Source organism: Pseudomonas sp. S31 (genome assembly GCF_016648105.1).
Lineage (GTDB): Bacteria > Pseudomonadota > Gammaproteobacteria > Pseudomonadales > Pseudomonadaceae > Aquipseudomonas.
On record NZ_JACVVE010000006.1, the window covers coordinates 113,143 to 168,708 of the forward strand.

Below are 55,566 nucleotides of genomic sequence, written 5' to 3' on the forward strand. Positions count from 1 at the left end.
CCGTGCTCGGCCTGCTCCAGCCGTTCGCCCCCAACCTGCACAGCCTGATGCTGCTGCGTATCGTCCAGGGCCTGGCCTCCGGGGCCCTACCGCCGATGCTGATGAGCGTGGCGCTGCGTTTCCTGCCACCGGGCATCAAGGTCTACGGCTTGGCCGGCTATGCCCTGACCGCCACGTTCGGGCCCAACCTGGGCACGCCCCTGGCCGGGCTGTGGACCGAGTATGTCGGTTGGCAGTGGGCGTTCTGGCAGATCATCCTGCCGGCTGGGCTGGCGATGTTCTGTGTCGGCTGGGGGTTGCCCCAGGATCCATTGCGCCTGGAGCGCTTCAAGCAGTTCGACTGGCGTGGTGTCCTGCTCGGCCTGCCCGCCATCAGTTGCATCGTCCTCGGCCTGTCGCTGGGCGACCGCTGGGGCTGGTTCGACTCGCCATTGATCTGCTGGCTGCTGGGTGGGGGCCTGCTGCTGCTGGTGCTGTTCATGTACAACGAATGGTCCGAGCCGCTGCCGTTCTTCCAACTGCGCATGCTGTCGCGACGCAACCTGAGTTTCGCCCTGGTGACCCTGGCCGGTGTGCTGATCGTGCTCTCGGGCGTGGGCAGCATCCCCTCGGCGTACCTGGCGCAGATCCAGGGCTATCGCCCGGCGCAGACCAGCCCGCTGATGATGCTGGTGGCCATGCCGCAGTTGATCGCCCTGCCGTTGACCGCGGCGCTGTGCAACATCCGCGCGGTGGATTGCCGTTGGGTGCTGGCGCTGGGCCTGGCGATGCTGGCGGCCAGCTGCGTGGGCAGCAGCCTGCTGACCTCGGAGTGGATCCGTGGTGACTTCTACCCGTTCTACCTGCTGCAGGTGTTTGGCCAGCCGATGGCGGTGCTGCCATTGCTGATGCTTTCCACCAATGGCATGACCCCTCAGGAGGGCCCGTTCGCCTCGAGCTGGTTCAACACTGTCAAGGGTTTGTCCGCGGTGATCGCCGGGGGCCTGATCGATGCCCTGGGCACCCTGCGCCGGCACTTCCATTCCAATCACCTGGTGGACAGCCTGGGCAATGCGCCGTTGATCGACGACAACGCCGCAGGCCTGGCCAAACGCATCCACGACCAGGCGCTGGTGCTGACTTCGGCCGACCTCTACCTGGTCATGGCCGGCATCGCCGTGGCGCTGATCTGCCTGATTCCTTTCGTGCCTACCCGGGTCTATCCGCCGCGTGCGGTGGCCTGAACCCTGGATGAATTCGAGACCGCTGAAAATGACCAACAACCGCAAGACTCTCGTCATCGGCTCGGTGCTCGCCGTGGCCGTGCTGGCCGGCCTCGTCGGCCCCTGGATGTTCGGCAGCGACCGGCGCCAGAGCACCAACGACGCCTATGTGATCGCCGACTACACGGTGGTCGCGCCCAAGGTCGCCGGCTTCATCAAGGACGTACTGGTCGAAGACAACCAACAGGTGAGTGCCGGCCAGTTGCTGGCCACCATCGACCCCCGTGACTACCAGGCCGCGCTCGATGCCGCCCAGGCCCAGTTGCTGGTGGCCCAGGCGCAGAGCGCCGATGCCCGCGCCACCCTGGACCGCCAGGGGTCGTTGATCGCCCAGGCCGAAGCGGCGGTGAAAGCCGCCCAGGCCGAGGCGGCCTTCGCCGACCACGAGGTCAACCGCTATAGCCGCTTGGCCGAGCAGGGCGCCGGCACGGTGCAGAACGCCCAGCAGGCACGCAGCCGCGTCGACCAGGCACGGGCGCGTCTGGCCAATGCCCAGGCGGCCTTGGTGGCTACGCGCAAGCAGGTGGACATTCTCACCGCCCAGGTCGCCAGCGCCGACGGCCAGCTCAAACGCGCCGAAGCCGGCCTGGAAAAGGCCCAGCTGGATCTGTCCTACACCCGCATCACTGCGCCGGTCGACGGCATGGTCGGTGAGCGCGCGGTGCGCGTGGGCGCCTTCGTCAACCCGGGCGCGAGGCTGCTGTCGGTAGTGCCCTTGCAGCACGCCTACGTGGTCGGCAACTTCCAGGAAACCCAGTTGACCCACGTCCAGCCGGGTCAGCCGGTGAGCATCAGTGTCGATACGTTCTCCGGTGAAACCCTCAAGGGCCATGTCGAAAGCATCGCCCCGGCCACCGGGGTGACCTTCGCTGCGGTCAAGCCGGACAACGCCACCGGCAATTTCACCAAGGTGGTGCAGCGCATTCCGGTGAAGATCGTCTTCGACGACGGGCAGCCGCTGCTCGAACGCCTGCGCGTCGGCATGTCGGTCGAAGCGACCATCGATACCCATGGCGACACGCGGGTTGGTAATGAGGTGAGCGCACGATGAAACCTGCCGTACACTTGAGCCCGCTGCTGCTGGCGGTATGGCTGGCCGGTTGCACCCTCGGGCCGGATTTCGAGCGCCCGGACAGCCAGGCGCCGGGACAGTGGGCGCCGTTGCAGGGCGAGGCCGCGCCAAGCCAGCCACGAGCCGAGCCGCTGGAGCTGCGCTGGTGGGACAGCTTTCACGACGCCCGCCTGAGTGCGCTGATCCAGCGGGTAGCCGATAAAAACCTCGACCTGCAGATGGCCAGCGCGCGCTTGCTGCAAAGCCGCGCCCTGCGCAGCACCGTGGCCTCCGAACAGGCACCGTCGGTGGATGCCAACGTCGGCTACAGCCGAGCCCGTAACAGCGCCGAGGGCCTCAGCGATCCCTCCGGGCACGCCGGCAAGTCGGCGTTCAACCTGTGGCAGGGTGACTTGGTCGCAGGCTGGGAACTCGACCTCTGGGGCCGTGTGCGGCGTCAGGTCGAAGCAGCCGATGCCAGCGTCGAGGTGGCCGAGAACGACCGCCGTGGCGTGCTCCTGGCGTTGCTCTCGGAAACCGCCGGCAACTACATCCAGCTGCGTGCGGTACAGCACACCCTGCAGGTCACCCAAGACAACCTCAAGGTCGCCCAGCACAGCCTTAAGCTGTCCGAAGATCGCCAGGCCGAGGGTGTCGCCACCCGTCTGGACGTGGCCCAGGCCAGCGCCCAGGTGGCCTCCATCGAGGCCCGCCTGCCGACCCTGGAAGCCCGCCGCGACGACCTGGTCAACGCCCTCAGCCTGCTCGCCGCCGAGCCGCCGCGCAGCCTGCAGGCCGAGTTGCTGGCAGGCGGTGAGGTGCCGACGCCGCAGCAGACCTTCGCCATTGGCCTGCCGTCGGAGCTGGCCGAGCGCCGCCCGGACATCCGCCAGGCCGAAGCGCGCCTGCATGCCGCCACGGCCAGCATCGGCGTGGCCAAGGCCGACTTCTACCCGAGCATTCGCTTGTCGGGCAACGTCGGCTTCCAAGCCATGCAACTGGCGGACTTCGGCGCCTGGGATTCACGCCGCTTCGCTTTCGGCCCGCAGTTGTCGTTGCCGATCTTCGAAGGCGGCCGGCTCAAGGGCACCCTGCAACTGCGCGAGGCGCAGCAGCAGGAGGCGGCGTTGAACTACCGCAAGGTGGTGCTCGGTGCCTGGCATGAAATCGACGACGTGCTGCGTTTGTACAACGCCAGCCAGTTGCGCCGCGACCACTTGGCCGAGGCCGTGCGACAGAACCGCATCGCCCTGGAAACCGCCCAGCGCCAGTACGTCGAAGGGGCCGTGGACTTTCTCAACGTGCTGACCGTGCAGGGCGCGTTGCTGGCCAGCGAAGAACAGTGGATCGACAGCTCGGCGGCGGTGTCGCAAGCACTGGTGGGCCTGTACAAGGCCCTCGGCGGCGGCTGGCAGGCGTTCGACGAGCAGGCTGGCAAGGCCTGATCGGGGGGCGCCGCGATGCACCTGAGCTTGAACGGTAAACGTGCAGTGGTCTGTGGTTCTACCTCGGGCGTCGGCCTGGCCATCGTCATTGCCCTGGCTGATGCGGGCGCCGAGGTGGTCGTCAATGGTCGTTGCCAGGAGCGGGTAGATGCTGCGCTCAGGGCCGTGCGCGAGCGTTTGCCGAGAGCGCGGATCATCGGCATCGCTGCGGATCTTGACGATGCCCAAGGCCTGCGCACCTTGATCGAGCGCGTGCCGCACACCGATATCCTGGTCGATACCCTGGGCCTTGGCGTGCCGCTGTGGCGCGACTATGCCGTAGGCATGGCCGAGCGCCGCTGGGGCCGGGTGGTCCTGCGTGCTGGCGGCGAGCGACTGGCTGCGGCCGGCGTCAGCGTGCATCCGCTACCCTGGGGCGCAGCCGACGCTGTCGCTGCCCAGGTTGTGGCGCTTGCCCGCAGTGAGGTCGGCTAGAGCGGGCGCAGCAAACCGAAGCGTTTGCGCAGCACCGCGTCCAGCAGGCGCTGGGGTAGCAGACGGGCGAGCAGGGGCAGCGCCGTGCTGCCATTGCCCAGGCGAACCAGCGCCGGGGCAGGAGACTTGCGCGTGGCCGCCAGCACGCCCTGGGCGAACACCGCAGCGGGGGTCGGCTTGTCCTGCGAGGCGCGGGCGCGGGCGGCGACCTGCTCGCGCACTGGCCACCACGGCGAGCTCGGCGTCAGCACCTGCGCGGCCTCGCGCTGGGCATTGCTGGCGAACTGCGAGGCGATCGCTCCTGGTTGCACTTCCATCACTTGAATGCCGAACGGCGCCAACTCCAGGCGCAGGGCATCGCTCAGGGCGTGCACTGCCGCCTTGGAGGCGCAGTAGGCGCCGGCGAACGGGGTGACCAGCACGCCCGAGACGCTGCCGATGTTCACCACCAGACCGCGCGCGCGGCGCAGCAGCGGGAACAGCGCTCGGGTCACGCCGACCACGGCGAACACGTTGGTTTCGAATTGCTGACGCATGGCGTCCACGCCACCATCGAGCAGCGGGCCCATGGCGCCGTAGCCGGCGTTGTTGATCAGGATGTCGAGGGTTTCCAGTTCCTCGGCCAGGCGCGCCAGGGCCTCGCTGTCGTTCACATCCAGTTGCCGGGCGCTGAAGCCGGCGGCGCTCAGGCGTTCGACATCCTCCGCTTTGCGGGCGGTGGCCCAGACATGGTGGCCGGCATCGCGGAAGGCGTCGGCCAGGGCGCGGCCGATGCCGCTGGAACAACCGGTGATGAGGACGGTGGGCATGGGGAAGGGCCTGTAGTCTGAGGGGGCTGTGCTGGCCTCTTCGCGGGTAAAACCCGCTCCTACAACGGTACTCCTGTAGGAGCGGGTTTACCCGCGAAGAGGCCAGCACTGGCAACGGAAATCTAATTGGCAAATGTACCTTGCAGCCGCTCGGCACGAAACTCCAGGGTCTGCGGCCGATACCCGGAGCGCAGCGGCGGCAGCGGCAGGCAGTCTTTCCACTCGGCCCCCGGCTGCAAGTCGCCTGGGCCGCGATAGCGCGGTGCGTTGTAGGAGTTCTCGGCCAGGTTGACGGTATCGCCAGGGGCATAGGCGGCCACGCGCCAGCGCAGCTCGGTGAGCGGGACCTTGTTGCCGTTTTTCATGTGCACCTGCAAGGCGCGGTCGGCGGGGCACTGGTCGGGGGCATAGCTAAGGCGCAGGTCCAGGCGCGCCAGGCGCGAGGCTTCGCGGCTGTCCTGCCAGGCCACGAACAGCGCGACCAGGGCCAGGCCACACGCGGCCGCCAGGGAAATCGGCAGGGCCTTGGCCGGGTAGCGCAACAGCAGTACCAGCCAGGTGAGGATGAGAAAGGCACCGATGATCATGGGGCATTCAGACCTTGGTTGCGCGGGTCTGACCATCGTAGCCGGAAATGGTTGAAAGCGGGGAGGGCTTTGCCCTCCATTCGCGGGCAAGCCCGCTCCTACACGAACCGCGAAGGCAGTGGGCCATGCGATCACTGTGGGAGCGGGCTTGCCCGCGAATGGGCCGCAACGCGGCCCCGGGATCTCACTTACTGCGCGATGGTCTTCACCGACACGCCACGCTCGATCGGCGTCGAAGTACGCCCGTAGACATCCTCGAAACGCTCGATGTCATCCTCGCCCAGGTAGCTGCCGGACTGCACCTCGATGATTTCCAGCGGGATCTTGCCTGGGTTGCGCAGGCGGTGGATCGAGGCGATCGGGATGTAGGTCGACTGGTTCTCGGTGAGCAGGAACACGTTCTCGTCGCAGGTCACCTCGGCGGTGCCGGACACCACGATCCAGTGCTCGGCGCGGTGATGGTGCATCTGCAGCGACAGGCTGGCGCCCGGCTTGACGGTGATGTGCTTGACCTGGAAGCGGCCGCCCATGTCCACCGAGTCGTACGAGCCCCACGGGCGATACACTTCCAGGTGATTCTGGGTTTCGCTGCGGCCCTGCTCGTCGAGGGTCTTGACCATCTGCTTGACGCCCTGGACCTTGTCCTTGTGGGCGATCATCATCGCGTCCTTGGTCTCGACCACGACGATGTTCTCCAGGCCAATCACCGACACCAGCTTGCCGTTGCCGTGGATCATGCAGTTGCGGCTGTCCTGCACCACCACGTCGCCCTTGGTGACGTTGCCGTCGGCATCCTTGTCGTGCACCTCCCACAGCGACGACCAGCAGCCCACGTCGCTCCAGCCAGCCGACATCGGTACCACGCAGGCGCGCTGGGTCTTTTCCATCACCGCGTAGTCGATGGAGTTGTCCGGGCAGCAGGCGAAGGTGGCTTCGTCGATGCTAAGCACGTCGCCGTCCTCGTCGCTGCGCTCCAGGGCCAGCAGGCAGGTGTCGTAGATGTCCGCGTCGTGTTTCTTCAACTCTTCGAGGAAGCGGCTGGCGCGGAACAGGAACATGCCGCTGTTCCAGAAGTAGCCACCGGCGGCGACGAATTCGGCAGCGCGTTTTTCGTCGGGCTTCTCGACGAACTGCGCGACCCGGGCCACGCCTTCGGGCAGCAGGGCGTCCTGGCTCGAGCGGATGTAGCCATAGCCGGTCTCAGGCTTGGTCGCCGGCACGCCGAACAGCACCATCTCGCCATTCTCGGCGGCCACGGTGGCCAGGGCCAGGGCACGTTGCAGGGCCTTCTGGTCATCGATCACGTGGTCGGCGGGCAAGACCAGCATCAGCTCGTCGCGGCCTTCGTTGACCAGTTTCATCGCCGCCATGGCTACCGCTGGCGCGGTGTTGCGACCGAACGGTTCCATCATGATGCCTTGGGTGTCGAGGCTCAGGGCGCCCAGTTGCTCCTGGACGATGAACTTGTGGTCCTTGTTGCAAACCACCAGCGGCACGTCCATGCCTTCGAAGCGCAGGCGCTCGATGGTTTGCTGGAACAAGGTGTGTTCACCGGTCAGGGCCAGGAACTGCTTGGGGAACTGCTTGCGCGACAGAGGCCACAGACGCGAACCGCTACCACCAGAAAGAATTACCGGGATCATCATGTTTCTCCAATAGTCGTTATGAGGCAGGGATATCAGTTGCTAGCCACGGGGCGAGTTACCCACACCGGCGACAAGGCGTTGCCGGAACCGGTTACATACAGCACGGCGGCTTCGCCGCGCTCCAGGGCGACGGGTTTGACGTCGCCGACTTTCTTGTCTCCTGCGTACAGCGCCATGCTGACCTTGACCGGGTTGATTTCACGCTGGCCAGTGCCTTTGGCCGCCACCGGCTTGACCACTTCGGTCTTGCCGTCGGCGGTCTTGAGGGTCAGTTGCTGGTCGCTGAGGTTCTGCACGCGGACCAGGGCTTTCTGCTTGTTCTTGAACGGTGCTTCCTCGATCAGCTGCGGGGCGCCGTTGGCGTTGTTGACCAGGGTGTAGTACTTGTCGGCGGCGAGCTTGACCGGGACGTTCTTGCCGCCGACCTGGGCGGTGTAGTCACCCCCGGGGAGGAAGCTGAAGTCGCTGCTGGCCTGGGCACCGACCTGCTTGATCTGGGTGTTGCCGACGGTGGCGGCGGTCGGGCTGCTCGAGGCGTTGTACAGGCGCACGAAGGTCGAGCCTTTCGGTGCGCTTGGGCCGTACAGCGCGGCGTCGGCACCCGCGAATGCCTGCATCGAGGCGAGAGACAGGCCGGCCGCGAGGGTGAGGGCTTTGGCAATGGAAGTCTTGGTAGTCATGTGCGTGTTCCTCTCTATCTATCAGTGGTTCGTCCGGGTGGACGACAAGGCCAGGTTTTCTTCGGATTTACGGGCACCCTTCAGCTGCGCGATCCACTGCGGATCGAAGCTGCTGAGGTCGTTCTTCATGGGTAGGTAACGTTCGGGGAATTCCCACACCACCACTTGTGGCGCGGCCTCCTTGAAGGCGTCGCTTTGCAGGTACTTGAGCATCGGCAGCAGCGGGCCATGGCCGTCTTCGGCATAGTTGGCGACGTCGCTGCGCAGGGCCTGCTGCAGCGCGCCGAGGAAGTTCCAGTGGGGGTTGGCGCTGTAGCTGGTACCGACCAAGGCCACCGGGATCCGGGTGTCGGCGAACAAGGCGTCGCCGTCTTGGCCTTCGGCCGCAGCCGGGCGGGTGGTGCGTTGTTGCAGGTTGTCCGGCTGTGGCAGCAGGTCGCTGAACAGCGGGTCCAGCGGCAGGAAGTTGGTCAGGTCGCCCTTGTACGGCGCGCTGTCACCGGCTTCGGTGACGAAGGCCTCAGGCTCGCCGCTGAGCAGCTTCTGGCGGCTGACCGCTTCGGCCAAGGCTTGTGCCGCGACCTCGGCGCCCATCGGCGTCCAGTGAGTGTCGGTGCGCAGGAACACCTGGCCGCGGGCCTTGGCTTGCTCCATCGGTGCCATCAGGTCGGGTGCGAACACATTGGCCTGACGCGCCTGGGCGTGGAACTGGTTGTACAAGTCGTCGTGCAGGCTGGCCGGTTGTTCCTTGCCCAGGTACTCGGCGTAGATCCGCGCCTTGGCCGGGACGATCGCCAGCACCAGCTGGCTGCCATGCTTGCGCAGGGTGTCGCGCACGCCTTGGATCAGCGCCAGGTTCTCCTGCATCAGTTGCTCGGCACCGGCGGTGGGCTTGAACTCCTCGTCACTGAACAGCCATTGGTCGCGGCCCAGCACCACACCTGGGCGGCCTTCGTTGAACAGCTTGAAGTCCAGCGCCGCCCAGAGGTTGGTGCCCAGGCGCTTGATCGGGAACTGCTCGTCGTAGTGGGTCTCGGCGGCCTTGGCCAGCTTGCCGTTGAGCAGGGTCATCTGGCCGGTGCGGTTGAAGCTTTCCAGGCCGCCGACGGACCAGGCGCCGAGCCCGACCAGCAGGCCGAGGAACGACAGCGAATAGGTGATGCGTAATGTCCGGGTCATGGTCGTGGCCTCAGAACTGGAAGTACAGGAACGGCGAGTAGCTCTGCGCCGAAAGCTTGAGGATGGAGGCGGCGAACAGCAGCAGGATCAGCGCGCGGGTCATGACCCGGGTCCAGTCCAGGCCGATCGAGCCGTCGGCGTTGACCTGCACCGGGGTGGCCTTGGCTGTCGGCTTGGCGTTGCGGTAGAAGTCGCGCAGGCCGAAGAACGCCAGGGTCAGGTAGGCGATCACCAGGGTCGCCACCTGCAGGCCGGTGAGCTGGGCGCGGTTGAGTTCCGACAGCTGCCACTCGCCGAAGCTGAACATGGCGCCGTACATGCGGGCGGCGACGTGCAGGTTCTCGGCGCGGAAGATCACCCAGCCGACCACCACCAGGAGGAAGGTGAACGCCCACTTGATCGGGTTGAAGCGCTGCGGGTTGGTGTCGATGCCAAGCGCACGCTCGATCGCCAGCCACATGCCGTGCCAGGCGCCCCAGATGATGTAGGTGAAGTTGGCACCGTGCCACAGGCCGCCCAGCAGCATGGTCAGGAACAGGTTGCGGTAGGTGTTGAAGGTGCCTTTGCGGTTACCGCCCAAGGTGATGTACAGGTAGTCGCGCAACCAGGTGGACAGGCTGATGTGCCAGCGGCGCCAGAATTCGGTGATCGACTGGCTGATATAGGGCTGCTTGAAGTTCTCCATGAAGCGGAAGCCCATCATCAGGCCCAGGCCGATGGCCATGTCGCTGTAGCCGGAGAAGTCGAAGTACAGCTGCGCGGTGTAGGCCAGGGCGCCGAGCCAGGCGTCACCGGTGGTGGGGTTCTGCAGGGCGAAGCAGTGGTCGGCGACCACCGCCAGGGTGTCGGCGATGAACACTTTCTTGATGAAGCCCTGCATGAAGCGGGTGCAGCCTTCGGAGAACTTGTCCAGGGTGTGGGTGCGGTTGTTGAACTGGTCGACCAGGTCCTTGAAGCGCAGCACGGGGCCGGCGATCAGGTGCGGGAAGATCGCCACGAACGCCGCGAAGTCGATCAGGTTGCGGGTGGCCGGGGTATCGCCGCGGTACACGTCGATGATGTAGCTGATCGACTCGAAGATGTAGAACGAGATGCCGATCGGCAGCAGCACGTGGGTGAGGATGAACGGCTCCAGGCCAAACGAGGTGATGATCGCATTGAGGCTGTCGACGCCGAAGTTGGCGTACTTGAAGTAGCCGAGGATGGCCAGGTCGACGCCCACGCCGAGCAGCAACCAGCGCTGCGCAGGCTTGGTGCGCACGCCGGCGGCACCCACCTTGAGGCCGATCCAGTAGTTCCACAGGGTCACGCCGGCGAACAGGGCGAGGAAGTCCACCCGCCACCAGGCGTAGAAGATGTAGCTGGCGACCAGCAGCAGCAGGTTGCGATAGCGTTGCCCGCTCAGGTAGTACAAGCCGAGGAAGATCGGCAAGAACAGGAACAGGAACACGTTGGACGAGAAGACCATTCCCGGTTCTCCTTATTGTTCACAGCACGGGGCAAAGCGCCCCCCAAACCCCCCACGCGAACGTGGCGGATCACTTAGATCTCTGTAGGAGCGGGTTTGCCCGCGAAGCGGCCGGCACAGGCACCGCACATGGCAGGCCCGGCCCTTTCGCGGGTGAACCCGCTCCTACAGGGGTATTGCGTTACTTGTTCAGCATTGCACTCGGGTCGTAGACCCGGGTCAGGTTGCCGCCGAGGCGGAAACTGTCGAAGGGCTGCATGCCGCGTTTGCGCTGGAGGGTTTCGCCACCGCAGGCGTACAACGTGCAGTAGGGCTCCATCCAGGCGTACTTGCTGTCGATCTTCAGGTCACTCATGTCTTGCTTCTCGCCGTTGCGTGCCTTGAACGCGCTCGGGTCCTTCGAACCGAGCAATACCCGTTTGGCCAGGCGCTGCAGGGCGTTGTCGTTCTCGCCGCGCACGTCCACGCCGTTGGCCTGGGCGAAGCTGGCGATCATCGCCAGCGGCGGCAGGGCATAGTTGTGGTAGGCCAGGGCGCGTTGCTTGCGCTTGAGTTCATTGGGCAGGAAGCCCTGGGCGTCGACCTGGTTGGCACCGACGCGGTATTCCTTCACGGCCCAGTCGAACAGGTCGCGGCGGTCGGTGGCCACCGAGGTGGCCATCACCGACCAGGCAGCCCAGTAGCTGTGGTTGTTGATCTTCTCCAGGGGCAGGTCGCTCCAGTCACGCACGGTCTGCTCGGCCAGGCGGGCGAACCACTTTTCGATCACTTCGGCCTCGGCCTGGTGCGCGGCCAGTGGCTGCGAGTTGGAGAACTTCAGGCGCAGCCACGAACCGCTCATGCTGCCCAGGGCCCATTTGCGGATCGACTTGCCGGTGTGGTTGAAGTCGGTGGACATCAAGGCATTGGCCCGTGCCCAGGTGCCGAGCCAGGTCAGGGTGCAGTCGAGTTGCGCCGGGCGGCCGTCGCGCATGTACTGGCCGACCATCTTGCTAACGCCTTTTTCCAGCGTGGTGATGTTGGCAGTGGAGTCACGGAAGGCTTTTTCCGATGCCACGTTGAGCGTCGCACGCGCCTTGTCCGAGCCTTCGTACTTGCTGCGAAACTGCAACGCGCCGGTGTAGGGCGTTGGCGCGGCTTCGCAGCGGAAGTTGCCGTCGCTGGTCTTGAGCTTTTCGATGCCTTCGTAGTAGCCCTGCGGGGGTACCAGCGCAGCATGCGCGGCACCACTGCAGAGCGCCAGGGCGATCAGGGTGGGGCTGAAGATTCGCTTGATCAGGGTCATGGTCGCCTCACTGGCCGGCTTGCGCGGTTTGCGCAGGCACGGCGAAGTTGTTGCGTTTGCACAGCTTGGCCTCGACCTTCTGGGTGCCGTTTTCCGGCCCCTGGATCTCGAGTGCCAGCAGGTTCTGGCTGGCCCAGTCTTCGTCCTCGCGCATCTGGAAGACGAAACGGCCGTCCGTGTCGGAGGTCTCCGGTTTTTCCAGCTTGATGTCCTCGTGGCGGCCGTTGAGGTACCAGAGGGTGGCTTGCAGGACTTTCACCGAAGGGTCTTCGTACTTGATGTCCATCTGCAGGTTGCGGTTGATCAGCTGCTTCACCACGCCGCCCTTGCCGTTGACCATCAGTTCGTTCTTGCCGGGCTTGAGCGTGGTGCTGGCGCTCATCACTGCCGGGCGGGCGTCACAGCCGTCGTCGAGCAGGGCGAGGATCTGCCGCCAGATGGTTTCCTGGTCCAGGCGGTACAGCGGCGAGAATTCCCAGATGAGGATCTTCGGCGGGTGGTTCTGGAACTCCTCGCTGCCCAGGTACTGGATCATCGAGCCTTCCAGGCCGCCACCGGGGAAGGCGACGTTGAGCACGTCGGCGCCGATGTACTGCTCGAGGAAGCCGGAGAAGTTGTAGTTCTTGCCGCTGTGGCTAGTGCCCACCAGGGTGATCTCGGCATTGCCCGAGTCGCCGAACAGGTCGTCGCCGCTGGCCTCGCCGCCGGCTGCCGCTTTCGGCTCGGTGGCGAACTGGTCCATGTACTGGATCGCGTAGCGGGTGTTGCACAGTTGCCCGGCCACGTTGTGCAGGGTGCCGGTCTTGCCCATGCGACCAGACTTGTGGGTTTCGAACTCCTTGCGCGGGATGCCTTCGAACGCCGGCATCTGGTGCACGGTATCGGCCACGATCTTGGCCGCGCGCTCGGCGCCATATGGGGTCCAGTGCTGGTCGCCGCGGAAGTAGAAGTCCTTGCCCTGGTCGGCGGCGGCGAGCTGCTCGTTGGTCAGCGGCGACAGATCGGGCACGTTGTAGCCCATCTTGGCGAAACGCTGGAGCATGGCCTTGTAATTGCCGAGGGCCTTCTGGTAATCGAAGGCGGCCTTGTCGGCCGGGTTGAGCATGTTGCGGTTCACCAGGCCGCGAGTCGGCTGGTACACCACCACCAGTTCCACGCCGCGCTTCTTGAACGCGTCGTGTACCTGCTGCAGGCGCTTGTAGCCGCCCGGGGTGGTGTCGAATTCGGTACGCAGGTCTTCGCGGGTACGGAACAGCCAGTCGCCTTGCGCTTGCACCAGGGTGGTGAAGTTCTGCTGGTAGCGAGTGGTATAGCGGCTGGCGTCATGCGCCTCGGGGCACAGCTGGCAGCACGGCTCGGCGGTGAAGCTCGGGGCCTTCACCTCGTCGGCGCGCACGCCCTGGCTGATGGCCAACAGCGCGGCGGACAGGCCCAGCAGTTTCATCAGGTGTGGAGTCATGGTCTGGGCTTCCTTAGTCGATCATTTCGGTCTGGCGTTCGACCGGGTCGATCAGCACGGCTTTCTGCTGGCGCACCAGCAGGTCGAGGATTTCGTCCTGGCGCTCGCCCAGCACGCCATTGAGGGTGATGCCGCTGGCCTTGCGCGGGGCGAGCATGTTCACCTTGTACAACTCCACCGACAGCGGCGAGTCGATCGACAGCGGGCCGGAGCCGTTGGCCGCCAGCTCGCCGCCGACCACGATCAGCGAGACCTTGGTGTCGAACGGGTCGAGGGCGATGTCGCGGTCTGTGTCGGAGAGGTCCTTGATGTGGCCGTAGATGCCCACCAGGCCGTTGGCGAAGGCCATGTTCTCGTAAACGCGGATGTTCACGCTGTTGCGCACCCGGATGCCGTGGCGGCGGTTGTTGATCAGCTTGTTGCCCCAGATCAGGTTGTCGCCGCTTTCGTACAGGGTGATGCCGTCGGTGTGGTTGCGGTAGATCTCGTTGTAGGCGATCAGGTTGTTGACGCTGTTACGGTCGATCACCACGCCCGAGAGCTTGTTGTCGTAGCTCTTGTTGTTGATGATCCAGCTGTCGTTGACCTCACGCGAGACGATGATCCCGTGCTTTTTCTTGGTGCCGTACACCGTGTTGCCGGCGATGATCAGGCGGTGCGAACGGTCGTGGGGGTCGATGCCATAGACGATGTTGTCGTGGTAGGTGTTGTCCTTGACCACGAAGTCGGAGGTCTCGTAGCAATAGAAGCCGTACCACATGTCGCTGAACGTCGAGCCGATGATCCAGCCGGTGGGTTCGGGCCGTCCCATCTGCTTGGCCATGTTCGGGGTGTACTGGGAAATGCTCACGCCATAGGACTTGGACTTGGCATAGCCGAAACTGGCCATCGTGGTATTGACGATGTAGGTCTCGGTGCCGCCCCACGACAGCAGGAACGGGCGGAAGGCTTTCGGCGAGCGGAAGGTCGCCGGGCCATTGGCCTGCTCGCGCCAGCCGGTGACCTTGGTGTCGGTGACGAACAGTTTGCCGTCGTTGACCATGAATGCGCCGCCCTCTTCGGACAGGCGCAGTTCCTTGACCTTGCTGTCGATCTCGAGGATGCCATTCTGGCCGACCACGATCGGCAAGCGCGCCAGGTACACGCCAGGCTGCACTTCGCGCAGGTACTGCTTGGGCACCTTCTTGCTCAGTTCGACCAGGTCGACATGGCCGTCGTCGATGAAGATCGCCTGGGGGATGCCATGCTGGCGCTGCACCCACTCGGCGGCCTTGTTGTCGCCGCCGATGAATTCCTTGAGGGTGTCCTCCTGGAACATCCGACGCACGCTGACCTTGCCCTTGTGGCTGCGGTCGATTTTCTTCTGCACCGCCTCGGCGGTGTAGCCGCTGAGGTCGGGCAGCTTGGGTGGGTCCATGTGCAGCGGCTCGACCGGCGCGCTGGTCACGGTGTAGGTCTTGGCCTGCTGCAGCTCCTTGCCCATCACCGCAGGTTCTGCGGCGACGGCCAGGCTGCTGGCCAGCAGCAAGGCGCTGGCAAGGAGGCTGTGACGTAGGTGCGGGTGAAGGTTCATGACAGGTCCTCTCCCGGCGTTAGAAGCGCCAGATCACATCGACGAAGGCGCGGTGCATGTACGAGTCTGCTTCCTTGCCATAGGCATCGCCCGGCTTGAACACACCGGCGCGCAGGCGCACCAGGGCGGACGGCTCGTCGATCGCCTGGCTCATCGAAGCCGGCAGCAGGCCCTGCTTGAAGTACTTGGTGACGACCACGTCCATTTCCTGGCCGAGGTCTTTCTCGCCATCCACCAGCGGGCGGTTCACACCGTTGTCGTTGACCACCGCGTTGATGCCGCTGGAGCCGATGTTCTGGTTGCCGTCGACACGCCAGAACTTGTGGTAGATGAGGCTGGCGTCGTAGTCGTCGCGCAGTTGCCAGGAGGCGAACAGGGTGGCCGCCTGCAGGTTGCCGAGTTCGCCGCGGAAGGCCTCGCCGAAGCGGTGCACGCGCGAGCGGGTGCCGGTGAAGTTGGAGCGGTTGCTCTCCAGGCCGGTCTGCTCGAAGTTGTTCGAGCCATCGTCGCCACCGCCGCCGCTGCCACGGGCGTAGGCCGCGCCGACCTGCCACTGCGGGTCCAGGCGCAGGCGGATGCCGAGGTCGGTGGCCCAGGCGTTGACGTCGCCGCTCTGCTTGCCGGTGGCGACCTGGTCGTCGCCGACCTGCTGGGTGCTCAGGGTGTCGCGATCACCGGTCAGCCAGGTGACGCTGCCCCAGTAATTGATGGTGTGGTCGTTGCGCCAGTTGTAGGCGTCGCTGTTGGCTTCCAGGCCCAGCCAGGTGAGGTCGCCGGTACGGGTCTTGTCCAGCCCGTCGACGGTTTCGCCGGGGTTCTTCAGGCTGCCGCTGTCATGGGTATGGTGCGCGCGCAGGCCGACCCAGTGGCCGGGCGTCCATTGCGCGGCGATGTTGCCGTAGACGTGGGTACGGTCCTTGTCTTCCGGGGCCAGTTCGGTCAGGTCGGTGCGGTATTCGCTGAAGCGCTGGGCCACGCCCAGGTCGGCCTTGAGCAGAGTGGTGTCGAAGGTCCAGTTCAGCGCCTCGATGTTGGTGTCGCGCCACATGCCGTCGTCGCTGCGCAGACGCTGGCGACCCAGTCGCAGTTGCTCGCCAGGGTAGGCGGTGAGGCCGCTGTAGCCGACCCAGAACTCGCGCATGGCCAGGTAGCTCTTGTCCTGTTGACGGCCGTCGACGGAGGTGTCGGTGCTGGTGCCGTCGTCGTTCTGGCGCAGGGTGTCGGTCTCGATGGTGTCGGTGGCGGTCACCGCCTGGCCCATGGCGTAGGCGCTCCAGTTACCGCGCTCGCCATACACCCACGGACGCAGGTCGAGGCCCAGGCCGTTGACGTCGCCGCCGGAGCGGGTGCCGAGGTCGCGGTCGTCTTCCGATTGGCCGGTGATCTTCACGTCCAGGCCGAAGTTTTTCTGCGCGGTCATGTCTGCAAGGGTCGGGCACGACCACAACAGGGCGAAGCTCAGGCCGATGCCGGCTTTCACGAAGGGGTTGAGCGTCATAGCGAGTCCTCACCATCTACTGCTTGGTCGTCGTCTTGCATGGCCTCGAGGGCCAGGGTGCTGTTGGCGCCTTGGGCCATGCTGCCGCGCGCCTGGGTTTCCTGCTCCAGCAGATGCTGGGCCTGGCTGCGCTGTTCGGGCGTGAGTTGCGTGTCGATCTGTTGCAGCAGTTCGGTGGACTGCGGCGATGGGTTGAGCTGGGACAGCTTGGCGAACACCCAGGCATTGGTGTTGTCGGTGCGCACGCCACGGCCTTCGGCGAACAGCTGGGCCAGGGCATAGTCGGCGCTGTTCTGGCCACCACGGGCGGCGACGAGCAGGTGGTCCACGGCCTTTTGCGGTTCGACGCTGCCCAGGTAGCCGCGGCGATACAGCTGGCCGAGGTAGTAGTGGCCACTGAGCTCGCCGCCGTTGGCAGCAGCCAGCAGGTGCTGTTCGGCTTTCTTGGCGTCGGCAGGCACCGCCTTGCCTTCGTAGTAGAGACGGCCCAGCAACAGCTCGGCGCGCGGCTGCTGCGCTTCGCGGCCCTTGTCGATGTAGGCCATCAGCTGGTCGGTGTCGCCCAGCTCGGGGAAGTCGTAGAGCAGCTGGGCCAGGCTGACCCAGGAGGCCGGGTTGGCCGGGGCGACTTGTTCGAGCAACGCCTTGGCGGTGTTCTCGTCGGTCTGGCCGAGGCTGCGGTCGGCCAGCACGCGGGCGACGCTGTCGACCCGGGTCGCCGGCACCACGCCACGGGCGTAGGCGGACTTGAGCTGCTCGATCAGGGCGGCCTGCTGGTCGGGCTGGGCACGCTTCTGGTACACGGTGGCCAGCTCGACGTAGCAGATGTCGGTGCTGCTCAGCGCCGCCTTGCAGATCTGCTCCACCTCACCCAGGTGCTGGTCATAGGTGCCTTGGGTGCGGTACAGCAGCACCTGGGCCAGGCCTGCTTCCGGATTGCCAGAGGCGCGCCACTGGTCGATCTGCTGCTGGGCGTTGACGCTGGGGAAGCTCTGTGGGTACTGCAGGTAGAGCATCGCCAGGGGGATCAGGGTATTGCCTTCGCCTTGCTTGGCGGCCAGCTTGAGCAGGGTTTCGGCTTCTTCACGTTCGGCCTGGGTGCTGTCGGGCTTGGCCACCAGCAGGCGGCCGAGGCGCGCCTGGGCCCGAGATGAAGTGGCGGCGGCCTGGCGGTAGGTGGCCTCGGCTTCACGCATCTGCTCGGGGTCGCGCGAGGCGACCTGGACGTCGGCCAGGCCCACTTGCGCATCGCTGTAGCCGAGGTCGGCCAGGGCCTTGTAGTTCTGCTCGGCCAGGGCGGTGTCGCCGCGCTTGAGGGCCTCGTTGGCCAGGCGCTGGTCAGGCAGGCCGGCACAGCCAGCCAGGGCGATGGCCGCGGCCAGGGCGCACAGGCCCAGGCTTGCGCTTTTCTTGTGGGGAATCATCGCAGGATCCTCTTACAGACCACGGGCCACGGCTTTGTCGATCAGCCAGTCGAGCGACGGGCCACGGTCGCTGCTGACCGCCGCCGGGCGACCGGCCAGCTCGGCGGGCAGGGTTTCGTCGGGCTTGATCTGCACGCGGATGTCGGATGCCAGGTTCTCGCCGTCGAGGCTGCTGCTGCTGACGATCTGACCGGTACGGATCTCGTCCTCGCCGGCGACCTGGAAGTTGACCCGGGTACCTGGCTTGACCTTGTCGAACTGGCGGTAGGTGAAGCGTGCTTCGACCAGTGCGTTGGTGGTGCGCGGCACCAGTTGGAAGATCGGCTGGCCTTTGGCGGCATACTGGCCGTCGTCCACCAGCTGGCGCGCCACTACGCAGTCGCATGGGCTGGTGAGGGTGCCGGACAGCTGCTTGCCGAACAGTTCCTCGATCTTCGCCGGCTCCAGCTGCGAGTCGCCCAGCCCACCCTTGAGCATGTCCAGCATGCTGGTGGTGAAGCTCGCCAGCGGGGCGCCCTTGGCGATCTGCCCGCCGCTCTGCACCAGGCTCTGCACGGTGCCGTCGCGGGGCATGGTGATGCTGGTGGTGGGCACCGCGACCACGCCGGCTTCGGCCTGGCTGACGAAGTACATGCCGTACAGCGACTTGGCGACGAAACCGAAGGCGGCGACACCGACCACGAACACGCCAAGGGTCACGCCGACCGCCTTGATGCGGCCGAAGGCCGACAGCCCGGCTCCGGCGTCCTTCTGCTTGCGCGCCTTGGTGAAGTTGTCGCGCTGCAGGGTGCTGAGCACGTCGCCGATGGTGATCAGCTCACCGGACAGGTGGCTGGTGATGATGTGGCGCAGGGTGGCGATGTCGCGGGGTTCGAGGTTCTGGAACTGGGCGCCGGTGCGGCCGTCGGCGGCACTGTAGGAACGCACCTGGAACTCGATGTCCATCGACAGGCCGAGGTTGTCGACCACGAACTGCAGGCGCCCGCGCAACACTTCGCCGACCGAAAGGTGCTTCTTGCTGTGGAAGCTCAGGCCACCGGCGGAGAGGTCCTCGACCTTCACCTCATGGGCTTGGCGCTCGTTGTCCAGGAAGCGCAGCTTGGCCGGGATGCGCACCCGGGCGTGCTGGCGCTGGGCTTCGGACTCATGCACGACATTGACGTTCACGGCGGTATTCATGGTGGTTTGTTCCTGTTAGTTCCGATCCGGTTGGGCTCACACGACCATGAACAGCACAGCGACGAAGATGCTGGCGGCCGAGAAGGTCATGGTCCGCGAGGACCAGGTGTTGAACCATTGTTGAAAGCTGGCGAGGTCGCGCTTGAGGGCAGTCGGTTGGCGGGTCCAGGACTGCTTGTCGAGGCGGAAGAACACGTAGATCTTCATCAACGCGCCGACGATCTGGTTGTAATAGAGAATCAGCGGGTAGGCCGGGCCGACGTTGTGCCCCGAGCACAGCAGCATCACGGTGAGGATCAGGCGGGTGATGCCGATCCACAGCAGGTACACCAGCAAGAAGCCCAGGCCGAACTTGAGGCTGGCGATCACCGCCACGGTCAGGCCCAGCAGGCTGGTCCACATGGATACACGCTGGTCGAACAGCACGATGCTGGTGAACAGGCCCAGGCGGCGCAGGCCCAGGCCGAGGGCGCGGGAGTTCTGTCGCAGGTTGTTGCCGTACCAGCGGTACATCAGCTTGCGGCTGGCCTTGAGGAAGCTCTTCTCCGGCGGGTGCTCGACCGTGTTGATGGCGGCGTCGGGCACGTAGAAGGTGTCGTAGCCCAGGCGCATGAGGCTGAACCAGCTCGATTTGTCGTCGCCGGTGAGGAACTTGAAGCGGCCCAGGCGCCAGTGCATCAGCGAGTCGCTCTCGACGTCGGCGATGAATTCGGGGTTGGTCACCACGCTGGCGCGGAACATCGACATGCGCCCGGTCATGGTCAGCACGCGCTTGGACAGGGCCATCGAGCACATGTTGATGTGGCGCTGAGCGAAGCGCAGCTTGTGCCACTCGCTCATGATGTAGCCGCCGCGCACTTCGCAGAATTCGTTGGTGGTCAAGCCACCGACGTTGGGGTACAGCTTGAACCACGGTACGGTCTTGCGCACCACGCCTTCGGCCAGCACGGTGTCGCCGTCGATCACCGCGACCACGGCGTTCTCGTCGGGCAGCATGCGCGAGATGGCGCGGAAGCCGTACGCCAGGCCGTCACGCTTGCCGGTACCGGCGATGCGCACGATGTCCAGGGTGACGTGCTCGGGCGGGTTGTACTTGGCCCACAGGCTTTTCACCAGCAGCTCATCGGACATTTCCACCAGCGAGCAGACCACGGTGGTGGGGAAGCCGCAGTCGATCGCTTCGCGAATCACCGAGCTGTACACCTGGGCGGTGGTCAGCGCTTCGATGCGGAAGCTGGTGACCATCAGGTACACATGGGAAGGATCGGCGGCGCTGCCCATCTTGCGGACTTTGCGGCGCAGGTACGGGTACACGATGTAGAGGAAGATCATGCCGCGGATGAAATGGGTGGCGCCCATGGAGTAGCGCCAGATGCCGACCGCACCGACCAGGAAGATAAAGTGCTTCGACTGCGAGTCGAAGATATCGGCGGGCAGGGCCAGGGCGATCAGCATGAGCAGGCTCATGTAGGCCAGCCAACCGGCGCACTGCAACAGCACTGTCTGGAGCCTTTGCATGTTCAGCATCCGTCGAGAATTCAGGAAAAAGCGGGCGACGCGAGGGGGAGGGGAACCCGCGTCGCCCGGCCGAGGGCTTACCAGCAGATGCCTTCGGTACGGCTGGTGGTGCAGGTCGGCTTGCTCATGAAGCCGACCAGGTCGATCACCCGCTTGCCGGCCGGCGCCTGTTGGGCCAGGGCGCGGAACTGCTCGTCACGGTTGCCCAGGACGATCACGTCGGCGTTGTCGATGACCTTCTGGAAGTCGTCGTTGAGCAGCGAGGACACGTGCGGGATCTTCGACTCGATGTATTCCTTGTTGGCCCCATGGACGCGGGCGTACTGGACGTTCTCGTCGTAGATGTCCAGCTGGTAGCCCTTGCCGATCAGGCGCTCGGCCAGTTCCACCAAGGGGCTTTCGCGCAGGTCGTCGGTGCCGGCCTTGAAGCTCAGGCCGAGCAGGGCGACCTTGCGCTTGTCGTGGGCTTCGATCAGGTCGAAGGCGTTCTGCACCTGGGATTCGTTGCTGCGCATCAGCGAGTCGAGCAGCGGCGCTTTCACATCCAGGCTCGAAGCGCGGTAGGTCAGGGCACGCACGTCCTTGGGCAGGCACGAGCCGCCGAAGGCGAAGCCCGGGCGCATGTAGTACTGGGACAGGTTCAGCGCCTTGTCCTGGCAGACCACGTCCATCACTTCGCGGCCATCGACGCCGACCGCCTTGGCGATGTTGCCGATCTCGTTGGCGAAGGTGACCTTGGTGGCGTGCCACACGTTGCAGGTGTACTTGATCATCTCGGCCACTTCGATCGGCTTGCGGATGATCGGCGCGTCGAGTTCTTCGTACAGGGCCTGCAGCACGTCGCCGCTGGCCTTGTCGAATTCACCGATGACGGTCATCGGCGGCTGGTCGTAGTCCTTGATCGCGGTGCTTTCGCGCAGGAACTCGGGGTTGACCGCGACGCCGAAGTCGACGCCAGCCTTCTTGCCCGAGCAGTCCTCGATGATCGGGATCACCACGTTCTTGACGGTGCCCGGCAGCACGGTGCTGCGGACCACGATGGTGTGGCGGCGCTCGGTGTTGCGCAGCACATGGCCGATTTCACGGCACACCGATTCGATGTACTCCAGGCCCAGGTCGCCGTTCTTCTTGCTCGGGGTACCGACGCAGATCATCGACACGTCGCTGGCGCGGATGGCCTCGGCGAAGTCGGTGGTGCCGCGCAGACGGCCGTTGGCGATGCCTTGTTGCAGCAGTTCTTCCAGGCCCGGTTCGACGATGGGCGACTTACCCTGGTTGATCAGGTCGATCTTGGTGCTGGACACGTCCACACCGATCACTTCATGGCCTCGTGCCGTCAGGCAACCTGCACAGACCGCACCCACATAACCCAAACCAAAGATGCTGATACGCATCGCAATCACCTCATGTGTTTATCACGCCAGCTCCTCCGGGAAGAGCCGGACTGGGTTGATTAACAACAGTTTTCAGGCGCACGGATCCATGACGAACTTCACTTCGCCGAGCGCAGGCATGAATAAATCCGGAGCGCGCAAAGTTGTGCACTCTAAGTTGGCAGTTGAAGGCCAGTAATTAAAAGGCGTGCCCTGAAATGCAGCCGTCTTTATTGCAAAGCGCTACTTGGCGCATTGTTGTGCTTGTTCTTTCAAGTGGATAAATCCTTTGAAATCAACCACTAGGACGAATTTAAAGGGGCGCGACTCTCCTTCTTTGACAGGCTGTGCGGTGATACCGGTTATGCCTGTCTGAATAAACGAGGCGGGTAGGGATACCTGCCGTTTGTCATCTGTAAGTCATCTCTCACAACCCGGGGGCAGGAAAATCGTTACGGCACTATGAGCGATTGGTCGTAGCAGAAGTTCCTGGCTGGGTTCTGCCCCGATGAAAGATTTCTAAATAATTCTTCAGTACCAAATAGTTTCATTCTGATAGCACGCCGGGCTCTCGACCCGGTATATAAAGGGCGATCCTTACACAGGATGTTTATATGCCATCATCGAAAAATATTTTTCAAAATTCGTCAAAAAACTACGAACGGTCTTATGGCGTTTTGCGATAACGCATGAGGTGTTGGTTTTTTGGCGTCGGGAATATGGCGATTTCAGGGGCGTGTGAGTAGGTGTAGGAGCGGCCTTGTGCCGCGAAGGGGCGCGTAGCGGCCCCAGGTTTTTCGGCTTAGCAGCAAAAATTGCCGGGGCCGCTGCGCGCCCCTTCGCGGCACAAGGCCGCTCCTACAAGGGGCGTCGTAGAGGCGGGCGGGATCAGTCGGCGGGGTGATCGCGCAAAAACACCAGATGGTCTGGCTTGGACTGCTCCGCGCTGTAGTAATACCCCTGCACGTCGAAGCCCTTGAGCTGCTCAGGATCGGCGATGCGCTCCTGGATCACGAAGCGGCTCATCATGCCGCGGGCCTTCTTGGCGTAGAAGCTGATGATCTTGTACTGGCCGTTCTTCTGGTCCTTGAAGTCGACATTCAATACCCGCGCCTTGAGCGCGCTGCGCTTGACCGCGCTGAAGTACTCGTTGCTGGCCAGGTTCAGCAGCAGGTCGTCACCTTGCTCGGCCAGGGCCTGGTTCAGCCATTCGCTGATGCGCGTGCCCCAGAAGGCGTACAGGTCCTTGCCGCGGGCGTTGGCCAGCTTGGTGCCCATTTCCAGGCGGTAGGGCTGCATCAGGTCAAGCGGGCGCAGCAGGCCGTAAAGGCCCGACAACATGCGCAGGTGGTCCTGGGCATAGGTGAAGTCTGCGTCGCCGAGGGTTTCGGCATCTAGGCCGGTGTACACGTCGCCCTTGAACGCCAGCAATGCCTGCTTGGCGTTGGCTGGGCTGAAGTCAGGGGTCCAGCTGCCGAAACGCGCGGCGTTGAGGCCGGCGAGCTTGTCGGACAGGTGCATCAGCTCGCTGATCTGCGCTGGCGAAAGCTCGCGCAGTTGCTCGATCAGCACCTGCGAGTCGTCCAGGTACTGGGGCAGGGTGAAGCGGTCGGTGACCGGCGGGGTGTCGTAGTCGAGGGTCTTGGCGGGGGAAATCACCGTCAGCATCGGGTCGGCTCCTGAAATCGTTGCCGCGATTCTACGGGGTGGGGGAGGGATCGCCAAACTATGCAGGCGATAGACACAGGCCATCGGGCTGCCGAATTGTGTCGGCGAAACGCTATAGTGCGCGTTTGCCCTCGCGGAGAATCGAACGTGCGCATCGCCCTGGCCTTGCTGGCCGCCCTGCTGAGCCTGCCCGTCCAGGCCGCTCCGTTGCCGCCGGCCAGTCTCGAGCGCAGTGTCTGGCCCGAACGACTGGACAGCCCGGCACTGTTCGATGTCGCTTCGCGTGCCGAGATCCTCTCGTTCGCCCGGGTGCTGCACGAGAGCGAACTGCTGGACGACAATGCCCTGGCCGCCCGGCTCGGACTGCGGCAAATCAACCTGCAGAAGATCAGGGCGGTGCGGGCACGCATGTGGCAGCGCTTGTGGCTCGGCTACCAGCAGGCACAGGGCAGTTGCGAACAGGACGCCTCGTTCTGCTATCCGGTAGCATCGATGGCCGAGTTGCGTACCCGTTCGGCGACGTTCGCCAGCGATGTTGGCGAATTCTATGCAGAGTGGACCGAACCCAGTCACCAGTTCCACGTGCGCTACCTGGACGAACAGCTGCGCAAGGCGGCGCTGCTGCCGCAGACCAGCAGCGAGGTCGAGCGTTTGTCCGACCGCGAGCGCAATGGCGACGAACTGAACGACCGCATGTTCCTGCTGACCTTCGTCGGCGGCCCTGGCCCCGAAGGGGGCAACACCGATCTGCTCGCCGATTACCTGCGCAAGCAGCGTTTGCAGGGTACCTTCCTGGTCATTGGCAACCGCCTGCAGCAGCGGCGCGAAGCGGGCCCCGCGCAGGCCCTGGGGCGCCTCTATAAAGGCCAGTGCGTGGGTATCCAGGGCTGGGAATACCGCTCGCATGCCCAGTGGCAGGGTTGGCAGGACTCGTTGCGGCGCAGTCAGGCCCGGGTCCAGGCCGACCTGCCGGAGCAATACGTGCCCTTGTTCCGCCCGCCCTACGGCCAACGCCGTGCCGATGGCGAGGCATTCATGGCCAGCCAGCAGTTGCAGGTGTCGCTGTGGGATATCGATGCCCAGGACGATACCGCATTGTCGGCCGAAGCCTCGGCCCAGCGGGTGATGACCCTGATGCTGCTGTGGCGCAAAGGGGTGATCCAGTTCCACGACAGCCTGCCCAAGGCGCAACCGGCGGTGGAGTGGTTGCTGCGCAACACGGCGCAGAGTGGCATCGGTTGGGAGGATTGCCGTGATTACGCCTACCGCAACGCATACGCTCGATAGCAGGCATACCTTTTGACTTTAGTCCTCGCCGGCATGCGCGCCAAGTGTTGGTCGTCATTCGGCAAAATAAACTTCACCGGGACGTAAAAAGACTTTTTTTAGTCATCGTTTTTGCGGTATGAAGAAACCAGACAGCCGATTCCTGCAGCACAGGTGGCGTCATCCAGGCCCACCTTGCCAGGTTCGCTTCCCGCCCGTAGCAACGCGGATACGGGAAGAACGGCAGTCACTCTGCGGCGTAACAGAACGCGCCGTGTGGCTTCGACATAAGGTGACCGAGTATGGATGATCAAGGACGCACCCCTTCCTCCAACAAGCCAATCCTCTATGTGCTCGATACCAACGTCCTGATACACGACCCCAACGCTTTGCTGAACTTCGAGGAGCACCATGTCGCCTTGCCGATGACGGTGCTGGAGGAACTCGACAAGCTCAAGACCGGGAAACAGACGATCGCCGCCGAATGTCGCCAGGCCATCCGCCTGATCGACCAGACCCTTGGAGATGCTTCGCCCAGCGATGTCGAGCAGGGCGTGCCGATCCAGCGTGGCAAGAGCGGGCCCAAGGGGTTCCTGTCGATCCTGATGAGCCCGCGCAACGAACCCAGCAAACTGTTGCCGGAAAACCTCAACGACAACATCATCATCAACACCCTGCTCGAAGTACGGACCCGGCGCACCGACCTGGACGTGGTGCTGGTCACCAAAGACATCAACATGCGCCTGAAGGCGCGCGCCTGCGGTATCGCCGCCGAGGACTACAGTACCGACCAGTTGGTCGACGACGTATCCTTGTTGTCCAAGGGCTACCACTCGGTCAGCGGTTCGTTCTGGGACCGCGTCAGCAAGGTCGATACCCGCCAGGAGCGGGGCCGCACCTGGCATCGGGTGCAGATGATCGACAACCTGCCCGCGGTGCACATCAACGAGTTCATCATCGATGAGCAAGGTTTCGTTGGCTGGGTGAAAGGCATCCGCAACGACGAACTGCTGCTGCTCGACCTGCACCAGGAGCCCTTGCTGCACCAGGAAGCCTGGGGCCTCAAACCGCGCGACATCCACCAGAGCCTGGCGCTGTTCGCCCTGCTCGACCCGGATATCCATCTGGTCAACCTGACCGGTGCCGCGGGCTCGGGCAAGACCATCCTGGCCCTGGCTGCGGCGATCGAGCAGACCATGGTCAGCAAGCGCTACCGGCGCATCATCGCCACCCGCAGCGTGCAGGGCCTGGACCAGGAAATCGGCTTCCTGCCCGGTACCGAAGCGGAGAAGATGGAGCCGTGGCTTGGGGCGATCACCGATAACCTCGAAGCCTTGCACATGGACGACGAGAGCACCCATGGCAGTGTCGAATACATCCTCGAGCGGGTACCGCTGCAGTTCAAGTCGCTGAACTACATCCGCGGGCGCAGCTTCCAGCAGAGCCTGATCCTGATCGACGAGTGCCAGAACCTCACCCCGCACCAGATGAAAACCATCATCACCCGTGCCGGCTCCGGTTCCAAGGTGGTCTGCCTGGGCAACCTGGCGCAGATCGACACGCCGTACCTGTCCGCGACCAGCTCGGGCCTGACCTACCTGACCGAGCGCTTCAAGGACTTCCCCCATGGCGTGCACATCACCCTGCAGGGTGTGCCGCGCTCGGTGCTGGCCGAGTACGCCGAGTCGCATCTGTAAGCGTTACCGCCGGGCAGGTCACTGCCCGGCCTCTTCGCGGGTAAACCCGCTCCTACAGGTATCGCGCCGAACCGCTGCGAAGTGGCCGGTACTGGCGACACATTCCCCTGCTCAAACCTGACCCACAGGTTTACACTCTGACTTCCCTTCACAGGAGCAGAGCAGTGCTGACTCATCTTGATTCCCAAGGCCGCGCCAACATGGTCGACGTCACCGAAAAGGCCGTGACCGAGCGCGAGGCCATTGCCGAGGCGCGGGTACGCATGCTGCCACAGACCTTGCAGATGATCGTCGACGGCGAGCACCCCAAGGGCGATGTGTTCGCCGTGGCGCGGATCGCCGGCATCCAGGCGGCGAAGAAGACCAGCGACCTGATCCCGCTGTGCCATCCGCTGATGCTCACCAGCGTCAAGGTGGAACTGACTGGCGAAGGTGAGGATGTGGTGCATATCGTTGCCCGCTGCAAGCTGGCCGGGCAGACCGGCGTGGAAATGGAAGCGCTGACCGCCGCCAGCGTCGCGGCGTTGACGATCTACGACATGTGCAAGGCGGTGGACAAAGGCATGGTCATCGAGCAAGTGCGCCTGCTGGAGAAGCTCGGTGGCAAGAGCGGGCACTACAAGGTGGAGGCGTGATGATGGTCAAGGTGATGTACTTCGCCCGTTACCGCGAGGTGCTGGGCGTCGATGCCGAGCGCCTGGAAGGCGAGTTCAAGGTGCTCGAGGACGTGCGCCAGGCGCTGCTGGCCAAGGGCGGGCAGTACGCGGTGCTGGCCGAGCAGAACCTGATGTGCGCGCGCAACGAAGAGCTGTGCAAGCTCGACGAAGCAGTGGAAGAGGGCGATGAAGTGGCGTTCTTCCCGCCGGTGACAGGGGGCTGAAGATGGCTGTGCGAGTGCAGCAAGGCGCCTTCGACCCAGGGGCCGAGGTCAATGCCATGCACGCTGCCAATGTCGGCGTGGGTGCGGTGGTCGGCTTCGTTGGCTATGTGCGCGACTTCAACGATGGCCGCGAGGTGGCGGGGATGTTTCTCGAGCACTACCCGGGGATGACCGAGAAGGCTCTGGCCAAGATCGAGGCCCAGGCCCAGGCGCGCTGGCCGCTGCTCAAGGTCGAGGTGCTGCACCGGATCGGTGCGCTGGAACCGGGGGAGCCGATCGTTTTCGTGGGTGTGGCCAGTGCCCATCGGCAGGCGGCGTTCGAGGCTTGCGACTTCATCATGGACTACCTGAAAACCCGGGCGCCGTTCTGGAAGAAGGAGAGTACCCAGGAGGGGCCGAGGTGGGTCGAAGGCAAGCAGAGTGACCAGGATGCCGCCGGGCGCTGGTAGATCTCTGTATTGATGGCCGGGGCGTTGCCCCGGTTCGCGGGTGAACCTGCTCCCACAGGATACCCGCTACCTCAAGGACATTATATGACCTGTAGGAGCGGGTTTACCCGCGAAGAGGCCGGCACAGCTCAGTGGTGTTTTCGTGGTACCGGCTTCAAAAGCTCGTCAGGCGGCATTTCGCACTTGATCTTGCGCCCCAGTAATTCCTCGATCGCCGGCAACTGGTACGAGTCATCCTCACCGGCAAAGCTGATCGATACGCCTTCAGCACCCGCGCGCCCGGTACGGCCGATGCGGTGCACGTAGTCGTCCGGGTCTTCCGGCAGGGTGAAGTTGATCACGTGGCTGATGCCGTCGATGTGGATGCCACGGCCGGCCACGTCGGTGGCCACCAGCACCGAGATACGGCCTTCGCGGAAGTTTTCGAGGGTGCGGATACGCTTGTGCTGTGGCACGTCACCCGACAGCTGGGCAGCGTTGATGCCGTCGCGCACCAGTTTTTCCTCGATGCGTCGCACTTCGTCCTTGCGGTTGGCGAACACCATCACCCGTTCCCATTTGTTCTGGGTCACCAGGTTGTACAGCAGCTTGTACTTGTCGCTGCCGGCCACCGCGTAGACGTGCTGTTCGACGGTTTCGCTGGCGACGTTCTCTGGCTCGATCTCGACGATCGCCGGGTTGGTGGTCCACTGCTTGGCCAGGTTCATCACGTCATCGGTGAAAGTGGCTGAGAACAGCAGGGTCTGGCGCTCGCTCTTGGGCGGCGTCTGGCGAATGATCTGGCGCACCTGGGGGATGAAGCCCATGTCGAGCATGCGGTCGGCTTCGTCCAGGACCATCACCTCGACCATGTCCAGGTGCACCTCGCCGCGCTGGTTGAAGTCCAGCAGGCGGCCCGGTGTCGCCACCAGGATGTCGCAATGACGCGCTTCCAGAGCCTTGAGTTGCTTGTCGAAGTCCATGCCGCCGACGAAGCTCATCACGTTCAGGCCGCTGTACTTGGTCAGGGCCATGGCGTCCTTGGCGATCTGCACCACCAGCTCGCGGGTCGGGGCGATGATCAGTGCACGCGGCTCGCCCATGTAGCGTTCCTTGGGCGGTGGTGTCTGCTGCAACTGGGAAATGATCGAGATCAGGAACGCGGCGGTCTTGCCGGTACCGGTCTGGGCCCGGCCGATGGCGTCCTGGCCGCGCAGGGTATACCCCAGCACCTGGGCCTGGATCGGCGTGCAATAGGGGAAGCCCAGGTCATGGATGGCGTGCATCAGCTCGTTGGACAGCTTGAAGTCGTGGAAGCGGGTCTTGCCTTCCTGGGGTTCGACCACGAAGTCTTCGGGCTTCCACAGGCTGGCCTGGGGCTTGGGCTTGGGCTTGCGTTCGCGGCGCGGCTTGTCCTTGGCGGGCTGTTCGGCGCGTGGTTGGTTTGCCTGGTCGGCAGGCGCTGCGACGGGTTTGCCGGCCGGCTTGCTGCGGGGTCTGGCCGCAGCGGCATCGGGCTGCGCCTGCGGGGCGGGCGCGGGCGCAGGGGCCGGCGCGCTGGCTACGGGATCGACGGCCTGTGGCGCGGCGTCTCCCTTGCCGAATATTTTCTTGAGTGCCTTGAGCACGATCGTCTCGTCAACTGGTTAAGGAATGTACGCCGGGCAGTGTAATGCAAGAACCGAGCGCGGCGTAGTGGATTACACCTACAACTACAGGCGCGCCTCGCTTATTGCAATTGCCTGCTCAGCCAGTCGTGGATGTCGGCCAGCTCTGCCACCACCACTTCGTGTTCCATCGGGTACTCCTGCCAGCGGGCGGCTACGCCCCAGGTGTCGAGGTACTCGAAGGCGGTGCGGCCCATCGACGGGATCACCACCGGGTCGTGCACGCCATGCACGCACAGCGCCGGGGTGCGCTGCTGGCAGGCGCTCAGGGTGTGGCCGGCATGGAAGGTCGGGGCGTAGGTGGACAGCGCGATCACCCCGCCGAGGGCTTCCTGCCATTTCACGTAGGCGGTATGCAGCACCACGGCGCCGCCCTGGGAGAAGCCGGCCAGGAAGATCCGCGACAGGCTGATGCCTTTGGCCTGTTCGGCCTTGACCAGGCCGATGATCTGCTCGGCCGATTCCTCCAGTTGCGCCTCGTCGATGGCCCGCGCCGGCGACATGGCCTTGATGTCGTACCAGCTGGGCATGGCATAGCCGCCGTTGATGGTCACTGGCCGGGTCGGTGCCTGGGGCATGACGAAGCGGGTACTGGCCAGGCGTTCCTGCATGAATTCGGCCACCGGTAGGAAGTCGTAACGGTCGGCCCCCAGGCCGTGCAACCAGATCACACAAGCGTCTGCGGTTTTCTGGGGTTCGAGAATCAGCGGGTTGGTCATGACTGCTCCGAAAATGTGCGGCGGTGATGAAGGCGTGCCTGAAATGCAGGCATCGACATGAACGCGTCGAAAAAGAATGTCGCAACGATACAACTTTGCCTACTTGACGTGGGGCTTAAACGCTTAAGCCGCCCACTGTGGTACGCGCTTTGCTACGAAACCTCCGATGCGCGGGGCCAGCCGGTGACGGTAACACCCCAGGCACGCGAAGGCTGTCACAGAACAGCCCATTGCGCCAATTGACCCAAGAACAAGCCAACAAGGGTCGGATGCGCCTCAAAAGGGCGCGGTGCAATTCCGGCTCGAACAACAAGAGCACATTTGGAGGTTGTGAATGAAGATGTTGAAAACCACCCTGGCAGTCCTGACCGCTGCCGCAGCCCTGGGTGCCGTGAGCACCGCCCAGGCCGGCGCCACTCTCGATGCGGTGAAGAAGAAGGGCTTCGTCCAGTGTGGCGTGAGCGACGGTCTTCCGGGTTTCTCGGTTCCCGATGCCCAGGGCAAGATCGTCGGCATCGATGCCGATGTCTGCCGCGCCGTGGCCGCCGCCGTGTTCGGTGACGCCACCAAGGTCAAGTTCAGCCAGCTCAACGCCAAGGAGCGCTTCACCGCCTTGCAGTCCGGCGAAGTCGACGTGCTGTCGCGCAACACCACCTGGACCAGCTCGCGCGATGCCGGCATGGGCCTGGTATTCGCCGGCGTCACCTATTACGACGGCGTCGGTTTCCTGGTCAACAAGAAGCTTGGCGTGTCCAGCGCCAAGGAGCTCGACGGTGCGACCATCTGCATCCAGGCCGGTACCACCACCGAGCTGAACGTGTCCGACTTCTTCCGCGCCAATAACCTGAAGTACACCCCGATCACCTTCGACACCTCCGACGAGAGTGCCAAGTCGCTGGAGTCCGGCCGTTGCGACGTGCTGACCTCGGACAAGTCGCAGCTGTTCGCCCAGCGCTCCAAGCTGGCGGCGCCGACCGAGTACGTGGTGTTGCCGGAGACCATCTCCAAGGAACCGCTGGGGCCGGTAGTGCGCAAGGGCGACGAGGAGTGGTTCAGCATCGTCAAGTGGACCCTGTTCGCCATGCTCAATGCCGAGGAAGCCGGTATCACCTCGAAGAACGTCGAGGCCGAGGCCAAGGCAACCAAGAACCCTGACGTGGCTCGTCTGCTGGGCACCGACGGCGAATACGGCAAGGACCTCAAGCTGCCCAAGGACTGGGTGGTGCAGATCGTCAAACAGGTCGGCAACTATGGCGAGGTGTTCGAGAAGAACCTCGGCCAGAGCACCGACCTGAAGATCGACCGTGGCATGAATGCCCTGTGGAACAACGGCGGCATCCAGTACGCACCACCTGTGCGCTGATGGATGCACCCCGCGGCGGCATGTCGCCGTCGCGGGTCGTTCGAATCCCTACTGTCCGGGGCACTTCATGCAAAATCAAATCGGCGCACGAAAGGGCTTGTCCCTGAGCGATCCACGAGTGCGCGCGTGGCTGTTCCAGATCCTCACGATCGTCTTCGTGGTGGGCCTGGGCTGGTACCTGTTCCACAACACGCAAACCAACCTGCAACACCGGGGTATCACCTCGGGCTTCGACTTCCTCGACCGCAGTGCCGGCTTCGGCATCGCCCAGCACCTGATCCCCTACGTGGAGTCCGACAGCTATGCGCGGGTGTTCGTCATCGGCCTGCTCAATACGCTGCTGGTGACGTTCATCGGCGTCATCCTGGCGACGATCCTGGGTTTCATCATCGGTGTGGCGCGGCTGTCGCCGAACTGGATGATCAACAAGCTGGCGACCGTGTACGTGGAGACTTTCCGCAACATCCCGCCACTGCTGCAGATCTTGTTCTGGTACTTCGCGGTGTTCCTGACCCTGCCGGGGCCAAGGGGCAGCATCAACATCGATGACACCTTCTTCATCAGCAACCGTGGCCTGAACATGCCCGGTGCCTCGATGGCAGACGGTTTCTGGCCATTCGTCATTGCCCTGGTGCTGGCGCTGGCGGCGATCGTGGCAATGGTGCGTTACGCCAACAAACGCTTCAACGAGACCGGCGAGCCGTTTCACAAGTTCTGGGTGGGCCTGGCGCTGTTCATCGCCATTCCAGCGGCCTGTGCAATGCTGTTCGGCAGCCCGGTGCACTGGGAAGTGCCGCAGCTCAAGGGCTTCAACTTCGTCGGTGGCTGGGTGCTGATCCCCGAGTTGCTGGCGTTGACCCTGGCCTTGACCATCTATACCGCAGCGTTCATCGCCGAGATCGTGCGTTCCGGGATCCGTTCGGTCAGCCACGGCCAGACCGAAGCGGCCCGCTCGCTTGGCCTGCGCGATGGCCCGACCCTGCGCAAGGTGATCATTCCCCAGGCACTGCGCGTGATCATTCCGCCCCTGACCAGCCAATACCTGAACCTGGCGAAGAACTCGTCGCTGGCGGCCGGTATCGGCTACCCGGAAATGGTCTCGTTGTTCGCCGGTACCGTGCTCAACCAGACCGGCCAGGCCATCGAGGTGATCGCCATCACCATGAGTGTCTACCTCGCCATCAGCCTCAGCATTTCCCTGCTGATGAACTGGTACAACAAGCGCATCGCGCTGATCGAGCGATGAGGAGACGTCCGTGACTGCCCATGTTTTCAAACCCGATATGCCGCCACCGGTGAAAACCGTCGGCGTGCTCGCATGGATGCGCGCCAACCTGTTCTCCAGTTGGCTCAATACCCTGTTGACGTTGTTCGCCGTTTACCTGGTATGGCTGATCGTCCCGCCGCTGCTGCAGTGGGCGATTTTCGACGCCAACTGGGTCGGCACCACCCGCGCCGATTGCACCAAGGACGGTGCCTGCTGGGTGTTCGTGCAGCAGCGCTTCGGCCAGTTCATGTACGGCTACTACCCGGCCGGGTTGCGCTGGCGCGTGGACCTGACCGTATGGCTGGCGGTGCTCGGCGCCGCGCCGTTGTTCATCAACCGCTTCCCGCGCAAGGCGGTGTACGGCCTGTGCTTCCTGGTGCTGTACCCGATCCTCGCCTACACCCTGCTGCATGGTGGGTACCTGGGCCTGGAGAACGTCGCCACCAGCCAGTGGGGCGGCCTGATGCTGACCCTGGTGATCGCCACCGTGGGCATCGTCGGCGCCTTGCCGCTGGGCATCCTGCTGGCCCTGGGGCGGCGTTCGCGCATGCCGGCGGTGAAGGTGGTCTGCGTGACCTTCATCGAGTTCTGGCGCGGCGTGCCGTTGATCACCGTGCTGTTCATGTCGTCGGTGATGCTGCCGTTGTTCCTGCCCGAGGGGATGAGCTTCGACAAGCTGCTGCGGGCGATGATCGGGGTCATCCTGTTCCAGTCGGCGTACATCGCCGAGGTGGTGCGCGGTGGCTTGCAGGCCATCCCCAAGGGGCAATACGAAGCGGCGGCGGCGATGGGCCTGGGCTACTGGCGGGCGATGGGGCTGGTGATCCTGCCTCAGGCGCTCAAGCTGGTGATCCCCGGCATCGTCAACACCTTCATCGCCCTGTTCAAGGACACCAGCCTGGTGATCATCATCGGCCTGTTCGACCTGCTCAACAGCGTCAAGCAGGCAGCGGCCGATCCGGCCTGGCTGGGCATGGCCACCGAGGGCTACGTGTTCGCCGCCCTGGTGTTCTGGATCTTCTGTTTCGGTATGTCCCGCTACTCCATGCACCTGGAGCGCAAGCTGGACACTGGCCACAAGCGTTAGGAGTTTCGTAATGAGTGAAGCGATCAAGCAGCCTGCCGGCCCCGAAGGCATCATCCAGATGCAGGGCGTGAACAAATGGTATGGCCAGTTCCACGTGCTCAAGGACATCAACCTGAACGTGCGCCAGGGTGAACGCATCGTGTTGTGCGGGCCGTCCGGCTCGGGCAAGTCCACCACCATCCGCTGCCTCAACCGCCTGGAGGAGCACCAGCAGGGGCGCATCGTCGTCGATGGCGTGGAGCTGACCAACGACCTCAAGCAGATCGAGGCGATCCGCCGCGAGGTGGGCATGGTGTTCCAGCACTTCAATCTGTTCCCGCACCTGAGCATTCTCGAGAACTGCACCCTGGCACCGATGTGGGTGCGCAAGATGCCGCGGCGCAAGGCCGAAGAAATCGCCATGCACTACCTGGAGCGGGTGCGCATTCCCGAGCAGGCGCACAAGTATCCGGGGCAGTTGTCCGGTGGTCAGCAGCAGCGCGTGGCGATTGCCCGGGCGCTGTGCATGAAGCCGAAGATCATGCTGTTCGACGAACCGACGTCGGCACTGGACCCGGAAATGGTCAAGGAGGTGCTCGATACCATGGTCGGCCTGGCCGAGGACGGCATGACCATGCTCTGCGTGACCCACGAGATGGGCTTCGCCCGCACCGTGGCGAACCGGGTGATCTTCATGGACAAGGGGGAGATCGTCGAGCAGGCGGCGCCGGATGAGTTCTTCGACAGGCCGCGTAGCGATCGGACCAAGTTGTTCCTGAGCCAGATCCTGCATTGATGCAACTGGGGCTGCAAAGCAGCCCCAATCAATCCAACTACTTTTCTTCCTGCGCCGCCACCGGCGCAGGCGGCGGCCGCAGCCCCACCTCGGCGATCAGCTTGAGCTGCTGCCCATTGCGCATCACCTCGATGCTGATCTTCTCGTTGGGCTTGATCCGCGCCACCTGGTTCATCGACTTGCGCCCATCACCGGCTGGCTCGCCATTGATGCTGAGGATCACGTCGCCGAGCTGCAAGCCAGCCTTCTGCGCCGGCCCATCACGGAAGATCCCGGCCACCACGATGCCTGGGCGCCCCTCCATGCCGAACGATTCGGCCAGTTCCTGGCTCAGCGGCTGCACCTCGATACCCAGCCAGCCACGGATCACCTGGCCATGCTCGATGATCGACTTCATCACCTCCAGGGCCAGTTTCACCGGGATGGCGAAGCCGATGCCCTGGGAGCCACCGGACTTGGAGAAGATCGCCGTGTTGATGCCGATCAAATTGCCGTTGGCATCGATCAGCGCGCCACCGGAGTTGCCCGGGTTGATCGCTGCGTCGGTCTGGATGAAGTCTTCGTAGTTGTTCAGGCCCAGCTGGTTGCGGCCGGTGGCGCTGATGATGCCCATGGTCACGGTCTGGCCGACGCCGAACGGGTTGCCGATGGCCAGCGAGACATCGCCGATGTGGATGTTGTCGGAGCGGCCGATGGTGATCGCCGGAAGGCTCTTGAGATCGATCTTCAATACCGCAAGGTCGGTCTCGGGATCGCTGCCGATGACTCGGGCCAGGGTCTCGCGACCGTCCTTGAGCGCCACCACGATCTGGTCGGCGCCACTGGTGACGTGGTTGTTGGTCAGCAGGTAGCCCTCGGGGCTCATGATCACCGCCGAACCCAGGCTCGACTCCCAACGGCGCTGCTTGGGCAGGTTGTCACCGAAGAAGCGGCGGAACTGCGGATCTTCGAACAGGGGATGGGCGCTCTTGTTGACCACCTTGGTGGTGTACAGGTTGACCACTGCCGGGGCGGCGAGGGTCACGGCATCGGCGTAGGACACCGGGCCCTGCATGATCCGCGAGGTCTGCGGTGCCTGTTGCAGGTTGACGTCCTGGCTGGGCAGCCCGACCCATTCCGGGAAGCGCTGGATGATCAGCATGGCGATCAAAACACCGGCGAACAGGGGCCAGCCAAAGTAACGCAAAGCCTTGAACATGAACGAATCCTGAGTGGGGCGGGGGCCAATGACAACGCCGCAGGGCGCAAGCGCGCGCGATCATACACCGGTTCCCCCGATGCCAGCGACGGCCCATAATGGCGGGCATTATACGGGCGTTGGGCCCGAGAAAAGCGCAGATTTCGAGGAGATTTTCCATGGCCGTCGCTCTCAACACCTTGGTCGAGGAAGCCGAGCGCTACCTGGGCAGTGCGAAAATCCAGGATTACTGCCCCAATGGCCTGCAGGTCGAAGGCCGTCCGCAGGTCAGCCGCATCGTCACCGGCGTGACTGCCAGCCAGGCCTTGCTGGACGCCGCGGTCGAGGCCCAGGCCGACCTGGTGCTGGTGCACCATGGCTACTTCTGGAAGGGCGAGAACCCGTGCATCACCGGGATCAAACAGCGCCGCCTGAAGACCCTGCTCAAGCATGACATCAGCCTGCTGGCCTTCCACCTGCCGCTGGACGTGCACCCGGAAGTGGGCAACAACGTGCAGCTGGCGCGCCAGCTGGACATCACCGTCGAAGGCGCGCTGGACCCGAACGATGCCAAGGTGGTGGGGCTGGTCGGCTCGCTCGCCGAGCCCATGACCCCGCGCGACTTCGCCCGCCGGGTGCAGGAGGTGACCGGGCGCGAGCCGCTGCTGGTCGAGGGCGACGAGGTGATCCGCCGGGTCGGCTGGTGCACCGGCGGCGGGCAGGGCTTCATCGACACGGCGATTGCCGCTGGGGTCGACCTGTTCATCAGTGGCGAGGCTTCGGAGCAGACCTTCCACAGTGCTCGCGAGAACGGCATCAGCTTCATCGCGGCTGGCCACCACGCCACCGAGCGCTATGGGGTGCAGGCACTGGGTGACTACCTGGCGCGGCGTTTTGCCCTGGAGCATCTGTTCATCGATTGCCCGAACCCGATTTGAATGAGCCGGGGGCCTCTTCGCGGGTAAATCGCAGCGCCACCGCCCAAACCCGCAGTCATATGGTTAGACCTTTTCGATCTAGCCCGCCTTCTAAATAGAATCAGCCGCTGTGATAAAGTGGCTCGCTCGAACACGGCCCGCAGGCCGTCCATAAGATCGTTTTTCGTGAGTAGCCATGGTCGACAAACTGACGCACTTGAAACAGCTGGAGGCGGAAAGCATCCATATCATCCGCGAGGTGGCCGCCGAGTTCGACAACCCGGTGATGCTGTACTCGATCGGCAAGGATTCCGCCGTGATGCTGCACCTGGCGCGCAAGGCCTTCTTCCCAGGCAAGCTGCCGTTCCCGGTGATGCATGTCGACACCCAGTGGAAATTCCAGGAAATGTACCGCTTCCGCGACAAGATGGTCGAGGAAATGGGCCTGGAACTGATCACCCACGTCAACCCCGAGGGTGTGGCGCAGGGCATCAACCCGTTCACCCATGGCAGCTCCAAGCACACCGACATCATGAAGACCCAGGGCCTCAAGCAGGCGCTGGACAAGCATGGTTTCGATGCCGCCTTCGGCGGTGCCCGCCGCGACGAAGAAAAGTCCCGGGCCAAGGAGCGCGTGTACTCGTTCCGTGACAGCAAGCACCGCTGGGACCCGAAGAACCAGCGTCCCGAGCTGTGGAACGTGTACAACGGCAAGGTCAACAAGGGCGAGTCGATCCGCGTCTTCCCGCTGTCGAATTGGACCGAGCTGGACATCTGGCAGTACATCTACCTCGAAGGCATCCCGATCGTGCCGCTGTACTTCGCTGCCGAACGCGAAGTCATCGAGAAGAACGGCACCCTGATCATGATCGACGACGAGCGCATCCTCGAGCACCTCTCCGAGGAAGAGAAAGCACGCATCGTCAAGAAGAAGGTGCGTTTCCGTACCCTCGGCTGCTACCCGTTGACGGGCGCTGTCGAGTCGGAAGCCGAAACGCTCACCGACATCATTCAGGAAATGCTCCTGACGCGCACTTCCGAGCGCCAGGGCCGAGTCATCGACCACGATGGCGCCGGTTCCATGGAAGACAAGAAACGTCAGGGCTACTTCTAATTTTCAGGGTTACTCCATGTCGCACCAATCCGATTTGATCAGCGAAGACATCCTCGCTTATCTGGCTCAGCACGAGCGTAAAGAACTGCTGCGTTTCCTCACCTGCGGCAACGTGGATGACGGCAAGAGCACCCTGATCGGGCGCCTGCTGCACGATTCCAAGATGATCTACGAGGACCACCTCGAGGCCATCACCCGTGACTCGAAGAAGTCCGGCACCACCGGCGAGGAAGTCGACCTGGCGCTGCTGGTCGACGGCCTGCAGGCCGAACGCGAGCAGGGCATCACCATCGATGTCGCCTACCGCTACTTCTCCACCGCCAAACGCAAGTTCATCATCGCCGACACTCCGGGCCACGAGCAGTACACCCGCAACATGGCCACCGGCGCCTCGACCTGCGACCTGGCGATCATCCTGGTCGATGCCCGCTACGGCGTGCAGACCCAGACCCGCCGACACAGCTATATTGCCTCCCTGCTGGGCATCAAGCACATCGTCGTCGCGGTCAACAAGATGGACCTCAAGGGCTTCGACGAGCAGGTCTTCGAGTCGATCAAGGCCGACTACCTGAAGTTCGCCGAGGCCATCAACCTGACCCCGAGCAGCCTGCACTTCGTGCCGATGTCGGCGCTCAAGGGCGACAACGTGGTCAACCGCAGCGAGCGTTCGCCGTGGTACACCGGCCCTGCGCTGATGGAAATCCTCGAGACCGTCGAAGTCGCCGCCGACCGCAACTTCACCGACCTGCGTTTCCCGGTGCAGTACGTCAACCGTCCGAACCTGAACTTCCGCGGCTTCGCCGGCACCCTGGCCAGCGGCGTGGTGCACAAGGGTGACGAGATCGTCGTCCTGCCGTCGGGCAAGAGCAGCCGGGTCAAGTCCATCGTCACTTACGAGGGCGAACTGGAAAACGCAGGCCCCGGCCAGGCCGTGACCCTGACCATGGAAGACGAGATCGACATCTCCCGTGGCGACCTGCTGGTGCATGCCGACAACGTTCCACCGGTAACCGACCAGTTCGACGCCATGCTGGTGTGGATGGCCGAGGAGCCGATGCTCCCGGGCAAGAAGTACGACATCAAGCGCGCCACCAGCTACGTGCCAGGCTCGATCGCCAGCATCACCCACAAGGTCGATGTGAACACCCTCGAGAAGGACGCTGCCAGCGCCCTGCAGCTGAACGAGATCGGTCGCGTCAAGGTCTCCCTGGACAGCGCCATCGCCCTGGACGGCTACGACAGCAACCGCACCACCGGTGCGTTCATCGTCATCGATCGCCTGACCAACGGCACCGTCGGCGCCGGCATGATCATCGCTCCGCCGGTGTTGCCACATGGCGGCAGCGGCCAGCATGGCAAGCTGGCCCACGTGTCCACCGAGGAGCGTGCCCTGCGCTTTGGCCAGCAGCCGGCCACCGTGCTGTTCAGCGGCCTGTCCGGCGCTGGCAAGAGCACCCTGGCCTACGCCGTGGAGCGCAAGCTGTTCGACATGGGCCGTGCGGTGTACGTGCTCGATGGCCAGAACCTGCGCCACGACCTGAACAAGGGCCTGCCCCAGGACCGCTCCGGCCGCACCGAGAACTGGCGCCGCGCCGCCCACGTGGCGCGCCAGTTCAACGAAGCCGGCATGCTGACCCTGGCCGCCTTCGTGGCGCCGGACGCCGAAGGCCGCGAGCAGGCCAAGGCACTGATCGGCAAGGACCGCCTGGTCACCGTCTACGTCCAGGCTTCGCCTCTGGCCTGCCGCGAGCGTGACCCGCAAGGCCTGTATGCTGCCGGTGGCGACAACATCCCGGGCGAGAGCTTCCCCTACGATGTGCCGCTGGACGCCGATGTGGTGATCGATACCCAGGTCAGCAGCGTCGAGGATGGCGTGAAGCAGGTGCTGGAAGCGCTGCGCAAGCGTGGTGCTATCTAAGCGCTGGTGTAGTGTGAAAAACCCCGCTTCGGCGGGGTTTTTTGATTTTTAAGGGGGCGCAGCTGAGAATGAATCGGCCCCTACTCAAGTTAGTTGTTATCAATGTGTCGACGCAGGTCTCCTGGGTTCAGGCACATCTGCATATTGGGATCCATGTCACACCTGAATTGCTTCCCGTGATCGTAATCGTACATGAACCAGCCACTGCAGCCAGAAAGCAGGGTGGATAAAGCGAGTATATATTTCATGTTGGCTGGTCTTTGTTGGATTGGTGAGTTCGATGTCGAGACAGTCTGGCACGAAATTGAGGTTGAAGTTAAGAGCTTATTTGTGTGAGCTTTCAGGTGTTGTTGTAGGAAAATTTGAATGGCTACTTTGGTAATTTTTCCAAATATCTACGTCGTTATCTGATCTGGGATTATGGATCTCTGGTGTCGCTTCGCGATCACCCTAATATCCTACTGATCATGGCTTACGGTGTATAAATATGGGTAAATACAAGAAAGTTCGCATTCAGCGCTTTGGCGGTTCCGGAGGGGTCGTCCTTCCCCCGAATCAGGCAATGAATGCAGGCGATTTTATAAGATCACCAAACGGGCGTTATATCTTGCGTCTTCGTCCTGATGGGAATCTGGTGCTTGAAGATCGTGGCGCCGTAATCTGGGTGGCTAACGAAAAACAGCCGCATAGCTATACGTTCAAACTCAGAAGGCGCGAACCGCTTCACTTCATAATCAAAAATTCAGGGTTCCTCTATGATCCTGCCCGCAGCCGGATATGGTCGGCCCAAGCTACCGAAACCCGGAGTTCTATCTGCCTAGGTACTATGCTTTTGAATTAGGCGATAGTGTTCTTGATAATCTATTTCTCTTTCGCAGCCTTGTCGGTAGGGATCCATATCACATTTGAATGCTGTGTTGTGTTGATTGGCTGGCCATGAGCAACCTTTGACGCACCCGGAGAGAATAATTATCGCTATGGGGATTAATATTTTCATGATGGCTCGCGCATTGATGTTAAGCGCTATTTTTTGCTACGACATACCTTGTCTGATACCTAGATTTTCTCCGGACTCAGTGAGACGTTTCCTCTGAGCGCTGGGGATCTTTCTGATGGTGCTCGGTAGCGATCTCCAGGTGGGAAGGCGTTTCCAGGCAAAAAAGGCCAAACGCCATGGATTTTGGATGGCACGTCCACATAAGAAAGTGTCTCAGCCTCGCATGGCTCGCTTCAGATGTGTGTCTCCGACACCGGAATGACCCGTTTTTCCTTTACAGCCTTATAGGAAAAGCTCGAATAAATTTCCTTCACCCCCGGCAACCGCTGCAGCACCTCGCGTGTGAATTCCCCAAAAGACTCCAAATCCCGCGCCAATATCTCCAACAAAAAGTCATACCGCCCTGAAATGTTATGGCAGGCGACGATCTCGGGAATCTCCATCAGCCGCCGCTCGAACGCCAATGCCATGTCCTTGGTATGCGAATCCATCATGATGCTGACGAACGCCGTCACTCCAAAGCCTAGCGACTTGGGGGAAAGAATTGCCTGGTAGCCGGTTATGAACCCGTTGTCCTCGAGCAACTTGACCCGCCGCCAGCACGGTGATGTGGTCAGGGCCACCTGGTCGGCCAGTTCGGAAACGGTCAACCGGGCATTGTCTTGCAAGGCGGCGAGCAGGGCGCGGTCGGTGCGGTCGAGGGTGGTTGGCATGATTTGCCCTCAGGAGGTCTTTTTTGTCGTTCTGGTTCCAATAAACCCGCAAATGCGTGGGTTATTTTGGAAAAATTCAGGCTGTCTGGTGGCATAAGCTTAGAACAAACCACCAGAGGTCGTTGCCATGCGCAACTCCCAGAACAACAGCGGTTTCTCTACCCGGGCCATCCACCACGGCTATGACCCGCTCAGCCACGGCGGCGCCTTGGTGCCGCCGATCTACCAGACCGCGACCTACGCCTTCCCCAGCGTCGAGTACGGTGCGGCGTGCTTCGCCGGGGAGGAGGGCGGGCATTTCTACAGTCGCATCTCCAACCCCACCCTGGCCTTGCTGGAGCAGCGCATGGCTTCTCTGGAGGGGGGCGATGCGGGTCTGGCCCTGGCCTCGGGCATGGGGGCGATCACCTCGACCCTGTGGACGCTGCTGCGCCCCGGAGACGAGCTGCTCGTGGGGCGCACGGTGTATGGCTGCACCTTCGCCTACATGCACCATGGCCTTGGCGAATTCGGCATCAAGATCCGCCATATCGACCTCAACGACCCCAAGGCGCTGAAGGCGGCGATCACTCCCAGGACGCGAATGATCTATTTCGAGACCCCGGCCAACCCCAACATGCAACTGGTGGATATCACGGCGGTGGTCGAGGCGGCGCGTGGGCATGATGTCCACGTGGTGGTCGACAACACCTACTGCACGCCGTACCTGCAGCGGCCGCTGGAGCTGGGCGCGGACCTGGTGGTGCATTCGGCCACCAAGTACCTCAGTGGCCATGGCGATATCACCGCCGGCTTGGTCGTCGGGCGCAAGGCGCTGATCGACCGGATTCGCCTGGAAGGGCTCAAGGACATGACCGGTGCGGTGCTCTCGCCGCATGACGCTTCGTTGCTGATGCGCGGCATCAAGACCTTGGCGCTGCGCATGGATCGCCATTGCGACAACGCGCAGCAGGTGGCCGAACTGTTGGCGGGCCAGCCGCAGGTCGAGCTGATCCACTATCCTGGGTTGCCTTCGTTCGCCCAGTACGATCTGGCGCAGCGGCAGATGAGCAAACCGGGTGGGATGATCGCCTTCGAGCTCAAGGGCGGGATCGAGGCCGGACGGCGCTTCATGAATGCCCTGCAGTTGTTTGCCAGGGCTGTGAGCCTGGGCGATGCCGAGTCGCTGGCGCAGCATCCGGCGAGCATGACCCATTCCAGCTATACGCCCAAGGAGCGGGCGCATCATGGGATTTCGGAAGGATTGGTGCGGTTGTCGGTGGGGTTGGAGGATGTGGAGGATTTGTCGGCGGATATCGAGCAGGCGCTGGGGGCGTGCAGCTAGGTAGCCCGTGCCCTGCCTCGTCTGCTCGATACATTCTCCGAGAGTTCAATTAGAGCAGGAAAATTAGTTCGTCCCCTTTATCCTATAGGTGTGTGGCGCTGCTAGCTGGGCTTGAAGTCTGCTTTGCCATTGGCGGCTCGCCATTCTTTAATGATCGCCAATACTTGTTCAGGCTCGCCTTGGTTGCTTCCTTCTGGTCTGAAAAAAAGATCACTGCCCGCGGGGTGTTCAGTGATTTTTTCAAAGTGCTCAATTAAAGGTGTCAGCTTGCTGTCGGGTTCATCCTCGATGGCTCTGTGTATCTCATGAAGAAACGCCCTGAATTCTTGTTCGGTATATTGTTCAAGTTCGGATTTAGTAGTCATTTTTGTCTTCATGATGAACGTGGTTATGGCTTTTAGGTGTAACTTCTTAAGGGTGAGCGCCATTGGCGCAATGTTCGTTCGCATCAAATATTGGGTGGCAACAGGCCGTCTTTACCTTAAGCCAGTGACTTGCGCTGTCTAGCTGGGTTTGAATATCTCTTTATGATGGGTAAGTCGCCACTCTTTGACGATTTTCACAATTTCTTCAGCCTCGTTGTCAGTCTCGGAGGCAGGCCCGAATAGCAGGTCGTAGCCGGAAGGGTGTTCGGTGATTTTTGCAAAGTGGAGAAGAAGCGAAGAGTAGATATTGTCTGGCGCGTCAATGTTGGCCCTATTGATTTCGTTGATAAATGCTATGAACTCTTGCTCAGTATAATCGCTGAGCTTCTGCTTGAGGGTAATGGCTTATCTCCGTAGTGTATTTTGTGATGAGCCGAGGGTGTTATTGTTCTAAGGTTTTCCATGTCGTAGACGCCACCGTCGTCGTGAATCGGGATAGAGTGATGGGCTACAAAGGTTGCCGGGTTCATGTGCCGATCAATGTAGTAAACCCTAGATGATATTGGCTGTATCGTACACTCCGTCTCCTTCGCTAATTGGGATTGCGTAATGAAGTACGTAGGTCAGCTGGTTCAGGTAGGCTATGATGGGTGGAGTTGAATTTTGGGTATGCCAGAGGTGGCCTTTTTCGATGTAGGGAGAATCTCGAATTCAGGCTAAATTGCCAAAAGCTAGCGTATTGGATTGCACGGCAGCATGATGGCTGCAGTTCTGGGGGTGTTTAATTAGTGTTCTTGGAAGTAGTTATTTTGCGATTCATCGGTCTTTCACTGTATGAAATAGAAATTATGACTCAGGGCTTATAGCTCTTTTCTCAGGATTTTCCGGGCAAGATTCGCCGGTAGTGATGGGGCGCTCGATATCCGCCGCGCTGCAACTATCAAGCCGAGCCCACAAAAAAGGCCTCTTGCGAGGCCTTCTGAAGTTCCAGTTCAGCGAATCAACGCTTGAGCCCATAGCTCTCGTCGAGCATGCCTGGCGAGTTCGGCGACTTCGGCGCGTAGTCGCGTGGCACTTCGGCGGTGTCCTTCGGCGGCGTCAGACGGTCGCGTGGGCCCTGCGCGGCTTCGGAGTGCAGGGCGGCCAGCAGGCGCTGACGGGTCAGGTCGTCGAGGGCCAGGGTGTTGGCGCCGTCGGCCAGGTGATCCTGGACGTCCTGGTAGCTCTGGGTCAGTTTCTTCACCAGCACGGCAGTGCTGTTGAAGTGGGTGATGACCTCGTTCTGGTAGCTGTCGAAGCGTTTTTGCATATCGTCCAGCTGACGCTGGGTGCTGCTGGGCGCAGCGTTGGGCAGCAGGCGGGCTGCGATGAAACCGACCGCCACGCCGATGACCAGGGCCAGGGTTGGCAACAACCAAACAAGGAGCGAGAGTTCCACGAGTCCTTCCTCTATAAACGGCTTTGCTTTACGTTAACGGCTCAGACCTGCGCTGTATACCGCGAGCGATCGCAAATCAGAACAGAATTCTTCACCTAGACGAATCGACCCAACCCGAGGTCACGGAGTAGTACCTTGCTCGTGCGCGAAACCCCCTTGTTCATCGATGGCCCCAGCGGCCAGCTGGAAGCCTTGTACCTGGACGTGGCCGATGCCCGTGGTGCGGTCCTGATCTGCCACCCCAACCCGGTCCAGGGCGGCACCATGCTCAACAAGGTGGTCTCGACCCTGCAGCGTACCGCCCGCGATGCCGGCTACGTGACTCTGCGCTTCAACTACCGCGGTGTCGGCCAGAGCGCCGGCAGCCATGACATGGGCGCTGGCGAAGTGGCCGATGCCGAAGCCGCCGCCGCCTGGTTGCGCGAGCGCCATCCGCAGCTGCCGCTGGTGCTGATGGGCTTCTCGTTCGGTGGCTTCGTCGCTACCAGCCTGGCCGGGCGCCTGGAAGGGCAGGGGGTGGAGCTGCAACACCTGTTCATGATCGCCCCGGCGGTGATGCGTCTGACCGAGGACTTCCCGCTGCCGCAACGCTGCCCGATCAGCCTGGTGCAGCCCGACAGCGATGAGGTCGTGGATCCGCAGCTGGTATACGCCTGGTCCGACGCACTGGCGCGCCCCCATGAGCTGCTGAAAGTGGCAGAATGCGGACACTTCTTCCATGGCAAGCTGACCGATCTGAAGGATCTGCTGCTGCCGCGCCTTTCGAACTGAGCCAAGCCTGAATAAGCGAACACCCATGACCACGCGCATCCTTACCGGTATCACCACCACCGGCACCCCGCACCTGGGCAACTACGCCGGGGCCATCCGCCCGGCGATCGTCGCCAGCCAGCAGCCGGGCGCCGACTCGTTCTACTTCCTGGCCGACTACCACGCCCTGATCAAGTGCGACGATCCGCTGCGCATCCAGCGTTCGCGCCTGGAAATCGCCGCCACCTGGCTGGCCGGCGGTCTCGATCCGGACAAGGTGACCTTCTACCGCCAGTCCGATATCCCCGAGATCCCCGAGCTGACCTGGCTGCTCACCTGCGTCAGTGCCAAGGGCCTGCTCAACCGCGCCCATGCCTACAAGGCTTCGGTGGACAAGAACGTGGAAAACGGCGAAGACCCGGATGCCGGCGTGACCATGGGCCTGTACAGCTACCCGGTGCTGATGGCAGCCGACATCCTGATGTTCAACGCCCACAAGGTGCCGGTCGGCCGTGACCAGATCCAGCACGTGGAAATGGCCCGCGACATCGGCCAGCGCTTCAACCACCTGTTCGGCCAGGGCAAGGACTTCTTCGCCCTGCCCGAGGCGGTGATCGAGGAGAGCGTGGCGACCCTGCCGGGCCTGGACGGTCGCAAGATGTCCAAGAGCTACGACAACACCATCCCGCTGTTCACCAGCGCCAAGGACATGAAGGACGCCATCTCGCGCATCGTCACCGACTCGCGCGCGCCCGGCGAAGCCAAGGACCCGGACAATTCGCACCTGTCCACCCTGTTCCAGGCCTTCTCCACCCCGGCGCAGTGCGCCGAATTCCGCGAAGAACTGCTGCAGGGCCTGGGCTGGGGTGAGGCCAAGCAGCGCCTGTTCCAGCTGCTCGACGGCCAGCTGGCCGAGAAGCGCGACCACTACCACCAGTTGATTTCGCGTCCATCGGACCTGGAAGACATCCTCCTGGCCGGTGCCGCCAAGGCTCGCAAGATCGCCACGCCGTTCCTCGAGCAACTGCGCGAGGCCGTTGGCCTGCGTTCGTTCCGCAGCAGCGTGCAGGCCAGCACCGAGGTGAAGAAGAAAGCCGCCAAGACCGCGCGCTTCGTCAGCTTCCGTGACGACGACGGCAGCTTCCGCTTCCGCCTGCTGGCCGCCGATGGCGAGCAGTTGCTGCTGTCGCGCAGCTTCGCCGACGGCAAGAGCGCCGGAGCGGTGAGCAAGCAATTGCAGCAGGGTGGCGAGGCCGATGTACGCGTCGAAGGCCTGGGCTTCAGCCTGTGGTTGAACGACGAGCAGGTTGCCGACGGGCCGCAGTTCGACAGCGCCGAGGCCCGTGATTCGGCCATTCAGACCCTGCGCGAGGCGCTGGCCCCACAGCAGGACTGAGCCGGGGACCTGTAGGAGCGGGCTTGCCCGCGAAGCAGGCGCCGCGTTGCATGGCACCGGCCATGCCGGTGTTCGCGGGCAAGCCCGCTCCCACAGACTGATTGCCATTAAGCGGGCCGCTCGCTACAGTGACGGCCCGTTTTTTGTTGCCTCGCTAACGAAATCATGACGCCCCTAGAACGATATCAAGCAGATCTGAAACGTCCCGACTTCTTCCATGATGCGGCGCAGGAAACTGCGGTGCGTCACCTGCAGCGCCTGTACGACGACCTGGTGCACGCGCAGAACAACAAGCCGGGTGTGTTCGGCAAGCTGTTCGGCAAGAAGGAGCAGACGCCGGTCAAGGGTCTGTACTTCTGGGGTGGGGTTGGCCGAGGCAAGACCTACCTGGTCGATACCTTCTTCGAGGCGCTGCCGTTCAAGCAGAAGATGCGTACGCACTTCCACCGCTTCATGAAGCGTGTGCACGAGGAAATGAAAACCCTCAAGGGTGAGAAGAACCCGCTGACCATCATCGCCAAGCGCTTCAGCGAAGAAGCCAAGGTGATCTGCTTCGACGAGTTCTTCGTCTCCGATATCACCGACGCGATGATTCTCGGCACCTTGATGGAAGAGCTGTTCAAGAACGGCGTATCGCTGGTGGCGACCTCCAACATCGTCCCCGACGGCCTGTACAAGGACGGCCTGCAGCGTGCGCGCTTCCTGCCGGCCATCGCCATGATCAAGCAGTACACCGACGTGGTGAACGTCGACAGCGGCGTCGACTACCGCCTGCGGCACCTGGAGCAGGCCGAACTGTTCCACTACCCGCTCAATGACGCTGCCCACCAGAGCATGCTTGCCAGCTTCAAGGCCTTGACCCCCGAGTGCACGCAGGCCGTCGAGAACGACGTGCTGATGATCGAGAACCGCCCGATCAACGCCCTGCGCACCTGCGACGACGTCGCCTGGTTCGACTTCCGCGCCCTGTGCGACGGGCCGCGCAGCCAGAACGACTACATCGAGCTGGGCAAGATCTTCCACGCCGTATTGCTGAGCAACGTCGAGCAGATGGGCGTCGCCACCGACGACATCGCCCGCCGCTTCATCAACATGGTGGACGAGTTCTACGACCGCAACGTCAAGTTGATCATCTCTGCCGAGGTCGAGCTCAAGGACCTGTATACCGGCGGTCGCTTGGCCTTCGAGTTCCAGCGGACCCTTAGCCGGTTGCTGGAGATGCAGTCGCACGAGTTCCTTTCGCGGGCGCACAAGCCTTAAGCGTATTGGGGCCGCGATGGGCTGCAACGCAGCCCCATGGCCCTCAAGATGGCTCTCAAGCTTCCTGCATGAACTGCTGCCGATACTGGTTCGGCGACAACTCCGTGTGCTGGCGGAACAGCCGCGCGAAGAAACTGGCATCGTCGTAGCCGACCTCGTAGCTGATGGTCTTGATGCTCTTGCGCGTACTCGACAACAAGCCCTTCGCCGTCTCGATCCGCAGCCGTTGCAGGTAGTGCAGCGGCTTGTCACCGGTGGCCCCCTGGAAGCGGCGCATGAAGTTGCGGATGCTCATGCCGTGGTTGCGGGCCACGTCCTCGAAGCGGAACTTGTCGGCGAAGTGCTCCTCCAGCCAGTGCTGGATCTGCAGGATGATCAGGTCCTGGTGCAGCTTCTGGCCGCCGAAGCCCATGCGCCCGGGGGTGTAGCTGCGCTGCACTTCATAGAGGGTGTCGCGCGATACGGCGCGGGCCACGTTGGCCCCGCAGAAGCGCTCGATCAGGTAGACGTACAGGTCGCAGGCCGAGGTGGTGCCGCCGGCGCAGTAGAGGTTGTCGGCGTCGGTCAGGTGCTTGTCCTGGTTGAGCCGCACATTGGGGTAGCGCTCGGCGAAGGTGCTGAAGAAGCGCCAATAGGTGGTCGCTTCCTTGCCATCGAGCAGCCCGGCTTCGGCGAGCCAGAACACGCCGCTGGCCTGCGCGCACAACACCGCACCCCGGGCATGCTGCTCGCGCAGCCATGGCAGTACCTGTGGATAACGCTGCAGGAGGCTGTCGAAGTCTTCCCAGAACGCCGGGAGAATGATCACGTCGGCATCGCTGAGGCTGGCGTCGACCGGAAGTTGGACGTTGCTGAAACTGTCCACCGGCTGCCCGTCCGGGCTGACCAGCGTGATATCGAAGATTGGCTGCAGGCCCAGGCCAAGCTGCTTGCTGTAGCGCAGGCTGGCGAGATGGAAGAAGTCCTTGGCCTGCATCAGGGTCGATGCGAACACTTTGTCGATGGCCAGGATGCTGACGCGGCGCAATGACGCCGAGGGTTGGGTAAACATCATTGTCATTGTTCTTATAGGGTAGAGTGGTCAATCACCGGCTGGATCGTCTTATTTTTTGGCGATTGTGTCTACCCCGCTGGAATCGCGCCGCCCCCTTCGCGGGTAAACCCGCTCCTACAGAGGGCGGCGCGGTTTCAGCTCAAGGCGCCGGATTCGGCTGGTCCTGGTGAATCGCTTCGATGGCTGCCAGCAATTCGTCGCTGAGGTTCAGCGCCAGGCTCGCCAGGTTGCTGTCGAGCTGTTCCAGGCTGGTGGCGCCGATGATGTTGCTGGTCACGAACGGCTGGCGGGTGACGAAGGCCAGGGCCATCTGCGCCGGATCCAGGCCGTGGTCCTTGGCCAGCTGCACGTAGCGGCTGCAGGCCGCCACCGTCTGCGGGTTGGAGTAGCGGGCGAAGCGGCTGAACAGGGTCAGGCGGCCTTTTTCCGGGCGCGCACCATTCTCGTACTTGCCCGACAGCATGCCGAAGGCCAGCGGCGAGTAGGCCAGCAACCCGCATTGCTCGCGGATCGCCACCTCCGCCAGGCCCACCTCGAAGCTGCGGTTGAGCAGGTTGTACGGGTTCTGGATCGACACCGCCCGCGGCCAGCCGCGGCTCTCGGCCAGGTGCAGGAACTTCATGGTGCCCCACGGGGTTTCGTTGGACAGGCCGATATGGCGGATCTTGCCGGCACGCACCTGTTCGTCGAGGACCTCGAGGGTCTCTTCCAGCGGGGTGAAGTGGTCCTGGGGCAGGTGCTGGTAGCCCAGCTTGCCGAAGAAGTTGGTGCTGCGCTCGGGCCAATGCAGCTGGTACAGGTCGATGCGGTCGGTCTGCAGGCGTTCGAGGCTGGCATCCAGCGCCGCGACGATGTGCTGACGGTTATGCTTGAGCTGACCATCGCGGATATGGCTGATGCCGTTGCCCGGGCCGGCGACCTTGCTGGCCAGGACCCAGTCGTCGCGGTCGCCGTTGGCGCGGAACCAGTTGCCGATGATGCGCTCGGTGGCGGCGTACGTTTCCGGGCGCGGCGGCACCGGATACATCTCGGCGGTGTCGATGAAGTTGACTCCGTGGGCCTTGGCCCGGGAAATCTGCTCGAAGGCCTCATCCTGGGTGTTCTGCTCGCCCCAGGTCATGGTGCCCAGACACAGGGCGCTGACGTCGAGGTCGGTACGGCCGAGCTTGCGGTATTCCATCGGGGAGACTCTCCTTGGCAAAGAAGCCCATAAAAGCAGGTTGAAATTTTTCGCGCAATCTGGATAATTCGGCCCCTCTCCGTGTGGCGGAAGTGATGCACCACCACGCAGGAAGAACCCCGTCGAACATTGGCGTGCCCGACCCGAGCCCCCAAAAGCGTCAGCGTTCGGCTGCGCGTTTGCCCTTGGCAATCTGCGCACTATCCAGTAAGATTCGCCGTCTATTTTTCGCTGGGCGGCCTCTGAGGCTTTAGAGAATGAAAACTTTTACTGCTAAACCGGAAACAGTAAAGCGCGAGTGGTTCGTAGTCGACGCCGCTGGCCAGACCCTGGGTCGTCTGGCTACCGAAATCGCTAGCCGTCTGCGTGGCAAGCACAAACCAGAGTACACCCCTCACGTTGACACCGGCGACTACATCGTCGTCATCAACGCTGAACAGGTTCGTGTGACTGGTGCCAAGTCTTCCGACAAAATGTACTACTCCCACTCCGGTTTCCCAGGTGGCATCAAGGAAATCAACTTCGAGAAGTTGATCGCCAAAGCCCCTGAGCGTGTTATCGAAACCGCGGTCAAAGGCATGCTGCCGAAGAACCCGCTGGGTCGCGACATGTACCGTAAGCTGAAAGTGTACGCGGGTGCTGCTCACCCACACACTGCTCAGCAGCCTCAAGAACTGAAGATCTAACGGGATAGTTCATTATGTCGGCGACTCAAAATTACGGCACTGGCCGTCGCAAGACCGCAACCGCTCGCGTTTTCCTGCGTCCGGGTACTGGTAACATCTCCATCAACAACCGTTCTCTGGACGTGTTCTTCGGTCGTGAAACCGCTCGTATGGTTGTTCGCCAGCCGCTGGAGCTGACCGAGACCGTCGAGAAGTTCGACATCTACGTCACCGTTTCCGGTGGTGGTGTCAGCGGTCAAGCCGGTGCGATCCGTCACGGTATCACCCGCGCTCTGATGGAATACGACGAAACCCTGCGTGGCGCTCTGCGTCGTGCTGGCTACGTCACCCGCGACGCTCGTGAAGTCGAGCGTAAGAAAGTGGGTCTGCGTAAAGCGCGTAAGCGTCCTCAGTACTCCAAGCGTTAATACCGCTTCGGCAGTCGAAAAAAGCCCGGTTCCTTGGAACCGGGCTTTTTTTTGGGCTTGAACTAACCTGTCAGCATGTCGGTGACCGTTGGTCGCATAGACGCAGATCAAGCAAAGCGCGGGTTATGGCCTCGGCTGGGGGTAATCACCTTGTCATTGTGTGGATTTGTTTCTTACCATGGCGACCAATTTTTAGTGCCACTGACACAACCTAAGTACAGGTCTGGTTCAACAGGCCAAGCAAGCTGATGGGAGAGGACTGAATGAGCAATGACGGCGTCAACGCAGGCCGGCGCCGCTTCCTCGTAGCCGCGACATCCGTGGTCGGGGCGGCGGGGGCAGTGGGGGCAGCGGTACCGTTCGTGGGGTCATGGTTTCCCAGTGCCAAGGCGAAGGCCGCCGGTGCGCCGGTGAAGGTCAATATCGCCAAGGTCGAGCCCGGCCAGCAGATGGTTGCCGAGTGGCGTGGCCAACCGGTATTCATCGTGCGGCGAACGCAAGAGATCCTCGGCAACCTCAAGAAGATCACTGCCGAGCTCTCCGATCCCGAATCGAAGGATTCCGTGCAGCCGGCCTATGTCGACCCGCAGGTGCGCTCGATCAAGCCGGAAATCCTCATTCTCGTCGGCCTGTGCACCCATCTCGGCTGCTCGCCCACCTTCCGTCCGGAAGTGGCGCCGGCCGACCTGGGCCCCAAATGGGTCGGTGGCTATTTCTGCCCCTGCCATGGTTCCCACTACGACCTTGCAGGGCGCGTCTACAAGTCCCAGCCGGCGCCGCTCAACCTGCCGGTGCCGCCGCATTCGTACGAGTCTGACGACATCATCGTCATCGGCGTCGATCAGGAGAACGCATGATGAGCAAGTTCATGGACTGGGTCGATGCGCGCTTCCCCGCCACCAAGATGTGGGAAGACCACCTGAGCAAGTACTACGCGCCGAAAAACTTCAACTTCCTGTACTTCTTCGGCTCCCTGGCACTGCTGGTGCTGGTGAACCAGATCGTCACCGGTGTGTGGCTGACCATGAGCTTCACGCCGTCGGCCGAGGAGGCCTTTGCCTCGGTCGAGTACATCATGCGCGACGTCGAGTACGGTTGGATCCTGCGCTACCTGCACTCGACCGGCGCCTCGGCGTTCTTCATCGTCGTCTACCTGCACATGTTCCGCGGCTTGCTCTACGGCTCCTACCAGAAGCCGCGCGAGCTGGTCTGGCTGTTCGGCATGCTGATCTACCTGGCGCTGATGGCCGAAGCCTTCATGGGCTACCTGCTGCCCTGGGGTCAGATGTCGTATTGGGGTGCTCAGGTGATCATCTCGCTGTTCGGTGCCATTCCGGTGATCGGCGATGACCTGACCATGTGGATTCGCGGCGACTACCTGATATCCGGCATCACCCTCAACCGCTTCTTCGCCCTGCATGTGGTGGCCCTGCCGATCGTGATCCTCGGCCTGGTGGTGCTGCACATCCTGGCGCTGCACGAAGTGGGGTCGAACAACCCCGATGGTGTCGACATCAAGAAGAAAAAGGACGAGAGCGGCATTCCGCTCGACGGCATCCCCTTCCACCCGTACTACACGGTCAAGGACATCGTCGGTGTGGTGGTCTTCCTCTTCGTGTTCTGCGCCGTGGTGTTCTTCTTCCCGGAGATGGGCGGGTACTTCCTCGAGAAGCCCAACTTCGAACAGGCGAACGCCTTCAAGACGCCCGAACATATCGCCCCGGTCTGGTACTTCACGCCGTTCTACGCGATCTTGCGTGCGGTGCCTGACAAGCTGTTCGGGGTGATCGCCATGGGTGCGGCCATCGCCGTGCTGTTCGTGTTGCCCTGGCTCGACCGCAGCCCCGTGCGCTCCATGCGCTACAAGGGCTGGTTGAGCAAGATCTTCCTGCTGGTGTTCTGCGTGGCCTTCGTCATCCTCGGCGTGCTTGGCGTGCAGGCGCCAACGCCTGGACGCACCTTGTTGTCGCAGGTCTGTACGGTGCTGTACTTCGCCTACTTCCTGCTGATGCCGTTCTACACAAGGCTCGAGAAGACCAAACCGGTTCCGGAAAGGGTGACTGGCTGATGAAAAAGTTGATTGCAGTATTTCTGCTGGCCGTGATGCCTGCTTTCACCCTCGCTGCCGAGCATGGCCTGGAGCTGGACAAGGTCGACGTCGACCTCACTGACAAAGCTGCCATGCAGGACGGTGCGCGCACGTTCGCCAACTATTGCATGGGCTGCCACAGCGCCAAGTTCCAGCGTTACGAGCGGGTGGCCGACGACCTGGGGATTCCCCACGAGCTGATGCTCGAGAAGCTGGTGTTCACCGGCGCCAAGATCGGCGATCACATGCAGATCGGCATGCAGCCGAGCGATGCCAAGACCTGGTTCGGGGCGGCGCCGCCCGACCTGACCCTGGTGGCGCGGGTGCGCGGCAATGATTGGCTGTACACCTACCTGCGCAGCTTCTACGAGGACAAGTCGCGGCCTTACGGGGTGAACAACAAGGTCTTCCCCAACGTCGGCATGCCCAACGTGCTGGTGGGCCTGCAGGGCAACCAGGTGATCGGTTGCAAGCAGGTGCAGAGCGTGGCCGATGGCAAGAAACAGTACGACCCCTTGACCGGTGCGCCGCTCACCCATGAAGCCTGTGACCAGCTGACCATCACGCCGAATTCCGGTACCCTGACCACCGAGCAGTTCGACGAGAAGGTCAAGAACCTGGTGACCTTCCTGGCCTATTCGGCCAACCCGGTCAAACTGGAAAGCCAGCGCATCGGTACCTACGTGTTGCTGTTCCTGGCTTTCTTCTTCGTGTTCGCCTATTTGCTCAAGCGCGAATACTGGAAGGACGTGCACTGATCACGCAGTAGTTTCTGGTTAGTTGAACGCGCCCTGGGCGCTGCCGCGTAAACACGCGGGAGCCTCCAGGGCGCGTTTGCATTTGCAGTCTTACAAGCATTCCCATGCGAGGAGCCGTTACATGGGCGCGACCAACAGGTTAGCCTGCTATTCCGATCCCGCTGATCACTATTCTCATCGCGTGCGCCTGGTGCTCGCCGAGAAAGGCATCGGCGTGCAGATCATCGACGTCGACCCCGCTCGTCTGCCACCCAAGCTGGTCGAGGCGAACCCCTATGGCAGCGTGCCGACCCTGGTCGACCGCGACCTGGCGTTGTACGAGTCGACCGTGGTAATGGAATACCTCGAGGAGCGTTACCCGCACCCTCCATTGATGCCGGTGTACCCGGTGGCGCGCGGCAACAGTCGCTTGCTGATCCACCGCATCCAGCGCGACTGGTGCGCGCTGGCGGACACCGTGCTCGACCCGCGCAGTACCGAGGCGGCCCGCGCCGAGGCGCGCAAGGCGTTGCGCGAGAGCCTGACTGGCGTTTCCCCGGTGTTCGCCGAGTTCGCCTGCTTCATGAGTGAGGAGCAAAGCCTGGTCGATTGCTGTCTATTGCCCATATTATGGCGATTGCCATTGATGGGTATCGAGTTGCCGCGGCAAGCCAAGCCGCTGCTGGAATACATGGAGCGACAGTTCGCCCGCGAGCCTTTTCAGGCGAGCCTGTCCTCTGCAGAGCGTGAAATGCGCAAGTTTTAAGGAGCCGTTGATGAACTCCAGTCGCCCCTATCTGGTTCGAGCGCTGTACGAGTGGATCGTCGACAACGATTTCACCCCCCATATGCTGGTCAATGCCGAATACCCGGCGGTTCAGGTGCCCCAGGGTTTCGCCAGTGATGGCCAGATCGTCCTGAACATCTCGCCCAGTGCCGTGCGCTGCCTGCACATGGACAACGAGGCGGTCAGCTTCGAAGGTCGTTTCGGTGGCGTTTGCCATACGCTGTACGTGCCGGCCGGCGCCATTCTCGGCATCTATGCCCGGGAAAACGGCCAGGGCATGGTCTTCGAGCTCGAGCCGCCGGTAATGGATGACGAAGCGCTGGACGACGAATGCGTGGAGCCTGATGACGATGGCCCGCCGAGCGGTGGCGGGCAGCCGCCGCGGCCAAGCGGTCGGCCCAGCCTGAAGGTGGTCAAGTAACGAAAAAGGCGATCCATGTGGATCGCCTTTTTTCTGCAGCGTGCGTAGCGGCTCAGTCGATGTATTCGAACAGCTTGACGATCTTCTGCACGCCCGATACCCCTTGCAC

53 protein-coding genes (2 of these 53 cut by a window edge) are annotated in these 55,566 nt (G+C 62.8%); 27 read left to right on the top strand and 26 right to left on the bottom strand.

The features are described 5' to 3' along the window. The 4 genes in view from IAE37_RS07040 to IAE37_RS07055 are tightly spaced (at most 28 nt apart) and all read left to right on the top strand, a layout consistent with a single transcriptional unit that may run on beyond the window. Window positions 1–1,223: the 3' portion of an MFS transporter gene (locus IAE37_RS07040; RefSeq protein WP_201171417.1), read on the top strand. Its footprint begins 319 nt before the window's first position; 1,223 of the gene's 1,542 nt are visible here — the last part of the coding sequence; the start codon falls outside the window, past its left edge; its stop codon occupies window positions 1,221–1,223. 28 nt (window positions 1,224–1,251) lie between these two features. After that, window positions 1,252–2,313, top strand: a complete 1,062-nt coding sequence (locus IAE37_RS07045; protein ID WP_201171613.1) for an HlyD family secretion protein — start codon at window positions 1,252–1,254, stop codon at window positions 2,311–2,313. Beyond that, window positions 2,310–3,758, top strand: coding sequence for an efflux transporter outer membrane subunit (locus IAE37_RS07050; protein WP_201171418.1), 1,449 nt, complete (start codon window positions 2,310–2,312; stop codon window positions 3,756–3,758). Before IAE37_RS07045 ends, IAE37_RS07050 begins: the two co-directional genes overlap by 4 nt. A 15-nt stretch (window positions 3,759–3,773) precedes the next feature. Continuing rightward, window positions 3,774–4,232: an SDR family NAD(P)-dependent oxidoreductase gene (locus IAE37_RS07055; RefSeq protein ID WP_201171433.1), complete on the top strand. Its 459-nt coding sequence runs from the start codon at window positions 3,774–3,776 to the stop codon at window positions 4,230–4,232. Here IAE37_RS07055 and IAE37_RS07060 read toward each other — a convergent pair. The 15 genes from IAE37_RS07060 to yaaA form a co-directional block, all read right to left on the bottom strand. Next, a complete protein-coding gene (locus tag IAE37_RS07060; protein WP_201171435.1) occupies window positions 4,229–5,041 on the bottom strand; it encodes an SDR family oxidoreductase in 813 nt (270 codons plus the stop codon). The two genes, IAE37_RS07055 and IAE37_RS07060, sit on opposite strands and share 4 nt — an antisense overlap. Window positions 5,042–5,163: 122 nt before the next feature. Continuing rightward, entirely contained in the window at window positions 5,164–5,628 is a 465-nt protein-coding gene (locus IAE37_RS07065) for a multidrug transporter (protein ID WP_201171438.1), read from the bottom strand. A 188-nt stretch (window positions 5,629–5,816) separates the two neighbouring features. Further along, window positions 5,817–7,271: a mannose-1-phosphate guanylyltransferase/mannose-6-phosphate isomerase gene (locus tag IAE37_RS07070; RefSeq protein WP_201171615.1), complete on the bottom strand. Its 1,455-nt coding sequence runs from the start codon at window positions 7,269–7,271 to the stop codon at window positions 5,817–5,819. Window positions 7,272–7,306: 35 nt separating this feature from the next. Continuing rightward, window positions 7,307–7,954, bottom strand: a complete 648-nt coding sequence (locus IAE37_RS07075) for an alginate O-acetyltransferase AlgF (protein WP_201171440.1) — start codon at window positions 7,952–7,954, stop codon at window positions 7,307–7,309. A 21-nt stretch (window positions 7,955–7,975) separates the two neighbouring features. Further along, window positions 7,976–9,133 (bottom strand): alginate O-acetyltransferase, encoded by a 1,158-nt coding sequence (locus IAE37_RS07080; protein ID WP_201171442.1) that lies wholly within the window; start codon window positions 9,131–9,133, stop codon window positions 7,976–7,978. Between the two features lie 10 nt (window positions 9,134–9,143). Then, the gene (locus IAE37_RS07085) at window positions 9,144–10,601 is read right to left on the bottom strand and encodes an MBOAT family O-acyltransferase (protein WP_201171445.1); all 1,458 of its coding nucleotides are present in this window, start codon (window positions 10,599–10,601) and stop codon (window positions 9,144–9,146) included. A gap of 181 nt (window positions 10,602–10,782) precedes the next feature. Continuing rightward, a complete protein-coding gene (locus IAE37_RS07090; protein WP_201171447.1) occupies window positions 10,783–11,886 on the bottom strand; it encodes a mannuronate-specific alginate lyase in 1,104 nt (367 codons plus the stop codon). A gap of 7 nt (window positions 11,887–11,893) precedes the next feature. Further along, complete coding sequence (locus tag IAE37_RS07095; RefSeq protein ID WP_201171450.1) at window positions 11,894–13,345, bottom strand: alginate O-acetyltransferase; 1,452 nt, start codon at window positions 13,343–13,345, stop codon at window positions 11,894–11,896. A 13-nt stretch (window positions 13,346–13,358) separates the two neighbouring features. After that, window positions 13,359–14,918 (bottom strand): mannuronan 5-epimerase AlgG, encoded by a 1,560-nt coding sequence (gene algG, locus IAE37_RS07100; RefSeq protein WP_201171467.1) that lies wholly within the window; start codon window positions 14,916–14,918, stop codon window positions 13,359–13,361. A gap of 19 nt (window positions 14,919–14,937) precedes the next feature. Next, window positions 14,938–16,416, bottom strand: coding sequence for an alginate export family protein (locus IAE37_RS07105; protein WP_201171469.1), 1,479 nt, complete (start codon window positions 16,414–16,416; stop codon window positions 14,938–14,940). Beyond that, window positions 16,413–17,840, bottom strand: coding sequence for an alginate biosynthesis TPR repeat lipoprotein AlgK (gene algK, locus IAE37_RS07110; protein WP_201171481.1), 1,428 nt, complete (start codon window positions 17,838–17,840; stop codon window positions 16,413–16,415). Before algK ends, IAE37_RS07105 begins: the two co-directional genes overlap by 4 nt. 12 nt (window positions 17,841–17,852) lie before the next feature. Continuing rightward, window positions 17,853–19,019 (bottom strand): alginate biosynthesis protein Alg44, encoded by a 1,167-nt coding sequence (locus IAE37_RS07115; RefSeq protein WP_201171482.1) that lies wholly within the window; start codon window positions 19,017–19,019, stop codon window positions 17,853–17,855. A gap of 36 nt (window positions 19,020–19,055) precedes the next feature. Continuing rightward, window positions 19,056–20,537 carry a mannuronan synthase gene (gene alg8, locus IAE37_RS07120; protein WP_201171486.1) on the bottom strand — a complete coding sequence of 494 codons (1,482 nt, stop codon included), beginning with the start codon at window positions 20,535–20,537 and terminating at the stop codon, window positions 19,056–19,058. Window positions 20,538–20,614: 77 nt separating this feature from the next. Continuing rightward, window positions 20,615–21,931, bottom strand: coding sequence for a nucleotide sugar dehydrogenase (locus tag IAE37_RS07125; protein ID WP_201171489.1), 1,317 nt, complete (start codon window positions 21,929–21,931; stop codon window positions 20,615–20,617). A gap of 867 nt (window positions 21,932–22,798) precedes the next feature. Beyond that, window positions 22,799–23,578, bottom strand: coding sequence for a peroxide stress protein YaaA (gene yaaA, locus IAE37_RS07130; RefSeq protein ID WP_201171491.1), 780 nt, complete (start codon window positions 23,576–23,578; stop codon window positions 22,799–22,801). A gap of 147 nt (window positions 23,579–23,725) precedes the next feature. Here yaaA and IAE37_RS07135 point away from each other — a divergent pair, with 147 nt between their 5' ends. The 5 genes from IAE37_RS07135 (at window position 23,726) to moaE (ending at window position 27,870) form a co-directional block, all read left to right on the top strand. Continuing rightward, window positions 23,726–24,865, top strand: coding sequence for a polysaccharide deacetylase family protein (locus tag IAE37_RS07135; RefSeq protein WP_201171492.1), 1,140 nt, complete (start codon window positions 23,726–23,728; stop codon window positions 24,863–24,865). Between the two features lie 281 nt (window positions 24,866–25,146). Further along, window positions 25,147–26,541, top strand: a complete 1,395-nt coding sequence (locus tag IAE37_RS07140) for a PhoH family protein (RefSeq protein WP_201171493.1) — start codon at window positions 25,147–25,149, stop codon at window positions 26,539–26,541. A gap of 164 nt (window positions 26,542–26,705) precedes the next feature. After that, window positions 26,706–27,176, top strand: coding sequence for a cyclic pyranopterin monophosphate synthase MoaC (gene moaC / locus IAE37_RS07145; protein WP_201171494.1), 471 nt, complete (start codon window positions 26,706–26,708; stop codon window positions 27,174–27,176). Beyond that, window positions 27,176–27,421, top strand: coding sequence for a molybdopterin converting factor subunit 1 (moaD, locus tag IAE37_RS07150; RefSeq protein WP_201171495.1), 246 nt, complete (start codon window positions 27,176–27,178; stop codon window positions 27,419–27,421). Before moaC ends, moaD begins: the two co-directional genes overlap by 1 nt. Before the next feature lie 2 nt (window positions 27,422–27,423). Continuing rightward, on the top strand, window positions 27,424–27,870 hold the full coding sequence (moaE, locus tag IAE37_RS07155; RefSeq protein WP_201171496.1) for a molybdopterin synthase catalytic subunit MoaE: 447 nt from the start codon (window positions 27,424–27,426) through the stop codon (window positions 27,868–27,870). A gap of 128 nt (window positions 27,871–27,998) precedes the next feature. On the opposite strand, the gene rhlB is transcribed toward moaE, so the two are convergent. After that, window positions 27,999–29,477 (bottom strand): ATP-dependent RNA helicase RhlB, encoded by a 1,479-nt coding sequence (gene rhlB, locus IAE37_RS07160; protein ID WP_201171497.1) that lies wholly within the window; start codon window positions 29,475–29,477, stop codon window positions 27,999–28,001. 101 nt (window positions 29,478–29,578) lie between these two features. After that, entirely contained in the window at window positions 29,579–30,235 is a 657-nt protein-coding gene (locus IAE37_RS07165) for an alpha/beta hydrolase (protein ID WP_201171499.1), read from the bottom strand. A 334-nt stretch (window positions 30,236–30,569) separates the two neighbouring features. Here IAE37_RS07165 and IAE37_RS07170 point away from each other — a divergent pair, with 334 nt between their 5' ends. The 4 genes from IAE37_RS07170 to IAE37_RS07185 all read left to right on the top strand — a co-directional run bounded on the left by IAE37_RS07170 (window position 30,570) and on the right by IAE37_RS07185 (window position 34,727). Beyond that, the gene (locus IAE37_RS07170; RefSeq protein ID WP_201171500.1) at window positions 30,570–31,598 is read left to right on the top strand and encodes an amino acid ABC transporter substrate-binding protein; all 1,029 of its coding nucleotides are present in this window, start codon (window positions 30,570–30,572) and stop codon (window positions 31,596–31,598) included. Between the two features lie 67 nt (window positions 31,599–31,665). Continuing rightward, window positions 31,666–32,844 (top strand): amino acid ABC transporter permease, encoded by a 1,179-nt coding sequence (locus IAE37_RS07175; RefSeq protein ID WP_201171504.1) that lies wholly within the window; start codon window positions 31,666–31,668, stop codon window positions 32,842–32,844. Between the two features lie 10 nt (window positions 32,845–32,854). Further along, complete coding sequence (locus IAE37_RS07180) at window positions 32,855–33,952, top strand: amino acid ABC transporter permease (RefSeq protein ID WP_201171506.1); 1,098 nt, start codon at window positions 32,855–32,857, stop codon at window positions 33,950–33,952. A 10-nt stretch (window positions 33,953–33,962) separates the two neighbouring features. Next, window positions 33,963–34,727 (top strand): amino acid ABC transporter ATP-binding protein, encoded by a 765-nt coding sequence (locus tag IAE37_RS07185; protein ID WP_033702861.1) that lies wholly within the window; start codon window positions 33,963–33,965, stop codon window positions 34,725–34,727. Between the two features lie 37 nt (window positions 34,728–34,764). On the opposite strand, the gene algW is transcribed toward IAE37_RS07185, so the two are convergent. Next, window positions 34,765–35,925: a Do family serine endopeptidase AlgW gene (algW, locus tag IAE37_RS07190; RefSeq protein ID WP_201171507.1), complete on the bottom strand. Its 1,161-nt coding sequence runs from the start codon at window positions 35,923–35,925 to the stop codon at window positions 34,765–34,767. Window positions 35,926–36,083: 158 nt separating this feature from the next. Here algW and IAE37_RS07195 point away from each other — a divergent pair, with 158 nt between their 5' ends. The 3 genes from IAE37_RS07195 (at window position 36,084) to cysN (ending at window position 39,853) form a co-directional block, all read left to right on the top strand. Further along, window positions 36,084–36,842: a Nif3-like dinuclear metal center hexameric protein gene (locus tag IAE37_RS07195; RefSeq protein WP_201171514.1), complete on the top strand. Its 759-nt coding sequence runs from the start codon at window positions 36,084–36,086 to the stop codon at window positions 36,840–36,842. Between the two features lie 175 nt (window positions 36,843–37,017). After that, window positions 37,018–37,935, top strand: coding sequence for a sulfate adenylyltransferase subunit CysD (gene cysD, locus IAE37_RS07200; RefSeq protein WP_009684445.1), 918 nt, complete (start codon window positions 37,018–37,020; stop codon window positions 37,933–37,935). A 16-nt stretch (window positions 37,936–37,951) separates the two neighbouring features. Then, entirely contained in the window at window positions 37,952–39,853 is a 1,902-nt protein-coding gene (cysN, locus tag IAE37_RS07205) for a sulfate adenylyltransferase subunit CysN (protein ID WP_201171517.1), read from the top strand. A 1,230-nt stretch (window positions 39,854–41,083) separates the two neighbouring features. Here the strand turns inward: cysN and IAE37_RS07210 are convergent. Continuing rightward, complete coding sequence (locus IAE37_RS07210) at window positions 41,084–41,563, bottom strand: Lrp/AsnC family transcriptional regulator (RefSeq protein WP_201171520.1); 480 nt, start codon at window positions 41,561–41,563, stop codon at window positions 41,084–41,086. Between the two features lie 127 nt (window positions 41,564–41,690). Here IAE37_RS07210 and IAE37_RS07215 point away from each other — a divergent pair, with 127 nt between their 5' ends. Then, the gene (locus IAE37_RS07215) at window positions 41,691–42,887 is read left to right on the top strand and encodes a methionine gamma-lyase (RefSeq protein ID WP_201171523.1); all 1,197 of its coding nucleotides are present in this window, start codon (window positions 41,691–41,693) and stop codon (window positions 42,885–42,887) included. A gap of 101 nt (window positions 42,888–42,988) precedes the next feature. On the opposite strand, the gene IAE37_RS07220 is transcribed toward IAE37_RS07215, so the two are convergent. From IAE37_RS07220 to IAE37_RS07230, 4 genes are all read right to left on the bottom strand, one after another. Continuing rightward, window positions 42,989–43,315, bottom strand: coding sequence for a bacteriocin immunity protein (locus IAE37_RS07220; RefSeq protein WP_236409828.1), 327 nt, complete (start codon window positions 43,313–43,315; stop codon window positions 42,989–42,991). Between the two features lie 75 nt (window positions 43,316–43,390). Beyond that, on the bottom strand, window positions 43,391–43,654 hold the full coding sequence (locus tag IAE37_RS07225) for a bacteriocin immunity protein (protein WP_201171620.1): 264 nt from the start codon (window positions 43,652–43,654) through the stop codon (window positions 43,391–43,393). Further along, complete coding sequence (locus IAE37_RS29060; RefSeq protein WP_328822706.1) at window positions 43,606–43,863, bottom strand: HNH endonuclease signature motif containing protein; 258 nt, start codon at window positions 43,861–43,863, stop codon at window positions 43,606–43,608. The genes IAE37_RS07225 and IAE37_RS29060 overlap by 49 nt, the downstream gene beginning before the upstream one ends. Before the next feature lie 389 nt (window positions 43,864–44,252). Continuing rightward, window positions 44,253–44,690 (bottom strand): YhcB family protein, encoded by a 438-nt coding sequence (locus tag IAE37_RS07230; RefSeq protein WP_201171526.1) that lies wholly within the window; start codon window positions 44,688–44,690, stop codon window positions 44,253–44,255. Window positions 44,691–44,825: 135 nt separating this feature from the next. Here IAE37_RS07230 and IAE37_RS07235 point away from each other — a divergent pair, with 135 nt between their 5' ends. The 3 genes from IAE37_RS07235 (at window position 44,826) to zapE (ending at window position 48,096) form a co-directional block, all read left to right on the top strand. Next, window positions 44,826–45,461 carry an alpha/beta hydrolase gene (locus IAE37_RS07235; protein ID WP_201171529.1) on the top strand — a complete coding sequence of 212 codons (636 nt, stop codon included), beginning with the start codon at window positions 44,826–44,828 and terminating at the stop codon, window positions 45,459–45,461. Between the two features lie 25 nt (window positions 45,462–45,486). After that, the gene (locus IAE37_RS07240) at window positions 45,487–46,836 is read left to right on the top strand and encodes a tryptophan--tRNA ligase (RefSeq protein WP_201171532.1); all 1,350 of its coding nucleotides are present in this window, start codon (window positions 45,487–45,489) and stop codon (window positions 46,834–46,836) included. A 165-nt stretch (window positions 46,837–47,001) separates the two neighbouring features. Further along, on the top strand, window positions 47,002–48,096 hold the full coding sequence (gene zapE, locus IAE37_RS07245; protein WP_201171534.1) for a cell division protein ZapE: 1,095 nt from the start codon (window positions 47,002–47,004) through the stop codon (window positions 48,094–48,096). A 55-nt stretch (window positions 48,097–48,151) separates the two neighbouring features. Here zapE and IAE37_RS07250 read toward each other — a convergent pair whose 3' ends face one another. Together IAE37_RS07250 and IAE37_RS07255 are read right to left on the bottom strand one after the other, a co-directional pair. Further along, a complete protein-coding gene (locus IAE37_RS07250) occupies window positions 48,152–49,072 on the bottom strand; it encodes a GlxA family transcriptional regulator (protein WP_201171622.1) in 921 nt (306 codons plus the stop codon). Between the two features lie 217 nt (window positions 49,073–49,289). Beyond that, entirely contained in the window at window positions 49,290–50,330 is a 1,041-nt protein-coding gene (locus IAE37_RS07255; protein WP_201171541.1) for an NADP(H)-dependent aldo-keto reductase, read from the bottom strand. 257 nt (window positions 50,331–50,587) lie between these two features. On the opposite strand from IAE37_RS07255, the gene rplM reads away from it, so the two are divergent. From rplM to IAE37_RS07290, 7 genes are all read left to right on the top strand, one after another. Then, entirely contained in the window at window positions 50,588–51,016 is a 429-nt protein-coding gene (rplM, locus tag IAE37_RS07260; RefSeq protein WP_003260798.1) for a 50S ribosomal protein L13, read from the top strand. Window positions 51,017–51,030: 14 nt separating this feature from the next. After that, entirely contained in the window at window positions 51,031–51,423 is a 393-nt protein-coding gene (gene rpsI, locus IAE37_RS07265; RefSeq protein WP_003260797.1) for a 30S ribosomal protein S9, read from the top strand. Window positions 51,424–51,686: 263 nt separating this feature from the next. Further along, on the top strand, window positions 51,687–52,280 hold the full coding sequence (gene petA, locus IAE37_RS07270; protein WP_201171544.1) for a ubiquinol-cytochrome c reductase iron-sulfur subunit: 594 nt from the start codon (window positions 51,687–51,689) through the stop codon (window positions 52,278–52,280). After that, window positions 52,280–53,491 (top strand): cytochrome b, encoded by a 1,212-nt coding sequence (locus IAE37_RS07275; RefSeq protein ID WP_201171548.1) that lies wholly within the window; start codon window positions 52,280–52,282, stop codon window positions 53,489–53,491. Before petA ends, IAE37_RS07275 begins: the two co-directional genes overlap by 1 nt. Further along, on the top strand, window positions 53,491–54,270 hold the full coding sequence (locus tag IAE37_RS07280; RefSeq protein ID WP_201171550.1) for a cytochrome c1: 780 nt from the start codon (window positions 53,491–53,493) through the stop codon (window positions 54,268–54,270). The genes IAE37_RS07275 and IAE37_RS07280 overlap by 1 nt, the downstream gene beginning before the upstream one ends. Window positions 54,271–54,391: 121 nt before the next feature. Beyond that, window positions 54,392–55,015, top strand: a complete 624-nt coding sequence (locus IAE37_RS07285) for a glutathione S-transferase N-terminal domain-containing protein (protein WP_201171552.1) — start codon at window positions 54,392–54,394, stop codon at window positions 55,013–55,015. 10 nt (window positions 55,016–55,025) lie between these two features. Continuing rightward, window positions 55,026–55,457 carry a ClpXP protease specificity-enhancing factor gene (locus IAE37_RS07290; protein WP_201171554.1) on the top strand — a complete coding sequence of 144 codons (432 nt, stop codon included), beginning with the start codon at window positions 55,026–55,028 and terminating at the stop codon, window positions 55,455–55,457. 52 nt (window positions 55,458–55,509) lie between these two features. Here the strand turns inward: IAE37_RS07290 and IAE37_RS07295 are convergent, their stop codons facing one another. Further along, window positions 55,510–55,566, bottom strand: the 3' end of a protein-coding gene (locus IAE37_RS07295; protein WP_201171556.1) for a BON domain-containing protein. 522 nt of this gene lie beyond the right edge of the window; only the last 57 of its 579 coding nucleotides appear in the window; the start codon falls outside the window, past its right edge; the stop codon is at window positions 55,510–55,512.

What these genes read in the sequence shown, in the direction of transcription:
- IAE37_RS07175 (WP_201171504.1), top strand. Translation starts at nt 31,666, where the DNA reads ATGCAAAATCAAATCGGCGCACGAAAGGGCTTGTCCCTGAGCGATCCA.
- IAE37_RS07220 (WP_236409828.1), bottom strand. Translation starts at nt 43,315, where the DNA reads ATGGCGCTCACCCTTAAGAAGTTACACCTAAAAGCCATAACCACGTTC.
- IAE37_RS07060 (WP_201171435.1), bottom strand. Translation starts at nt 5,041, where the DNA reads ATGCCCACCGTCCTCATCACCGGTTGTTCCAGCGGCATCGGCCGCGCC.
- IAE37_RS07105 (WP_201171469.1), bottom strand. Translation starts at nt 16,416, where the DNA reads ATGACGCTCAACCCCTTCGTGAAAGCCGGCATCGGCCTGAGCTTCGCC.
- IAE37_RS07055 (WP_201171433.1), top strand. Translation starts at nt 3,774, where the DNA reads ATGCACCTGAGCTTGAACGGTAAACGTGCAGTGGTCTGTGGTTCTACC.
- algG (WP_201171467.1), bottom strand. Translation starts at nt 14,918, where the DNA reads ATGAACCTTCACCCGCACCTACGTCACAGCCTCCTTGCCAGCGCCTTG.
- IAE37_RS07255 (WP_201171541.1), bottom strand. Translation starts at nt 50,330, where the DNA reads ATGGAATACCGCAAGCTCGGCCGTACCGACCTCGACGTCAGCGCCCTG.
- IAE37_RS07115 (WP_201171482.1), bottom strand. Translation starts at nt 19,019, where the DNA reads ATGAATACCGCCGTGAACGTCAATGTCGTGCATGAGTCCGAAGCCCAG.
- moaE (WP_201171496.1), top strand. Translation starts at nt 27,424, where the DNA reads ATGGCTGTGCGAGTGCAGCAAGGCGCCTTCGACCCAGGGGCCGAGGTC.
- IAE37_RS07090 (WP_201171447.1), bottom strand. Translation starts at nt 11,886, where the DNA reads ATGACCCTGATCAAGCGAATCTTCAGCCCCACCCTGATCGCCCTGGCG.
- IAE37_RS07050 (WP_201171418.1), top strand. Translation starts at nt 2,310, where the DNA reads ATGAAACCTGCCGTACACTTGAGCCCGCTGCTGCTGGCGGTATGGCTG.
- moaD (WP_201171495.1), top strand. Translation starts at nt 27,176, where the DNA reads ATGATGGTCAAGGTGATGTACTTCGCCCGTTACCGCGAGGTGCTGGGC.
- IAE37_RS07290 (WP_201171554.1), top strand. Translation starts at nt 55,026, where the DNA reads ATGAACTCCAGTCGCCCCTATCTGGTTCGAGCGCTGTACGAGTGGATC.
- petA (WP_201171544.1), top strand. Translation starts at nt 51,687, where the DNA reads ATGAGCAATGACGGCGTCAACGCAGGCCGGCGCCGCTTCCTCGTAGCC.
- IAE37_RS07085 (WP_201171445.1), bottom strand. Translation starts at nt 10,601, where the DNA reads ATGGTCTTCTCGTCCAACGTGTTCCTGTTCCTGTTCTTGCCGATCTTC.
- IAE37_RS07070 (WP_201171615.1), bottom strand. Translation starts at nt 7,271, where the DNA reads ATGATCCCGGTAATTCTTTCTGGTGGTAGCGGTTCGCGTCTGTGGCCT.
- IAE37_RS07140 (WP_201171493.1), top strand. Translation starts at nt 25,147, where the DNA reads ATGGATGATCAAGGACGCACCCCTTCCTCCAACAAGCCAATCCTCTAT.
- IAE37_RS07165 (WP_201171499.1), bottom strand. Translation starts at nt 30,235, where the DNA reads ATGACCAACCCGCTGATTCTCGAACCCCAGAAAACCGCAGACGCTTGT.
- IAE37_RS07170 (WP_201171500.1), top strand. Translation starts at nt 30,570, where the DNA reads ATGAAGATGTTGAAAACCACCCTGGCAGTCCTGACCGCTGCCGCAGCC.
- IAE37_RS07240 (WP_201171532.1), top strand. Translation starts at nt 45,487, where the DNA reads ATGACCACGCGCATCCTTACCGGTATCACCACCACCGGCACCCCGCAC.
- IAE37_RS07285 (WP_201171552.1), top strand. Translation starts at nt 54,392, where the DNA reads ATGGGCGCGACCAACAGGTTAGCCTGCTATTCCGATCCCGCTGATCAC.
- IAE37_RS07250 (WP_201171622.1), bottom strand. Translation starts at nt 49,072, where the DNA reads ATGCAGGCCAAGGACTTCTTCCATCTCGCCAGCCTGCGCTACAGCAAG.
- IAE37_RS07095 (WP_201171450.1), bottom strand. Translation starts at nt 13,345, where the DNA reads ATGACTCCACACCTGATGAAACTGCTGGGCCTGTCCGCCGCGCTGTTG.
- zapE (WP_201171534.1), top strand. Translation starts at nt 47,002, where the DNA reads ATGACGCCCCTAGAACGATATCAAGCAGATCTGAAACGTCCCGACTTC.
- IAE37_RS07280 (WP_201171550.1), top strand. Translation starts at nt 53,491, where the DNA reads ATGAAAAAGTTGATTGCAGTATTTCTGCTGGCCGTGATGCCTGCTTTC.
- yaaA (WP_201171491.1), bottom strand. Translation starts at nt 23,578, where the DNA reads ATGCTGACGGTGATTTCCCCCGCCAAGACCCTCGACTACGACACCCCG.
- rpsI (WP_003260797.1), top strand. Translation starts at nt 51,031, where the DNA reads ATGTCGGCGACTCAAAATTACGGCACTGGCCGTCGCAAGACCGCAACC.
- alg8 (WP_201171486.1), bottom strand. Translation starts at nt 20,537, where the DNA reads ATGCAAAGGCTCCAGACAGTGCTGTTGCAGTGCGCCGGTTGGCTGGCC.
- algW (WP_201171507.1), bottom strand. Translation starts at nt 35,925, where the DNA reads ATGTTCAAGGCTTTGCGTTACTTTGGCTGGCCCCTGTTCGCCGGTGTT.
- IAE37_RS07065 (WP_201171438.1), bottom strand. Translation starts at nt 5,628, where the DNA reads ATGATCATCGGTGCCTTTCTCATCCTCACCTGGCTGGTACTGCTGTTG.
- cysD (WP_009684445.1), top strand. Translation starts at nt 37,018, where the DNA reads ATGGTCGACAAACTGACGCACTTGAAACAGCTGGAGGCGGAAAGCATC.
- IAE37_RS07125 (WP_201171489.1), bottom strand. Translation starts at nt 21,931, where the DNA reads ATGCGTATCAGCATCTTTGGTTTGGGTTATGTGGGTGCGGTCTGTGCA.
- IAE37_RS07080 (WP_201171442.1), bottom strand. Translation starts at nt 9,133, where the DNA reads ATGACCCGGACATTACGCATCACCTATTCGCTGTCGTTCCTCGGCCTG.
- algK (WP_201171481.1), bottom strand. Translation starts at nt 17,840, where the DNA reads ATGATTCCCCACAAGAAAAGCGCAAGCCTGGGCCTGTGCGCCCTGGCC.
- IAE37_RS07185 (WP_033702861.1), top strand. Translation starts at nt 33,963, where the DNA reads ATGAGTGAAGCGATCAAGCAGCCTGCCGGCCCCGAAGGCATCATCCAG.
- IAE37_RS07075 (WP_201171440.1), bottom strand. Translation starts at nt 7,954, where the DNA reads ATGACTACCAAGACTTCCATTGCCAAAGCCCTCACCCTCGCGGCCGGC.
- IAE37_RS07045 (WP_201171613.1), top strand. Translation starts at nt 1,252, where the DNA reads ATGACCAACAACCGCAAGACTCTCGTCATCGGCTCGGTGCTCGCCGTG.
- rplM (WP_003260798.1), top strand. Translation starts at nt 50,588, where the DNA reads ATGAAAACTTTTACTGCTAAACCGGAAACAGTAAAGCGCGAGTGGTTC.
- cysN (WP_201171517.1), top strand. Translation starts at nt 37,952, where the DNA reads ATGTCGCACCAATCCGATTTGATCAGCGAAGACATCCTCGCTTATCTG.
- IAE37_RS07275 (WP_201171548.1), top strand. Translation starts at nt 52,280, where the DNA reads ATGAGCAAGTTCATGGACTGGGTCGATGCGCGCTTCCCCGCCACCAAG.
- IAE37_RS07215 (WP_201171523.1), top strand. Translation starts at nt 41,691, where the DNA reads ATGCGCAACTCCCAGAACAACAGCGGTTTCTCTACCCGGGCCATCCAC.
- IAE37_RS07210 (WP_201171520.1), bottom strand. Translation starts at nt 41,563, where the DNA reads ATGCCAACCACCCTCGACCGCACCGACCGCGCCCTGCTCGCCGCCTTG.
- IAE37_RS07195 (WP_201171514.1), top strand. Translation starts at nt 36,084, where the DNA reads ATGGCCGTCGCTCTCAACACCTTGGTCGAGGAAGCCGAGCGCTACCTG.